This is a genomic window from Pseudomonas sp. OV546, assembly GCF_900116845.1.
Taxonomy (GTDB): domain Bacteria; phylum Pseudomonadota; class Gammaproteobacteria; order Pseudomonadales; family Pseudomonadaceae; genus Aquipseudomonas; species Aquipseudomonas petroselini.
The window spans coordinates 173,015-221,061 of record NZ_FPCE01000012.1 but is presented as its reverse complement, the minus strand read 5'-3'; the positions used below and the strand labels follow the sequence as shown (position 1 = coordinate 221,061).

Genomic DNA, 48,047 nt, shown 5'->3' with positions numbered 1-48,047 from the left:
TACTTGAAGTTCATCGCTAACCGTCGCTTGTCGCAGATTGGCTTGAAGGAAGAGTATCCAGGCACCACCAACCCGTTCCCGTGGATGAGCGAGATCATGGACTTGAAGAAAGAGAAAAACTTCTTCGAGACCCGCGTGATCGAATACCAGACCGGCGGCGCGTTGAGCTGGGACTGATCCACGGACGAGACCCCAACATGTGGGAGGGGGCTTGCCCCCGATGATGTTCGTTCAGTTCAAGCTTCAGTGACTGATGCACCGCGATCGGGGGCAAGCCCCCTTCCACAGGGGTTGCGGTGCGCTATAGATCTTTGCAAATTGCCTCTTATGCCCAATCAAACCATCAAAACACCTTGCGTCGGCCTGTGCTCCACCGTTTACGGGGACCTGGTCTGCCGGGGCTGCAAGCGTTATCACCATGAAGTGATCCAGTGGAATGGCTACAACGCCGAGGAAAAACAAGCGGTGTGGCTGCGCCTGGAGCAATTGCTGGTGCAGGTGATGGCCAGCAAACTCGAGGTGTTTGATGCGCACCTGCTGCGCCAGCAACTGGAAAATCGCAAGATCCGTTTTGTACCGCACCAATCGCCGTATTGCTGGGCGTACCAGCTGATTGCCCGGGGTGCGCGGGTGATTTCCAAGCTGGATGCATATGGGCTGGCGTTGCTGCCGGAATTTCGTGAGCGCAGCCTGGCGGATTTGCGCGATGCGATTGACCGGGAATTTTTCCTGCTGTCCGAAGCGCATTACGAGCGGTATATCGCGCCGGGCTTTCTCAAGGAAGCGTTTGGGCCGGCCCTGATCGCCACGCTCTAGACAACACCCCATTTGGATTTGCATCGCTCAGCAGGTCAAGGACCTGCCGCGCCCGCGCGGGGCCGGCGTTGGCCACCAGCGAAGCCAGGGCATCGCGCCATTCATCCAGCCCCCTCGCACCGGCAATTGTGTTTAAAATGCCGCCCGCTCAACGAACGACGTTTAACGATGAACCCAGACGCACTCGCCACCCTGCACGCCCACTTGCTCACAGCCTTGGCCACCCCACCGGCGGAAACCCGGCGCCTGTTCCACGGCCGTGGCCGCTGCTGGCCGGGCCTGGAGCAATTGACCGTAGACTGGTTGCAAGGCGTGCTGCTGGTGGCGTTGTTCAAGGCGCCGGAAGCGGCGCAGTTGCAAGCCTTGAAGCAACTGCTGCAAACCCGATTCGGCACTTACACCGTCGCCCTGCAACACCGCTACCTGCCGCAAAGCACCACCGAATGGCTGGTGGGCGGCCCCGTCGACGAGCTGACCATCACCGAAGGCGGGCTGCGCTACCTGATCGACCTGGGTAAAAAACAGAACAGCGGGCTGTTCCTCGACATGCGCTACGGGCGCAATTGGGTGCGCGAACAGGCTAAAGGCCAGCGGGTGCTCAACCTGTTCGCCTACACGTGCGGGTTTTCGGTGGCGGCCATCGAAGGGGGCGCCGACCACGTAGTGAACCTGGACATGGCCCGTGGCGCCCTGAGCCGTGGCCGCGACAACCATCGCCTCAATGGTCATGACCTGAGCAAGGTCAGCTTCCTGGGCCACGACCTGTTCAAGTCCTGGGCCAAGGTCACGCATGGCGGCCCCTACGACCTGGTGATCATCGACCCACCGTCGTTCCAGAAAGGCAGCTTCCTGCTGACCAAGGACTACCAGCGCGTCCTGCGTCGCCTGCCGGATCTGCTCACGCCACAGGGCACGGTACTGGCCTGCATGAACGACCCGGCCTTTGGCGAAGACTTCCTGATCGACGGCGTGACACGCGAGGCCCCTGGGCTGCGCTTTGTCGAACGGCTGCAAAACCCGCCGGAATTTCCTGATATTGACGCGCAAAGTGGCTTAAAGGCACTGGTGTTCCGCCAAGGCTGATGCCGAAACTGCCTACGCTTGCTACGCTAAGTGATACGCCGGGTGGTGAACCTTCTTACCCCCTTCCCGGTCGATACCTGCATCCCCCGGCCAGACTCGACGGCGTCACGTCGTCGGCTGCCCTGTTTCACCTTTTGGAGATCCGCCCGTGATATCGACCCTGCATGTAGCCAGACTCAAAGCCTGGGGCGCCCACGGCTTCACCGCCACCGGTGTGGTATTGGCCTTCCTGGCCACCCTGGCGCTGCTGGAAAACTCACCCAAGGCCTGCCTGCTCTGGCTGGGCCTGGCATTGGTGGTGGACGGTGTCGACGGCTCACTGGCGCGACGGGTGAATGTCAGCACGGTACTGCCCAGTTTCGACGGCTCGGTGCTCGACCTGGTGATCGATTACCTCACCTACGTGTTTATTCCGGCACTGTTTATCTACCGCTATATCGACCTGCCGGAATTTACCCACCTGCTGACGGTGTCGGTGATCCTGGTGTCGTCGCTGTTCTGCTTTTGCAACGTGAACATGAAGAGTAAAGACAACTACTTCGTCGGCTTCCCCGCCGCGTGGAACGTGGTTGCGCTGTGCGTCTATATCATCCAGCCGGAAGCCTGGGTGACCTTGCTCACCGTGATCGGCCTGGCGCTGCTGACGGTGACGCCGATGAAGTTCCTGCACCCGTTCCGCGTCAAGCGGTTCATGCCGATCAATATCGCCGTGACCACGATCTGGTTGCTGTGCAGCTTCTTGATGGTGGTGGACTATCCCAACACCAACCCGTGGACGTTTGGGTTGTGGTCGCTGATGTCGGCGTATTTCCTCGGGATTTGTATCTGGCGCACGGCACTGGAGTGGCTGGGAACACACAAATGACCCGGTGAACATTCTGTAAATGTGGGAGGGGGCTTGCCCCCGATAGCGGTGGGCCAGCTAAAGATGAGTCAGCTGGAGCACTGCCATCGGGGGCAAGCCCCCTCCCACATTTGGATTTGCAGACTCCCCGCGAGTAAGATGGCGGCCTTTCGCTTAGCGCCCTGCCAACAATAAGCCCTGACCATGCCCTTCGAACTCAGCGTAGACCTCACCACCCTTGCCATCCTGGCGGCGGTCGCCTTTATCGCCGGTTTCATCGATGCCATCGCCGGCGGCGGGGGCTTGCTCACCACGCCCGCCCTGCTCACCGCCGGCATGCCGCCGCACTTGGTACTGGGCACCAACAAGCTCAGCTCCACCTTCGGCTCGGCCACCGCCAGCTTCACCTTTTACCGCCGCAAGCTGTTCCACCCGCGCCAGTGGGTGCACGCCATTGTCGGCACGCTGATTGGCGCCCTCGCTGGCGCGGTAGTGGCCCACTACCTGCCGGCTGAAACCCTGAACAAGATGCTGCCGGTGATCGTGTTCGGCTGCGGCCTTTACCTGTTGTTCGGCGGCACGCCCAAGGCGCCGCTGGATGCCCACGCGCCGATCAAGAAGAAGTGGCAATCCACCCAGGGCTTCGGCCTGGGCTTCTACGATGGCGTGGCAGGTCCGGGCACCGGCGCGTTCTGGACCGTCAGCACGATGCTGTTGCACCCCATCGACCTGGTGAAGGCCAGCGGCGTGGCGCGCAGCATGAACTTCGTCAGCAACGCGGCGGCACTGTCGGTGTTTATCTTCAACGGCTCGGTGGACTGGATCGTCGGCCTGGCCATGGGCGTGTCGGTGATGTGTGGCGCGTTCTTTGGCGCACGCAGCGCGATCAGCGGCGGCGCCAAATTCATTCGCCCGGTGTTCATCACCGTGGTCCTCGGCCTGACGGTGCGCCTAGCCTGGCAGCACTGGTTCAGCGTGGCCTAGGCGACGGGCCAGGTAGAGGTCGATCAGGTAACGCGCAATCGAGCGTGACGCCGGCAGCGGCGGCAGGTTGTGGATGTTGAACCACTGCGCGTCCTCGATCTCGTCAGCCTGGGGCACGATGTCGCCACCGGCGTACTCGGCATGGAAGCCGAGCATCATCGAATGCGGGAACGGCCAGCACTGGCTGCCCATGTACTGGATATTCTTGACCTCCACCTGCACTTCCTCGCGGACCTCGCGGATCAGGCAGTCTTCGGCCGACTCACCCGGCTCGGCAAACCCCGCCAACGTGCTGTACACCCCCGTGACAAAGCGTGGCGAACGCGCCAGCAGGATCTCGTCGCCACGGGTCACCAGCACGATCATGCTCGGCGAAATCCGCGGGTAGCTGCGCAGGTCACAGGCCTGGCAATACATCGCACGCTCGCGCGGCACCTGGACCATGGGCTGGCCGCAACTGCCGCAAAACCGATGCTCGCGCGCCCACGTACCGATCTGCGCGGCGTAACCCAGCACTTTGTACAAGGTGTGGTCGCCTTGCAGCATGAAGCCGCGCAGGCCTTGCCAACTGCAGCCCGGCACTTCACCGGCGCTATTGAGTTCCAGCAGGTACACCGGCTCACCGTCGAGGTGGCCGATGCCGTGTTCGGCGAACACCGACAGGTCCTGGCGCTTGAGCCATTCCCGGGGGAACAAGGGGCCATTGGTGTCATGCAAAAAGCCGTCGCGGCTGCGGGCAACGGCCCAGCCGCCGGGGGTGTCGTTGTCCAGCAGCGTTGTGGTAATCCAGCCTGGGGTCATGTCAGTCAATCCACGAATTCGGGTTTCTGCTTACTCATATGGGCCGCGATGGCCACGCGCAGGTCGTTGGATTGCAACATAGCCGAGTTCCAGGTGGCAACGTATTCCAAGCCGTCATTGACCGTATGGTCACGCATGTAGCTGATCATGGCCTTGGTGCCGGTGACCGCAATCGGCGATTTGGCGGCGATTTCATGGGCGATTTCCATCACGCCGGCCAACAGGCTGTCCTGATCGGGATAAACGCGATTGACCAGGCCGATGCTGCGCGCCTCCTCGGCGCCGAACTGGCGGCCGGTATAGGCCAACTCGCGCAGCATGCCGTCACCGATGATGCGCGGCAGGCGCTGCAGGGTGCCGACGTCGGCCGCCATGCCGATGTCGATTTCCTTGATCGAGAACTGCGCGCCGTCAGCCGCGTAGCGCATGTCGCAGGCGCTGATCAGGTCAATGGCACCGCCGATGCAATAGCCCTGGATCGCCGCCAGCACCGGCTTGCGGCAGTTATCGACGGCATTGAACGAGGCTTGCAGTTCAAGGATTTTGCGGCGCAAAAGGCGCGCGTTGCGGCCCACGTCCTTGCCGAACTCGTTGGCCACCGAAGCCAGCATCATCAGGTCGATGCCGGAGGAGAAATGCTTGCCGGCACCGCTGAGCACCACGGCGCGTACGGCGTCGGTGTCTTCGACCCATTGGAAGATGTCGATGATTTCGGTCCAGAACGCCGCATTCATCGCGTTGATCTTTTCCGGACGGTTGATCTGCACATGGGCAACGTTGCCGGCGAGTTCGACGACGAAAGCTTGGTATTCGGACATGGCAGTGATCCCTGACTGGCGAGTGATGAGGCCCGAACTATAACAAGGGTGCACCACGACGCATCAGCCAAAAACAGGACGGGCAAACGTAATGAAATGTTGTGGGCGCACCGTTATCGACTTGGCCAATGGCGCACTGCTGGCGATCATCCTCGCCGTGGTCGGTTCGGTCTGCGTGAGCAAGCTCTGCCAGCCGCGCGGGTAAAACACTGCAAAGCGCTGGATAAAACCCTGCACACACGCCATCCTTCGCGCTTTAAGCCGCCTCACCTGCGGCGCTCGACGTTTAAAGGATATGCCCATGCACGCCCAACCCCTCACCGCCGCCGACTTCGAATTCATCGAAGACGCCCTGCTCAAGTACGGCGACGACCATTCGGTCCTGAACCTGGCCGAACTCGACGGCTACTTCACCGCGCTGGTCTCCAGCCCGGTCCAAGTGGATGTGGCAGAGTGGTTCCCGGCGATCTGGGGCGGGCAAAACCCCGAGTGGGACAACATGGACGAAGCGCAAAGCTTCCTCGAACTGTGCGTGCGCCACATCAACACCCTGGCCAGCCAACTGGCCACCGACGCGCAAGGCTTCAAGGCCCGCTTCGACGAAACCGAACACCAGGGCCAGAACGTCACCCTCGCCGAAGAATGGTGCTTTGGCTACATCCGCGGCGCCGCCATCGGCAACTGGCCGGAACTGCCGGCAGAACAGGCCGCCCTGCTGGAAAAAATCTCCTGGTGCGCCGAACAAGACAACTTCGAACTGCCCGCCGACCTCGACGTACAAGCACACCAGCAACGCGTCAGTGAAATCGAACCGGCAGCGCGGGCGTTGCATGATTATTGGTTGGCAACGCGATACGTGCTGTAGATCTTGATCTCAAGCGCCCCGTCAAACACGCTGGCCGGGATTCGACGGGAATTTGGGGGCGGCCCCCCCCAAATAACGGATAGGCACACCGCACCACCGCCATCGCAAGCTCGACAAGCACCACACCTATACCCGATCATTCAAATCCGCCCGTCGGCCACTCCATCCCACCTTGCCTTGAATCAGGAGCCTTGTACCTTGAGTTCGCAGAAAACCGTGACCGTTACACCGCCCAACGCCCCCCTCAACGGCAAGGTTGCCCCTCCCGGCTCCAAATCCATCACCAACCGCGCCCTGCTGCTGGCCGCCCTGGCCAAGGGCACCAGCCGCCTCAGCGGCGCCCTCAAGAGCGACGACACCCGGCACATGTCAGTGGCCCTGCGCCAAATGGGCGTCACCATCGACGAACCCGACGACACCACCTTCGTCGTCACCGGACGAGGCAAACTGCAACTGCCGCCGCAGCCACTGTTCCTCGGCAACGCCGGCACCGCCATGCGCTTCCTCACCGCCGCCGTGGCCACCGTTGAAGGCACCGTGGTGCTCGACGGCGATGACTACATGCAAAAACGCCCAATCGGCCCGCTGCTGGAGACCCTCGGCCAGAACGGTATCCAGGTCGACAGCCCCACCGGTTGCCCACCGGTCACCGTGCACGGCGTGGGCAAGATCAAGGCCAAGCGCTTCGAGATCGACGGCGGCCTGTCCAGCCAATACGTATCGGCCCTGCTGATGCTCGCAGCCTGCGGCGAAGCGCCGATTGAAGTGGCGCTGACCGGCAAGGACATCGGCGCCCGTGGCTACGTGGACCTGACCCTGGACTGCATGCGTGCCTTCGGAGCCCAGGTTGAAGCCGTCAACGACACCACTTGGCGCGTCGCCCCTGGCGGCTACACCGCCGATGATTACCTGATCGAACCTGACGCCTCCGCCGCCACTTACCTGTGGGCCGCAGAAGTGCTGACCGGTGGCCGTATCGACATCGGCGTGGCCGCGCAGGATTTCACCCAGCCGGACGCCAAGGCCCAGGCCGTGATCGCGCAGTTCCCGAACATGCAAGCCACGGTGGTTGGCTCGCAGATGCAGGACGCTATCCCGACCCTGGCGGTGCTGGCTGCGTTCAACAACACCCCGGTGCGCTTCACTGAGCTGGCCAACCTGCGCGTCAAGGAATGTGACCGCGTCCAGGCGCTGCATGATGGCCTGAACGAAATCCGTCCGGGCCTGGCGACCATCGAGGGCGATGACCTGCTGGTGGCCAGCGACCCGGCCCTGGCCGGCACTTCCTGCACCGCGCTGATCGACACCCACGCCGACCACCGCATCGCCATGTGCTTTGCGCTGGCGGGCTTGAAAGTGTCAGGGGTCAAGATCCAAGACCCCGACTGCGTGGGCAAGACCTATCCTGAATACTGGAATGCCCTGGGTAGCCTGGGCGTTCAACTGACCTACTAATCTGTCGGCAACGGTGTGGGGAGGGAGTGATCATGACAATTCGCCAACCCTGCCCACCTGCGTTATGTGACTGCGAGCGCGAACAACTGCTTGGCACCCCCTCGGCAGACCAACGCATCCTGCGACTGACCCGCCAGGAAGAGAAGAAGCTGCTGGAGCGCCTGGAAAACCTTCAAAGCCTGGAAGACCTGGAACACATGCAGCGCTTGATGTACCTGCAACTGGGTATCCGCGTACATGTCGCACCCGGCCACACTGAAGTCAAAAGCATGCGTGGGATTCAGATTGTGATCGACAAACTGCCAGGCTTGTGTCGCAAGACTCGGTTGTCGATTCCGGCCGCAATCCGTAAAGGTATGGAAAAACGGCCGGAGGTTGCTTATCGGTTGCTTGATGCACATGACCTGCTTGGACAGTAGTCAGCCCTTTAAACGCGTCAGCACCCAGTTGCCGCAGGCACAGCGTCTGTCGTAGCTAAACCCGTTACCAGACGAAACCATTGGCAAATTCCGTTCCATGCCCACCCTTCACGTCCTGATAGCTCATATCGGGATATTTGTTGAGCCTCTGCAGTTGCTCGCTGTTCAAGGTCTGCAGTTGTTCAGGCGAGACGTTCGGAAAGGGATGGTTTTTTTTCGCATCGTTTTGTTGATCTTGCCTCACTTGATCTTGCGTGGGCTTTCCGTAAGACGTATCGATGGTGGGGGCAATGAACGCGGTTCCAGGTGCAGAAGAAATTGACGTCATTAACTTTATCTCAAGTGTGTGTGAACACCATGAGTGATCGTCCAATCGTTCCAAGTTCCATGCCCGCCACACCCTCTTCACTGCCCGTCTGCTGGATTCGCGAAGGTTGAATCAACCGGCGACTGTCTCGACGTCGAACAAACCCTGCCCCACGGCCCACGCCTTCTCCAAATGCGCCTGCGCCCCGCCGCTTTCCGAGTCGAGCAACAGCGCCGAGGTCAGCACCTGCGCGCCACAGTAATCGAAGATCCCGTAGTCGATCTGCGTGCGCATCGCCTGGGCATAGCCGTGTCGATCAAACGCATCGTCATCCGCTGCGCCCAAGGCCAGCAGATGCACGTTCAGGTGCCGCAGCTTTTTCACCACCGGCGTATCGGGGCCGTATTCGATGGCCCAGCCGTTGATGAATACGCGGTCGATCCAGCCTTTGAGCAGGCCCGGCAATGACCACCAGTAAATCGGGAACGCCAGCACGAGGGCGTCGGCACGGTCGATGCGGGCCTGTTCGGCCCGCACGTCGGCGGGTGACGTGGCGCGGGTTCGGTGAACCGCATGGTCGGCGGCGGTGTAGCGCGGGTCAAAACCTTCGGCGGCAAGGTCGGCGATTTCAACAGTGTGGCCAGCGGCAGTGAGCCCGGCGGCCACCTGCGTAGCCACGCTGTGGGTGAGGGATTGCGGGTCGTGATGTGCAACAACGATAAGTGCGTGCATGACAAGGACTCCCTTTGGGGTTACGCTGGGCTTAAGTTACGATTAGTAAGTTACTTTTGGTATATAAGCATGTCAAGCAGCGAATCCCCTGCCCCACGTCGGCGCCTGTCCCGTGAAGAACGCCTGCGTCAATTACTCGATGTGGCCTGGCAACTGGTGCGCGATGAAGGCACCGAAGCACTGACGCTCGGACGCCTGGCGGAACTGGCGGGCGTGACCAAGCCGGTGGTCTACGACCATTTCGTCACCCGTGCGGGGTTGCTGGTAGCGTTGTATGAGGATTTCGATGCGCGTCAGAACCAAGTGTTTGTCGACGCCATAGAGGCCAGCAGCGCCACCCTTGAGGATCGCGCCGGGGTGATCGCCGCGTCCTATGTGGAGTGCGTGTTGTTGCAGGGCCGGGAAATCCCGGGGGTGATTGCGGCCTTGAGCAGCTCGCCGGAGCTGGAAACCCTCAAGCGCCACTACGAGGCGATCTTCCTCGATAAGTGTCGCGACGCGCTGTCGCCCTTCGGCCACGTGTCCAAGGCTGGCTTAAGGGCGATGCTGGGCGCTGCGGAAGCGCTGTCCCAGGCGGCGTTCAGTGGCGAGATCAGCCGAGAAGAAGCGCAGCAGGAATTGCTGGCGACTATCCTGGCAATGGTCAATCGCGGCCGTGTTCACCGCGAGTAATAAATGCCTGGACCTTACGTGCCAGTTGATCCAGGTGGCGGTCACGCTGCTTCTCGGCATCCACCATCGCGCGCTTGCCGTGCTTTTGCAGCAGGTAGGTATGAATCTGCCGCACCTCCAGCGAGCGATAGATCGCCGCCACATCCAGCACGCCCATCAGGCCGTCGGTGCCGTAGTCCCGCGTATTCATCAGCACTTGAGTCTCACGTGCGCCACGTACCCGAAAGCCCATGCTTTCAAACGCTGGCACCTTCTCTATGGAGCAGGCCAGTTCCGCATGGGGATGACGGCTCAGCACGTCGCGCATCATCCCGCGAGCCACGCCCTGGCGCCGATAGCCGACTTGCACCGCCATGAAAGCGATTCCGCAGGCCTCGGGAGCCTCCTTCACCGGCAGGTACAGCACAAAGCCCATCACCTTCTGCGGGTCTTGCGGATCGGTGGCCACGACCAACTCGACGGCAATGCCCTTTGAACCGTCCAGCGCTTCCAGGTACAGATGCACCTCAAAGCCAATCGCGTACTGGTAGATGTTGTACAGCAGGTTACTCGGCGGCAGCGCCACGCTGCTGATGTCGGTGAGGTTGTCCACCACCATCTGCAGGATCTGAGCATTGATAGGCTCCGGGCACGGTGTGGTGTAGCGGGTAAGGCTGAACATGCAGATTCCTGGGGTTAAGCATCAAGGCAGCGCGGATTGTACCTGCTCGGCACACACCTCGCGCAAACACCCGCGCAACCAGCGATGGGCCAGGTCGGCATCGAGCCTGGGGTGCCACAGCATCGCGACGGTGAAGGTCGGCAGCGCCACCGGCAGCTCAAAGCGATGCAGGCCTTCCCGTTGATGGAAGGTGTAGCGTTCAGGCACGCTGGCGATCAGGTCGGTGTCGCGGGCCAGGGCAATGGCGGTGGCGAACCCGGCGACGATGGTACTGATCTGGCGCGTCAGGCCCTGGGCCTCAAGCGCGTCGTCGATCTGGCCACGGTCCTGGCCACGGCGTGATACGTAGACGTGCTGGCCCTCGGCATACCGCCGGGCGCTGACGTCGCCCTGGCTGAGCGCATGGCCGCTGCGTACCACCCCAACCAAACGGTCACGGAACAGCGCCTGGGTCAGCACTTCGGGGCTGGCCGCAAGGTCAACCACGCCGGTTTCCAGGTCGACGCTGCCGTCACGCAGCAGCGCACTGTCCTTGTCGGTTTTATGGATGAAGCGCAGGCGCACACCGGGTGCTTCCCGCGCCGTACGTGCCAACAACGCCGCACCGACATTTTCGACGAACTCTTCGCTGGTACGCAGGGTAAAGGTGCGCTCGACCTGAGCCATGTCCAGCGTGTGCACGGGCCGCAACACGGCGCTGGCGCCCTGCACCAGGCGGCTGACCTGTTCGCGCAGTTCCACCGCCCTCGGCGTAGGCACCAGGCCGCGACCGGCGCGCACCAGCAACGGGTCGCCGGTGGTTTCGCGTAAACGCGCCAAAGCGCGGCTCATCGCCGAGGGGCTCAGGCGCAAGCGTCTGGCCGCGCCGGCCACACTGCCTTCGGCGAGCAATACATCCAGGGTGATCAGCAAATTTAAATCGGCCATCGGTGCTCCTCATCAGGCGTCAGATGCAGGTATTAACTGCAACCCATGCGTCTTCCGCCATGGTAGGTCACGCCGTAGATTTGTGACAATTGCCTTCGCTCAAGGATTACCCATGCCCCCCTCTTCTCGCGGCAGCCTCGTCAGCCTGTCCCTGTCCATGTTGCTGGCCTCCCTCGGCACCAGCATCGCCAATGTCAGCCTGCCCAGCCTGGCGCAGGCGTTTGATGCGTCGTTTCACGCGGTGCAGTGGGTGGTGCTGGCCTATCTGCTGGCAATCACGGCAGTGATCGTCAGCGCCGGGCGCCTGGGTGACCGCTGGGGCCGTCGACGCGTATTGCTCGCCGGCTTGCTGCTCTTCACCGTGGCGTGCGGGCTGTGCGGGCTGGCCCCCTCGCTGGAGGGTCTGGTTGCCGCGCGCGTCCTGCAAGGCCTCGGCGCAGCAGTGATGATGGCCATGGCCCTGGCAATGGTGGGCGATACCGTCACCCGGGAACGTACCGGCCGGGTCATGGGATGGCTGGGCACGATGTCGGCCGTCGGCACTGCCATGGGTCCCAGCCTGGGCGGGGTATTGCTGAGCCTGTGGGGTTGGCGCGCGATCTTCCTGGTCGGGGTGCCGTTGGGGCTGCTGGCCGCCGCCCTCGCTTATCGCTGTTTGCCGGTTGATCGTGCGCAGGCACCCGCCGGTGCGGCCTCTGGTGTCTGGTCTTTACTGAAGGACGCGTCATTGCGCAGCAGCCTGGCCATGAGTGCCTTGGTGGCCGCTGTGATCATGGCCACCTTTGTGGTCGGGCCCTTTTATTTGTCCAGGGGCCTGGGGCTGGCCCCGGAGTGGATGGGCCTGGCCATGGCCGTCGGGCCCTGTGTGGCGGCCCTCACCGGCATCCCGGCCGGCCGCCTGACCGACCGCCTCGGCAGCCGGCGCATGACACTCGCCGGGCTGGGCGTGCTGGGGTGTGGGGCGCTGCTGCTGTCGCTGGCGTCTGGACTGATCGCCTATCTGGCCGCACTGGTCATTCTGACGACGGGCTACAGCCTGTTTCAGGCGGCCAACAACACGGCGGTGATGAGCGATATAGAGGCGGCGCATCGCGGCACGGTGTCGGGCCTGCTGAACCTGTCACGCAATCTAGGCCTGATCCTCGGTGCTTCAGCGTTGGGGGCGGTGTTCGCGTGGGCCAGTCCGGATGTCACCCGTGCGCTCCCGCAATCCGTGGCCCATGGCCTGCATGTGACCTTCAGCGTGGCACTGGGCTTGATCCTGCTGGCCAGTGTGATGGCATTGCGCCGCGCCGGCGCCTTTAATACCGCCAAGAACACCCATTGAGGCAAAAAAACAAAAAAGGCGTTGCACCAGACCGGGTTACATCGCGCATCATGGGCACTTTCAAGCTCAAGGGTAACGTCCATGCGCGTTCTGTCATTGATGATGGGTCTCACGACGCTGGCCGCCAGTACGGTGTTCTGCGCCAGCGCGATGGCGAATGAAGAGAGTCAGTTAGTACAACAGATCAACCAATACCGCAGCCAGGTACAACGCTGCGGCGACCAGGGTTCCCAGGAACTGCCACCGCTGGCCAGCGATACGCGGCTGGTGCTGCCGGCCACCAACGTCGGCGATTTGCAGCAAGCGCTGGCCCGGGCCGCGTACCCGATGGTCAACGTGCAGGCCATCAGCCTGTCCGGGCCCAAGGATGCCCAGTCAGCCATGAAGGCCGTGCGCGAAAGCTTCTGTCGGGTGGTGCTGGACCCGCAATTTGTCGATATCGGCGTAAGCAACAGTGGCCAGGACTGGCGCATCGTGCTTGCCCGCCCACTGCTGACCAGCGGCCTGGGCGATTGGCAGACCGAAGGCAAACAATTGCTCAACCTGATCAACACCGCGCGTGCGCAACCGCGCCAATGCGGCACCCAGGCGTTTACCGCAACCACACCCTTGTCCTGGAATGACGCCCTGGCCGACGCCGCCAACAGCCACACGCGTAACATGGCCAACGGCAATTTCTTCGACCACCTCGACCACGACGGACGCACCCCCGGTGACCGTGCCGAACTGGCCGGGTATAGCGCGAAGAATATTGGCGAAAACATCGCCGCCGGCCTGGATACGCCGCGCAAGGTGGTGGACGGCTGGCTGGCCAGTCCGGGCCATTGTGCCAACCTGATGAACCCGCAATTTCGCGAACTGGGTGCGGCGTATGCCATGGACCCGAAAAGTGATGCCGGGATCTATTGGACAGGGGTTTTCGGCGCGCAATAAACACGCTCACAGATCTATCCGAACGGAGGAGGCATCAATTCGCCATCTCATGGATAATGCCGCTGAACTTGGCAGCGGCCATGCCGGTCTGTTGATTGCTGACCTGACCCTCTCAGGCGTTCGACAGACTGTGGCAAACAAGGTGTTCTTGCGATGATGAATTGGCTGCAAAGTAGCAGCGACATGGCTGAGCGGGTCCGCCTGCATGATTGGGCGAGTACGCCGCTGGGACCGCTGGAAGAGTGGCCGGATGTGCTCAAGACCACCGCGGCGCTGTGCTTTGCGTCGAGCTTCCCCCAGGCCATCATCTGGGGGCCGAGCCTGATCACCCTTTACAACGATGCGTTTATTCCAATCCTGGGCAACAAACCTGACGCCCTGGGGCGCCCGTTCAGCGAAACCTGGCGCGAAGTCTGGGAGCAGGTGCGCCCAATCGCCGACGCGGCGTTCAACGGGCATGCGACCTTTATTGAAAACTTCCCGCTGATGATCGAGCGTGGCGACGGGCCGGAGCAGGCGTATTTCACTTTTTGCTACAGCCCCATTCGCGACCCTCAGGGCCAGGTGGTGGGGATGCTGGATACCGTCACCGAAACCACCACCACCGTCTTCCTGAACCGTCGCCTGGCGGTGTTGGATGCCGTCGGCAGCGCCGTGGCGAATGCCACCGACGCCGAAAGCATCATGTCCACCACCACGCGCCTGCTGGCCGAGCACCTGCAGGTGTCCAACTGTGCGTATGCCGACATGGATGCCGATGAAGACGGCTTCACCATTCGCGGCAACTGGGCGGCGCCTGGCTCGCCGAGCATCCTGGGCCACTACAGCCTGGCGTCATTCGGCGCATTGGCGGTGCAGCGCCTGCGCGCGGGCGAGCCGCTGGTGGTCCAGGACAACCGATTCGAATTCGCTCCCGAAATCGCCGCCAGCTATCAGGCCTTGGGCGCGCTCGCCACCGTGTGCTTCCCGCTGATCAAGGACGGTCGCCTGACCGCACTGATGGCCGTGCACCACAAAACGGCCCGCGCCTGGTCGCCCTACGACCTGGCACTGGTCGGCGAGGTCACCGAGCGCTCGTGGGCCCATATCGAGCGGGTGCGCGCCGACGTCGCTGTGCGCGAAGGCCTGGCAGCCTTTACCGAGCTCAACGCCACCTTGGAACAGCGGGTGCAAGAGCGCACCAACGCCCTCACCCAGGCCGAAGCCGCGCTGCGCCAATCGCAGAAACTCGAAGCCATCGGCCAATTGACCGGCGGCGTCGCCCATGACTTCAACAACCTGTTGACCATCATTCGTTCGTCGGTGGACTTCCTGCGTCAGCCCGGACTCTCCGAGGAACGGCGCCAGCGCTACATGGGCGCGGTGTCCGACACGGTGGAGCGCGCCAGCAAGCTCACCAGCCAATTGCTCGCCTTCGCCCGGCGCCAACCGCTCAACCCGGAAGTCTTCGATGCGGGCCAACGGGTCAAGAACATCGGCGAGATGCTCGAAAGCGTTACCGGTGCGCGCATCCATGTGCAGGTGCAGTTGCCAGAGCGCCCTTGCCACGTGCGCGTCGACGCGAGCCAATTCGAGACCGCACTGATCAACATCGCCCTGAATGCCCGCGACGCGATGGACGGGCAAGGCACCCTGACTTTACGCGTGGCGAATGTGGACTCGATGCCGCGTATCCGTGGCGATGAAGAGGCACGCCAGCCCTTTGTGAGCATTTCCCTGGCGGATACCGGCACAGGTATTTCCTCTGATACCTTCGAGCGCATTTTCGAGCCTTTCTTCACCACCAAGGCTGTAGGCAAAGGCACCGGGCTGGGGCTGTCCCAGGTTTTCGGGTTTGCCAAGCAGTCCGGGGGTAACGTCGACGTCGCAAGCCGCCCTGGCGAAGGCACCGTGTTCACCCTGTACCTGCCCGAAGTGGCGCAGCAGATGGCGCAGCCCGACCCGACGCCGGAAAGCCAGTCGCCCACCCATGATACGGCGCAGTGCCATATCCTGATCGTGGAAGACAACCTCGAAGTCGGCCGCTTTGCCAACCAGATCCTTCAGGACCTCGGTTACCAGACCACTTGGGCCACCGATGCCGAGCAGGCACTCACGCTGGCCGGCGCGGATGCCCTGGCGTTCGACGGGATCTTTTCGGACGTGGTGATGCCGGGCATGACCGGCGTGGCCATGGCCAAAGTGCTGCGCCAACGGCGCCCGGACTTGCCGGTGGTGCTCACCTCCGGCTACAGCGAAGAGCTGGCCGACAGCGGCTACGAAGGGTTCGAATTCCTCGCCAAGCCCTACTCCGCCGATCAGGTTGCGCGGGCCCTGGCCAAAGCGATGCTTTGAGCCCTACTCCGCCACTGCCACCTGATTGCGGCCTTGGGCCTTGGCGCGGTACAGCGCTTTGTCGGCGGTGTTCATCAGCCCGTGCAGGTCCTGGTCCTGGGTGTGGGTAGATGCAACGCCCAGGCTGGCGCTCAACCCATGCACCGGCTCGGAAGCGAGGCCCGAGATCGCCTTGACCAACTGCTCGGCGATAGTGCGCGCGGTGTCCAACGACGTATTGGGCAGCAGTACCGCAAACTCCTCGCCGCCCAAGCGTCCGTACACATCGGCCTGACGGAACGACGCACTGATCACCCCACCAATCTGGCGCAGCACCTGATCACCGGCCTGGTGGCCGTAGGTGTCGTTGATTTGCTTGAAGTGATCCATGTCCATCATCAGCGCGCACAGCGGTTGCCGGTTGTGGCGGCATTGCTCGTACAGCACCTGGGCATGTTCGAAAAACGCACGGCGATTCATCAGGCCGGTGAGTTCATCGGTCTGGGCCGCGCGGGTGGAAATAGTGTGGGCACGTTCCATTTGCCGGGTCAGGCGGAAGGCCTTTTCCAAGGCATCCGAGAGTTTGCGCGTGGCGCTGACCACAAAGGTGGAAAACACCAGCACCGCGATGGCCACGCCGACTTGCATGGAAGACGGCTGGAACAACAGCCACAGCGTACACGGCAGCAACACCAGGGCCAGGGAGGCCAGGGTCATGTAGCGGTAAGCCGAATAACAGGACACGGCGCTGACGGACATGCCCACGGTGAACAACATCACCAGTGCCTGGGACAGCCGGTCATCGGTGGGCATCACCGCCAGGGCGCCAGCGCCCCAGATCCCGGCAGACAGCATCAGCGTCAGCCAGTAACGGCGTTCCCAACGCTCGGGCGTGCGCTCGGCGTTGGGGCAGCGAAACCACTCCATGAACATCTTCACGCGCAACAGCGAGGACACCGCCAACGCGCCCAGCCAGACCAGGATGACCTGATGGTCAAACCGATCCCAGCACAGCCAGCAGAGCATGAGAGCGGCCAGGTAACTGCCGAATATCGCGGCAAAGGATTGCCGGAACAGCTGGTGCAAACGGTCAGTCCGCACCTGCTCCTCTATAAAGCAATCCTGGTCCTGCCCACGCCCAAGGCCATTCATGAAATCCGCCTGATTCGACTGCCACGACAAAGGCGCCATTGTGGCACCCTGCCACCAGCGTGGACAACAGAATCCAGCAAGATAGAGCCTTTAAAGCGGTTCCGGCCGCAGAATCAGTACCCCCAATGGTGGCAGATTCAACGACAGTGACACCGCTTGCCCATGGTTCGGTTCATCTTGGGTAAACACCTCGCCGCCGTTACCGTAATTGGAACCTGCGTACATGTCGGCGTCACTGTTGATCACTTCGCTCCAACGCCCGGCAAAGGGCACGCCGACCTTGTAACCCTCACGCGGCACCGGGGTGAAGTTGGCGACCACCAGCACCGGCTTACCGTCCTTGCTCCAGCGCAGCCAGGCATAGACGCTGTTGATTGCGTCGTCGCCGATCAGCCATTGGAAGCCCTGCGGCGCGTCGTCCTGCTCGTGCAAGGCCGGTTCTTCGCGGTACAGCCGGTTCAAGTCGCCAACCAGCTTTTGCACGCCTTTGTGTTCGGCGTACTGCAACAGGTACCAGTCCAGTTGCTGGTCGTGGTTCCACTCGCGCCACTGGCCGAATTCGCAGCCCATGAACAGCAGTTTCTTACCGGGGTGCATCCACATGAACGCTAGGTAAGCGCGCAGGTTGGCAAATTTCTGCCAGCGGTCGCCGGGCATCTTGTCGATCAGCGAGTGCTTGCCGTGCACCACTTCATCGTGGGAAATCGGCAGGATAAAGCGCTCGGACCACGCATACACCAGGCCGAAGCTCAATTCGTTGTGGTGATGGGCGCGGTACACCGGGTCTTGCTGGATGTAGTGCAGGGAATCGTGCATCCAGCCCATGTTCCACTTGTAGTTGAAGCCCAGGCCGCCCTGTTGGGTCGGCTGGCTAACACCCGGCCAGGCCGTGGATTCCTCCGCGATCACCAATGCGCCGGGCGCTTCCAGGGCCACCACGTCGTTCAAGTGGCGCAGGAAATCAATCGCTTCGAGGTTCTCGCGACCGCCATGACGGTTCGGCACCCATTCGCCGGCCTTGCGCGAGTAGTCGCGGTAGAGCATCGACGCGACGGCATCCACACGCAGCCCGTCGATATGGAAGTGCTTGAGCCAATGCAACGCCGAAGCGAGCATGTAGCCGTGCACTTCGGTGCGGCCCAGGTTGTAGATCAGCGTGTCCCAATCCTGGTGAAAGCCTTCCAGCGGGTTGGCGTATTCGTACAACGCGGTGCCGTCGAATTGCGCGAGGCCGTGGGTATCGGTGGGAAAATGCGCCGGCACCCAGTCGAGGATCACACCGATGTCGGCCTGGTGCAGGGCATCGACGAAATAGGCGAAATCTTCCGGCGAGCCGAACCGCGCCGTCGGGGCGAATTGCGACAGTGCCTGGTAGCCCCAAGAGCCGCCAAACGGGTGCTCCATGATCGGCATCAGCTCGACGTGGGTGAAGCCCAGTTGCTGCACATAGGGAACCAAGCGCTCAGCCAGCTCACGCCAGTTGTACTGGCGGGCCACTTCGCCCGCTTCATCCAACTCGCATTGCCAGGAGCCCACATGCAGCTCGTAGATCGACAGCGGCGCCGTGGGCTTTTGCTTGTCGACCCGCGACTGCATCCAGGCGTGGTCCTGCCAGTCCACTTGCAACGGTTCGGCCACCTTCGAGGCGGTGTCCGGCGGCAACTGGGTGGCCAATGCCATGGGGTCGGCCTTGAGCGGCAGGATCCCATTGGCGCCAAGAATTTCGTACTTGTAGGCCGCGCCCGGTTGCAGGCGTGGGATAAAGATCTCCCACACGCCGGACGGATGACGCAGGCGCATCGGGTGACGGCGGCCGTCCCAGATATTGAAGTCGCCCACCACCGACACCCGCCGCGCATTCGGCGCCCACACGGCAAAGCGCACACCCTGCACGCCATCGACGCTGGTCACCTGGGCACCCAGGCAACTGCTGAGGTCACGATGGTTGCCTTCGCCGAACAGGTACAGGTCCATTTCCCCCAGCAACAGTTGCTGGAAGCTGTAAGGGTCTTCAGTGATCTGCTCACCGCCGGCCCACTGGATTTTCAACAAATAGGGTTCGCGGGTCTTGAACTGGCCGACGAACAACCCCGGCACCTGGCTCGCGTCCAGGCTGCCGAGCTGTTCACCGCTGTCGCGTGCCAGCACGTGGACACTTAAGGCCTCCGGCAGGAAAGCGCGGATAAACTGGCCACCGTGCTCATCATCGTGCGGCCCGAGAATCGAAAACGGGTCGTGATGCTCGGCGCGTACCAGCGCTTCGACGTCCTTGGACGCCGGCAATGCAGTCAACTTCGCTTGCAGCGGTTCTTTATTTGTAAAGCTCATGACGTCTCCCCACCGCGTGCAGTGTTCGATATAGGTGCAAGCCCGCTCAACAGTCCGTGCAACCCTTGCAGGGGCACCGGCAACCAAGTCGGGCGGTTTTCCGCTTCGTAAGCCACTTCATACGCGGCCTTCTCCAGGCTGAACAACGTCAGCGCTGCGTCCTGGCCTTTGGCATCCTGCCAGTCATGCGCCAGTGTAGACGCAGCAGACTGATACGCCTGGATAAAGGCCTGGCGTGCTTCTTTCAGGTAACGGTCCGTCACGCGTTTGCGCGCCTGGTCCGCTTCGGGCGAGTGATCCACCCCTTGTACATTCAGAGCCATGGCCGCCGCGTAATCGAAGGAGCGCAACACGCCGCTCACATCTTTATACGGGCTGTGCTTACCGCGTCGTTCGTGCAGCGGTCGCGCCGGCTCACCTTCAAAGTCGATCAGGTAGGCATCGCCCTTCACCACCAGCACCTGGCCCAGGTGCAAGTCACCATGCACCCGAATACGCAACCCACCCAGGGTGGCTTTCGCCAGCGCCTGCACATGGCGGGTGATGGCTTTTTTCTGCGCCAGCAACTCAGTGACCAGCGCTTGATCCGCCGGGTTCAACTGGTTTTGATGAAGGTTGAGCAAGTGCAACGCACGGTCCAGCTGCGCGCCGACATCCTTGGCCCAGGCCTGGGTGTCCTTGGCGGTGGTGACTTCAGGCTTGAAGTCCTTGTTAGTGGTTTTCGCGCCGAGCACCCCGTGCATTTCGCCCAGGCGCTGGCCGAGCAACCCGGCAAAATCCGCCAGCTCGCCTAGGGCGTTGTAGTGCTGTTCCTGCTCGGAGATGGCTTCGGCCAGCTCGTCGCGAATCGCCCGTTCCAGGTTGTTCTGAGTCCAGCCCCAGGCGTCGCCCTGGTTACTCAGGTAGCCTTGGGCAATCATCAGCAGGTTGTCCTGGCCCTCGGCGTCGTGGCGAATCATCGAGCCCAACAACGGCGAGATGTTCGGGTAGCCGGCTTCGGTCAGGTAAGCACTCATCTCCAACTCAGGGTGCACGCCGGAGGCGACTTTGCGGATCAGCTTGAGCACCAGGCTCTCGCCCACCACTACCGAACTGTTGGACTGCTCGGCCGACAAATAGCGCACCTCGGACTCATCCGTCAGTTGCAGCTTGGCCAGATGAGGCGTAGCGGTGAAGCGCAGCTCGCCTTCGCTTGAGTCCAGCACGGTGCCCGCCTGCAGCCCCTTGATCACGGCGCGGATAAAGTGCTCGAGGCTGAAGGCATCGGTCACCAAGCCCACCTGGCGCACCCGGCGTACACGGGCCAAGGCTAATTGCTGAGGCAAGGCGCTGGTGAACTGGTCTTCACCGAGGAAACCGAACGGCAGCTGATAGCGGCTGATTTGGCCACCCGCACTGACCTCAAGCTCGCTGAGCAATACCGGGTGCTGCGGGTCGCCAAAGCGCACACCATAGGCGATGCGCACGCTGTCGATCGCCGTGTCCTTGCCCGCGAACCAGCGGCGTTTGGGCAGCCAGGCCGGCAGTGCTGTTTGCTCCAGCGAGGCGCGGCAGGGTTCTTCCAGCAGTTCTTCCATGCGTTTTTTCAATACCAACGTGGTGAAGTCCGGCATGCTCTGGGCCGGTTCCACATGCCAGCTGGGCATCTGGTTTTCCGGCGCCAACACAAACCAATAGAAGCCGTAAGGCGCCAGGGTCAGCAGGAAATTGAGTTGGCCGATGGGTGGGAAGGCATTCCCGCCCAGCATCTCCACCGGCACCATGCCAGCAAACGCCGACAGGTCCAGTTCGGCCGCCTGGGCGCTGCGCGACACGTTGGCCACGCAGAGGATGATCTCGTTGCGCCCGTCTTCACCGGTGAACTCGCGGGTATAGGCGAGGATGCGCCGGTTACTCGGCGAGAGCATTTTCAGGCTGCCACGGCCAAACGCCTTGGACTGCTTACGCACCGCCAGCATGCGCCGGGTCCAGTTCAGCAACGAATGCGGGTCCTGGGCCTGGGTCTCGACGTTCACCGACTGGTAGCCGTATTGCGGGTCCATGATCGGCGGCAGCACCAGGCTGGCCGGGTCGGCGCGGGAGAAACCGCCGTTGCGGTCGATGGACCACTGCATCGGCGTACGCACGCCATCGCGGTCACCCAGGTAGATGTTATCGCCCATGCCGATTTCATCGCCGTAATACAGGGTCGGTGTACCGGGCATCGACAGCAGCAGGCTGTTGAGCAGTTCGACACGACGGCGGTCACGTTCCATCAACGGCGCCAGGCGCCGGCGGATGCCGAGGTTGATACGCGCGCGACGGTCGGCGGCGTAGTAGTTCCACAAATAGTCGCGTTCTTTGTCGGTGACCATTTCCAGGGTCAGTTCATCGTGGTTGCGCAGGAAGATCGCCCACTGGCAATTGGCGGGAATCTCCGGGGTCTGGCGCAGAATGTCGGTGATCGGGAAGCGGTCTTCTTGCGCCAACGCCATGTACATGCGCGGCATCAGCGGAAAATGGAAGGCCATGTGGCATTCGTCGCCGTCGTCGCCCTTTTTGTCACCGAAATACAGCTGGGTGTCTTCCGGCCATTGATTGGCCTCGGCCAGCAGCATGCGGTCCGGGTAATGAGCGTCGATCTCGGCGCGGATCTGCTTGAGCACATCGTGGGTCTCAGGCAGGTTTTCGTTATTGGTGCCATCGCGTTCGATCAGGTATGGGATGGCGTCCAGGCGCAGGCCGTCGATGCCCATGTCCAGCCAGTAGCGCATCACCGACAACACCGCTTTCATGACCTGCGGGTTATCGAAGTTGAGATCGGGCTGGTGGGAATAAAAGCGGTGCCAGAAATACTGGCCCGCAACCGGGTCCCAGGTCCAGTTGGACTTCTCGGTGTCGAGGAAGATGATGCGGGTGCCGTCGTATTTCTGGTCGTCATCCGACCACACGTAGAAGTCCCGCGCCGCCGAGCCGGGCTTGGCCTTGCGCGCACGCTGGAACCAGGGATGCTGGTCGGAGGTGTGATTGATCACCAGCTCGGTAATGACCCGCAGCCCGCGCTTGTGCGCCTCGGCAATAAAACGCTTGGCATCGGCCATGGTGCCGTAGTCGCTGTGCACGCCACGGTACTCGGCGATGTCGTAGCCATCGTCACGGCGTGGCGAGGGGTAGAACGGCAGCAACCAGATGGTGTTCACACCCAGGTCGGCGATGTAGTCGAGCTTGGCGATCAGGCCTGGAAAATCACCGATACCGTCGTTATTGGAATCGAAATACGATTTGACGTGGACTTGGTAGATCACCGCATCTTTGTACCAGAGCGGGTCTTTGATAAAAGTGGCAGCGTTGGGTTTCTTCGCCATTGGAAGCTCCTGGAATACGTGAACCGCGCTGGGATTAAGGGGTGGTGATACGCCAGATCCCAAACGGCATCTGCGGCTCCAAACGCGTCCACTGGTGCTTGCCATACCAGGTCCAGCGATGGCCATTCATCAAGTCTTCACCCTGAGTCTCGGCATCGTCCGGCAGGCCCAGCTCCCAGAGTGGCAGCTCGAAGTTGGCCTCTTGGGCGTTATAGGGATCAAGGTTCACCGCCACCAGAATGAAGTTGCTGCCATCCTCGCTGCGCTTGCCGAAATACAGGATGTTGTCATTCCAGGCGTTGTAGAGCTTCAGCCCCAGGTGCGTCTGCAACGCCGGGTTTTGCCGGCGGATGCGGTTGAGCTGAGCGATTTCGGCGATGATATTGCCGGGGGCGGTGAAGTCCCGTGGACGGATCTCGTACTTCTCCGAGTTCAGGTATTCCTCTTTGCCCGGTACCGGCGCCGCTTCGCACAGTTCGAACCCCGAATACATGCCCCACAGGCCCGAGCCCATGGTGGCCAACGCGGCACGGATCAAAAAGCCCGGGCGCCCGGATTCATGCAAGAACGGCGGGTTGATGTCCGGCGTGTTGACGAAGAAGTTCGGCCGGTAGCATTCGCGCCACGGCGACTCGTTCAGTTGGGTCAGGTATTCGCTCAACTCGGCCTTGGTATTGCGCCAGGTGAAATAGGTGTAGCTCTGGGAGTAACCGACCTTGCCCAGGCGCGCCATCATCGCCGGCGTGGTGAACGCCTCGGCGAGGAAGATCACGTCGGGGTATTTGGACCGCACATCGCTGATCAGCCATTGCCAGAACGGCAGGGGCTTGGTGTGAGGGTTATCGACGCGAAAGGTCTTCACGCCCTCTTCCACCCAACCCACCACGACGTCGCGCAGCTCGGTCCACAGGCCCGGGATGGCGTCCGCCGCATAAAAGTCGACGTTGACGATGTCCTGGTACTTTTTCGGCGGGTTTTCCGCGTATTTGATCGTGCCGTCGGGGCGCCAGTTGAACCAGCCCGGATGCTCCTTGAGCCACGGATGGTCCTGGGAGCACTGGATGGCGAAGTCCAGGGCGATTTCCAGGCCGTGGTCGGCGGCGGCCTGCACCAGGCGGCGGAAGTCATCGCGGCTGCCCAGCTGCGGGTGGATGGCCTCGTGGCCGCCGTCCTCGCTGCCAATTGCGTAGGGGCTGCCCGGATCATCGGGGCCGGCGGTCAGTGAATTGTTCGGGCCTTTACGGTGGCTGCGCCCGATCGGGTGGATCGGCGGGAAGTAGAGAACGTCGAAGCCCATGTCATGGATCATCGACAACCGCGAGTGCACGTCATTAAACGTGCCGTGGCGCGCAGGATCGTCGGTGATCGAACGTGGAAACAGCTCGTACCAGCTGGCAAACAGCGCAGCCTCACGCTCAACGTCAATCGGGTAAACGGTGCTGATGCTCAGGTAGGCACGGTGATCGGCCTGCGTCATCAAATGTGCACTGTCTTCGTGCAGGAACTGCGCAACCTGCTCGGTTTCCAGCAGGCCGGAGAGTTCATGATGCAGCAGCATAAGGCGATCGCGCAGCTCGTTGTCACTGCGTTCGGCGGCTTGCAGCACCAGGCTGCGACCTTCCTGCAATTCCAGGCTGACCGGTACGCCGGCCTCGTGTTTCTTGCGCAACTCGTAGCAGAAGCTGGCGAAGGTATCGATCCAGGCTTCAATGCAATATTCATGAGGGCCCTGCTGGGTGACGGTAAACGCGCCTTCCCAGCCATTGTTGCCCACATCGGTCATCACGACGCTGTGCCAGCTTTCATCCTGCAGCGGGCGCCAGCGGATCAGCACGGCGAGCTTGTCATGGCCGTCGGCAAACACTTTGCTGGTGACGTTGACCCGTTGGCCGACCACGGCCTTGACGGCGAATTCGCCGCCGTCAATCACGGGAGTGGTGCTTTCGATGGCGATCCTGGGCAGCAACAGCGCCTGGGACAGCGGCAATATGGACGTGCCTGGAACCTGTGTTTCAGCAGTCATCGAGCATCTTCCCCTTACGCCCTGTGGACGCTCTTTGCTTGATCCGAATTCTTCAGGCGGCCGAGCTCTCCCTGAGCACGGCCGTAATAGGTCCGAACCTGTGCCGTCGATAAAAGTTCAGGTGGATGTGTCGCCATTGAGCGGGGAATCAATTCGCCCGGCCCACTGTCCACCGATAGAGCAAAGCACAAAGGAGGCCACACCGATGAATATCCCGATCCCGGCTGAAACACCCGACCCGAATATCGACAACCCCACCCTGCCGCCCACCGAGCCCGCACCGATTCCGGAAAAGGAACCGCCGGAGAATGAGCCGCCGCCGGTTGAAGAACCGCCGACGACCATGCCACCGGTGATCGTCAGTCCTTCTCAAAGCGCTTGACGATTTTTGGCATCACGCTGAACACCGCCAACGCCAGCAACGTACTCAGTACCGCTGTCGATTCCCGGCCCAACCCGGCCGAGACCCCAATCGCAGCGGTCATCCACAAACCGGCTGCGGTGGTCAGGCCTTTGACATGGCCCTCCTCATCATCCTTGCCCTTGATGATGGTACCGGCGCCCAGGAAGCCAATCCCGGCAATCACGCCCTGCACCACCCGGCTCATGGCATCCGCCTGATTACCGGACATCTGCGGCACCATCACGAACAGTGCCGCCCCCAAGGCCACCAGCATATGCGTGCGCACCCCGGCGGCCTTGCCCTTGCTCTCGCGTTCAAACCCCAGGATGCCGCCCAGGATCGCGGCAATCAGCAGGCGCACCGTGATCTGGGTGAGCTGCTTCGCGTCGCCGATATCGGCGAATTCGGCCTGCAGGGTTTGCCACACTTCATGCCACCAGGCGTCCATGGATGCCGTCCTTTGTCATTGTTGGTAAAGGATGGACAGCAGCGACCGCCAGTCAGTTGCCTGGAACCCCTGCACATCGGCGGCCCCTAACCTTACATAGCCCACGAATAAGGAGAACGGCATGCCCCTACGTATCGAAAACCAGCTGTGCTACTTCATGCTCGATGACAATGGCCAGGAACAGAGCGTGCCGGCGACCCGAGTCAATATCGTGACCGACACTGAAAAATCCATGTCCTACGTCGAATTGGCCGCCGAGCGCATCTACATCACCGAAGCCGAGGCCGACGCCTTGACGGTCGCCGGGGCGCACGATGGGCGCCAGCATGTAAAGGCCGACGAACCTGGTTCGCTGATTTAATTGATCTGTATCAGTTCCCCCCAGACACTGCTGCACCCCAGGCGCCATGGGGTGCAGCACATTGACGCAGGCCCTTGCGCCCCTGTCATCTGATCCGCTTTTTATCGCTCTACCTGAGTCTGTTATGCACACAGCCCCACGCGCATAGTTCGTCCGCCTGATGGAGGCTGATGAGCGAACGACCATGAGCGATAGAATCCCCACCGTGGACACCTTTGAGCCCTTGCACCCAAAGAAGGTGAAGGCCAAATCCAGCGACAACCTGATTCATACCCGCAGTTTCACCGGCCTGTTCCGCACCTTGCGCGTGGCCGGTGCAGGCGTTCTGTTCCTGGCGTTTTTCGGCACCGTGTGGCTGAACTGGGGCGGCCGGCAAGCGGTGCTATGGGACTTGGCTGAGAGCAAATTCCACATCTTTGGCGCGACGTTCTGGCCCCAGGACTTCATCCTGCTCTCGGCGCTGCTGATCATCTGCGCGTTCGGCCTGTTTGCGATCACAGTGTTTGCCGGCCGTGTGTGGTGCGGCTACACCTGCCCGCAAAGCGCGTTTACCTGGCTGTTCATGTGGTGCGAAAAAGTCACCGAGGGCGAGCGCAACCAGCGTATCAAGCTGCACGCCGCACCTTGGAGCCTGAACAAACTGGCGCGGCGCTCGGCCAAACACACGTTGTGGCTGGGTATCAGCGTGCTGACAGGGCTGACGTTTGTCGGCTATTTCACGCCGATCCGCCCCCTGGCCGCCGAACTGCTGAGCTGGCAAATGGGCGGCGTCAGCCTGTTCTGGGTGCTGTTTTTCACCGGTGCCACCTACCTCAACGCCGGCTGGCTGCGTGAAGCGGTGTGCATGCACATGTGCCCGTATGCGCGGTTCCAGAGCGTCATGTTCGACAAAGACACCTTGACCATTTCTTACGACGTGGCGCGCGGCGAACACCGTGGCCCGCGCAAGCGTGAAGTCAAACCCGCCGATGTCGGCCTCGGCGATTGCATCGACTGCCAACTGTGCGTGCAGGTGTGCCCCACCGGTATCGACATCCGCGACGGCCTGCAAATGGAGTGCATCGGCTGCGCGGCGTGCATCGACGCCTGCGATTCGATCATGGACAAAATGGGCTACCCGCGTGGCCTGGTGAGCTACACCAGCGAACATCAATTGCAAGGCGGCAAGACCCACCTGCTAAGGCCACGCCTGATCGGCTACAGTGCCGTACTGCTGGTGATGATCGCGGCGTTGGTGGTGGCGCTGGTGGAACGGCCGATGGTGTCGCTGGACGTGACCAAGGACCGTGGCCTGTTCCGCGAGAACGCTCAGGGCCAGATCGAAAACATCTACAGCCTCAAGGTGATCAACAAGACCCAGCAGCGCCAGGATTACCGCCTGGCGTTGGTGGACGCCGATGGCTTCCAGTTGCAAGGCAAGACGGAAATCAGCCTGGCAGCGGGGGAAATCAGCGATGTGCCGGTGTCGGTGGCGTTGTTGGCGGATAAACCGGCGAGCAGTTCGCAGACCTTGCGCTTCAAGGTCTCGGATGTGGATGAGCCCGGGATCTACAGTGCTGCCGAGAGTCGCTTCGTGGCGCCGCTGAACCGCTGAGGTCTGTCAGGCGAGCCAGCTCCCCCATTTAGCCCTGCGTACAATTTAAGAAAGTGATTAGGCCCCCATGAAACGCTACGAAAAATTCGCCGACGACATCGCTGAACTGATCCGCACCGGCGTGCTTGGCCCCGGCCAGCGGGTGCCTTCGGTGCGCTATGCCAGCCAGACTTACGGCATCAGCCCGTCCACGGTGTTCCAGGCCTACTACCTGCTGGAGCGCCGTGGCCTGATCCGCGCGCGGCCGCGCTCCGGCTACTTCGTCAACACCCATGCGCCCAGCCCGTTTTCCGAGCCGGAGGTGAGCGAACAGGTGCATGAGTCCACCGAGGTGGATGTCAGCGAGCTGGTGTTCTCGGTGCTCGACTCGATCAAAGACCCGAACACCGTGCCTTTCGGTTCGGCGTTCCCCAGCCCGATGCTATTCCCGTTGCCGCGCCTGGCCCGTTCCTTGGCCAGCGCCAGCCGTGAGATGGACCCGCGCCTGGTGGTCACCGACATGTCGCCGGGCAACCCGCAACTGCGTAGGCAAATCGCCCTGCGGTACATGGTCGGGGGCCTGATGCTGCCCATGGAGGAACTGCTGATCACCAATGGCGCGCTGGAGGCCTTGAACCTGTGCCTGCAAGCCGTCACTGAACCCGGTGATCTGGTGGCCATCGAAGCCCCGGCGTTCTATGCCTGCCTGCAAGTACTGGAACGCTTGAAACTCAAGGCGGTGGAAATTCCCGTGCACCCGCGCGATGGCATCGACCTCAATGCCCTGGCACAGACGCTGGAGCGCTATCCGATTAAGGCCTGCTGGACCATGACCAGCTTCCAGAACCCCATGGGCGCGACCCTGCCGGAAGCCAAGAAACAGGCATTGGTGGAGCTGCTGCGGGGCCATCAAGTGCCGCTGATCGAAGACGACGTGTATGCCGAGCTGTATTACGGGCAACAGGCGCCAAAACCGGCCAAGGCCTTCGACACCGAAGGCCTGGTGATGCATTGCGGCTCGTTCGCCAAAAGCCTCGCACCCGGTTACCGGGTGGGCTGGGTCGCGGCCGGGCGCTTTGCGCAGAAGGTCGAACGGCTGAAATTGATGACCTCGTTGTGCCCGTCAATGCCGGCCCAGGCGGCGATTGCCGATTATCTGCAGCACGGTGGCTATGACCGGCACCTGCGCAAATTGCGCTATGCCCTGGAAGAACAGCAAAGCGCCATGCTGGCCGCCATCGCGCGCTACTTCCCGGCGCAGACCCGCGTCAGCCAGCCGGCCGGCGGGTACTTCCTGTGGCTGGAGCTGCCGGAGCAGACGGATTCATTGAAGTTGTTCCAGATGGCGCTGGCGCAAGGCATCAGCATTGCGCCGGGGCCGATCTTCTCGGCGACCCAGCGCTTTCGCAACTGCATTCGCCTGAACTATGGCAGCCCGTGGACCGAGGCGTCGGAAAAGGCCATGGAAACATTGGGGCGGATTGTGCGGTCGTTCTGAGCCAAGGGTCGCCTGCACTGGCGCCATCGCGGGCAAGCCCGGCTCCCACAGGGTACGCATTCCACGTGGGAGACGGGCTTGCCCGCGATAGCGTCAGTCGGTCAACGACCGCCCCCCAGGTCCAAAAACGTGCCGGTGGCATACGAGGCCTTATCCGACAGTAACCAGATAATCGCTTCCGCCACTTCATCCGGGCGCCCGCCTCGGGCCATGGGAATGCCGGACTCAAGCTTGCTGACGCGGTCCGGGTCGCCGCTCAGGGCATGGAAGTCGGTGTAGATATAGCCGGGGCGCACCGCGTTGACGCGAATGCCCTCGCCGGCGACTTCTTTCGACAACCCCAGGGTGAAGGTATCGAGCGCGCCTTTTGACGCCGCATAGTCGACATACTCGCCCGGCGAACCCAGGCGCGAGGCCACCGACGACACGTTGACGATGCTGCCACCCTGCCCGCCATGCTTGGGCGACATGCGCAGCACCGCGTGCTTGGCGCACAGGATCGGCCCGAGCACGTTGGTCTTCATGACTTTCAGGATGCGAAACTCGGACATCTCATCAACGCGGGATTTGTGCCCCACCGTGCCGGCGTTGTTGACCAGCGCGGTGACCCGGCCCAGTTCGCTGTCGACGCGATTGAACAGCGCGATCACTTCATCCTCGATGCTCACATCCGCCCGCACCGCAATGGCCTGGGCGCCCAACGCACGCACTTGCTCAAGCACGCGGTGAGCCGCTTCTTCGTCGGACTGGTAGTTGATGCAGATGCGATAGCCCTGGTGAGCGGCCAGCAATGCCGTCTCGGCGCCAATCCCACGACTGCCCCCGGTAATGATGAGGACTTTGTCCATGCGTGCGGTCTCCTGATTCAACCTGGTGTTTAGGGTCGGATCCAAGAATACCCGTCACGCACGGCTTTTGTCAGGCGCTACGGCGTTTTCGGCGCGCACGATATCGGCCATGAAAACGTCAGCCGGCAGCGGGTGGCCCAACAGGTAACCTTGCAGGGAGTTGCACCCCAGCCGCGTCAGGAAACTCTGCTGCACATCGGTTTCCACGCCTTCGGCAACAATCCGCAACCCCAAGGCCTGGCCAAGGGCAACGATGGCCGAAACGATGGCGGCGTCGTCGCTGTCGTGCTCCAGGTCGCGCACAAAACCGCGGTCGATCTTCAGCTCGTTGGCCGGCAGGCGCTTGAGGTACATCAGGCTGGAGTAGCCGGTGCCAAAGTCATCGATGGACAAATCGACACCCATGTCCGACAACTGCTGCAACACAGTCATGCTCGCATCGGCATCGCTCATGGCCGTGGTTTCGGTGATTTCCAGGGTCAGGCTGTTGGCCGGCAACTGGTGACGTTCCAGGGCCGCCGCCACGCTTTTGACCAGCCCTACGTGGCAGAACTGCAACGCGGACAGGTTCACGGCGATGCGCCAGTGTTCGTAACCTTCTGCATACCACAGGCTCATTTGACGACAGGCTTCGTTAAGCACCCATTCGCCGATGGGAATGATCAGCCCGGTCTTTTCCGCCATTTCGATAAACGTCGCCGGCAGCAGCAGGCCCTGCTGCGGATGCTCCCAGCGCAGCAGCGCTTCGGCACCCACCGGGATACCGCTGAGCGCATCGAACTTGGGCTGGTAGTACAGGCGGAACTGCTGCTGTTCCACCGCGTTGCGCAAGTCCTGCAACAACTGCAATTGTTTGCGCGCATTGGTGTTCATCGACGCATCAAAGAAGCTGTAGCCGTTCTTGCCCATGCCCTTGGCGTGGTACATCGCGGCGTCGGCGTTCATCAACAGCTCCTGGGGGCTATTGCCATTGCCGGGGAACATGGCGATGCCGACACTGGCGGAGATCTTCAACTCATGCTCGGCCACCCGGAAGGCGCGGTTGATCAGCACCACCTGGCGTTCGGCGAGGCCGAGGGCATCGTCCGGCTGGGTCAGTTGCACCAGCAACACAAACTCATCGCCGCCGATGCGTGCCAGGGTGTCCTGGCTGCGCAGGTCTTCGCGCAGGCGCAACCCAACTTCGCTCAGCAACTGGTCACCCATATGATGGCCGAAGGCATCGTTGACCGGCTTAAAGCCATCCAGGTCAATAAACATCAGTGCGAAGCAGCCACCCTGCTCCTTCACCGCCTGCATGGCTTGCTGAATACGGTCAGCGAGCAAAGTGCGGTTGGGCAGACCGGTGAGCATGTCGTGCAGGGCCAGGTGGGTCAGCTCTTGGTTGGCTTGGGTCAGGGAGTCGGCAAGCACCGCAGTGCGGGCTTCCAGACGCGCATCGAGCAACGACGTCAGCAAAGCGATGGCCAGCACCGCCAGGGTCGTCACCAGCACCAGATTATCCAAGCCCTTGCCGCTCAGGCCGTTCAGCGCAGCACCGCAGAAACTCTCATCGGCAAACCGTGCCGCCGCCATGCCGGTGTAATGCATGCCGACGATGGCAAAACCCATCACCACCGCCGCCCCACCGCGCGCGAGGCGTACGTACGGGGTATTGCGCCGCAGGTTATAGGCGATCCACAGCGCAGCGCCGGACGCCGCGACCGCGATCAGCAGCGAAGCGCCGAATAAGGCGGGGTCGTAGTCGATACCCGGCGTCATCCGCATCGCGGCCATGCCGGTGTAATGCATGCTGGCAATGCCGGTGCCCATGATCAGCGCGCCCAATGCCAGCTGCCAGGCCGGTAAGCGCGGCTGGCTGACCAGCCACAAGGCAAAGCCGCTGGACAACACCGCAATCAACAACGACAACGCAGTGATGCCTACGTCGAACCCCAGGGCAAACGGCAAACGCAACGCCAGCATGCCGATGAAGTGCATCGACCACACGCCCACGCCCATCGCCATGGCGCCGCCGGTTATCCATAAATAGACACCGCGTCCCTTGGCGGTGGCGATCCGGCCGGAAAGGTCGAGCGCGGTGTAGGAAGCCAGGATCGCGACGAACAGCGAAATCACGACCAGTGAGGGTGAATAACTACCGATGAGCATGGGACTTCTCGTGCGCAACGGGCCTGAGACGCCCGTGCCAAGTGGCAAAGCGGGCGATTGTAGCGAGAATAATTCTTGCGTACTTGATTAATTATCAGAGGGCCATTAGTGGCTTTTTGACGCCAATCTACTGGCTGGAAACATCGGGCACTTCAGCAGATTTGAGGGCCCGATGTTTCTTAACAAGTACGTTGTCAAAAAAACTCAAGCGCCCCCACCCTTGGTAATGGGTCGCCGTACGATCTCCGGGAACCCGGAAAGAACTGAGCGCATCGGCCCCGACACTCGATCGGTAGAGCGTCCACCATTCGGAGTAATTAGGCTCGAATGGGGTGGCGACAAATACCGTCGTAGCCCTCACATCGCCCTGGGATAAATGTTGGGCCAACCCCAAATTAGCGACTTGGCGTGGCGTCTGGCTATTTATTTGCGCAGCCTCGGATGCCTGATGAAAAAAACCATTAACGGCACTGCCAGGTTTAAAGCCCCCCCAGGTAATCCGGCCCCATTCTGGGTTACCGCCCACGTAATAGTTAGTAAGCGGCGAACCTCGGATGTAAAGCTTTCTGACAGTCCATGGCGCCAGTCCGTCAATATTTTTCGACGCGTCCGCCGCCATTCTTTCCCCTTCAACCACTCCAATTGCCGTCGCAGTGTGATTGGAATGACCGTAGTCGCCGGTAAAATTATGCACGCTGACAACCACCAGAGGACGATAACGTCGAATAGTTCGTGCAACGACCCAGGCTGCTGCCTCGCGCCCCGAAGCTATCCTGTGAGTGTTGCCAAATCCAGGAGTTACTTGTGTTACCACGTTGGAGGATCCCCAACCACGGCCCTCTTTCCCCCAGGATTGTGCAGGGTCGGGACTGCAGCAGCCTGTGTCGACAAAGCCGCCATCAATCAGCAGTACATTTCCGGAGCGATAAAGACTCGGCGCATATACCCCCAACCTGCGGTTGGCCCTGCCTGCGTAGACGTCGACAGCATTACGCAACTCCTGCATTCGGTTAAGTGACTCAGCCATTAAGGGAGCATGGCCAGTCGTGCCTCGGGTGACCATTATCAGCTCCGAAACACGCTTTTGCTGGACCTGAGTGTAAAAAGGCAGAACACCTCCGCCAAAGATACCTTCGTCATCTGGATGCGCATGCACAACGAGCATGTCAATGGATGAACGGTGAGCCAGTTGCCAGAGTGTCCCGTTGCTGTTGTTGAGCACGACGATATTGTTTATGTCCGCAACCGAAACGCTGGTGCCTGCCCCCGCAATGGACTTCCAGCTGGACTCCGTATCCAGCCAATTCCAGATGCCTGCGTTCGAGCTCAATAAAACAACAGTGCCATCACTGCCCACTGATAAGTCGGACGGGGCGGTAACACCGAGGGGCTTTGGAACCGGCTGCCAACCGTTATTGACCCACCTATACAGCAGATTCGAGGCGTTATAACCCCACGCCTCTCCACGGGGCGCTGCGGCAATTTTGATTAGTTTTCCTGGGAGTGCGACCCACTGCTGGTTAGCGGGTGCCCAGCGCTTGGGATTGCCCCCCGCATCTACCGCGAATAACGCGCCGTCAGGTGCGGCAGATATCTGCACCGCCTGACCCTCGATTTGCTGCCAGTTATTAGACACCCAACGATAAATGTTCCCGGCCGCATTCAGTGCCCAGACATCGCCGCTGGCGCTGACTGAAACCTGCCTGGCCCGACCAGGTTTGAGCAACCAACTGGAGCCGCTGAACTCATAAATATAGTCATTGACGTCGGTAGCCCACATGCGTGTGGCACTGGCTGAGACCTGTAGGGCGCGGCTGGCTGGGTTCCAGTGGACCTGGGTCCATAGCCCTTCAACACCCCACGCGGTGGAGGAGACGCCAGACATCGCCAGTACGAGGACAGCCGCTTGCCCAGCTTTACGCCACCAATCGTGGGCAGAGATCAGACCTATGACCCGACGCATTTGAGCACCTCGTCCTGCCGAGCTGGATATGAACCGCCTATAAAAAGCGGCGTCATTCCAGACGCTACATGACTAGGAACCCAATCTATACTGTCAGTTCTGACAGGTGGACATCGATCCAGCTATGACACCTTGCGCTACTGACGCGTCTGCCCGTCCCAACCACCGCCCAATGCCGCGATCAGTTGCACGCTCGCCACCAGGCGTGTCTGCAGCAAGGTCAGCACCGTGCGTTCGTTGCTCAGGGCGGTGGCTTGTACGGTGACCACGTCCAGGTAGGCAATCAGGCCGGCCTTGTACTGGTTCTGGGTCAGGCGCAGCGACTCGCGTGCGGCCTCCAGCGCTTCGTTGCTGACCACCGCCTCGTCTTCCAGCACCTTGAGTTGCACCATGTAGTTTTCCACTTCGCGGAAACCATCCAGTACGGTCTGGCGGTATTTGGCCACGGTCTCGTCATAGGAGGCCACGGTACGGTCGACTTCCGCCGAGCGCTGGCCACCGTCGAACAGGGTCATGGCCAACTTCGGCCCTACCGACCAGAAGCGGTTCGGCAGGCTGATCCAGTCGGCGTAGGTGCTGCTGGAGTAACCACCGGCCAGGCTCAGGCTCAGGTCCGGATAGTAGGCGGCCTTGGCTACGCCGATATTGGCGTTGGCGGCGATCACTGAGCGTTCGGCCGAGGCGATGTCCGGGCGGCGCTCCAGCAGTTGCGAGGGCAGGCTCACTGGAATCTGCGGCAGCGCCGGGATGTCTTTGCTCACCGCCAGGTTGAAGTTGGCCGGCGCCTCGCCGATCAGCACGGCAATCGCGTTTTCCAGTTGGGCACGCTGCCAGATCAGGTCGATCAGGCTGGCCTGGGTGGTCTTCAGTTGGGTTTGCGCCTGGGCCACCGCATCCTTGCCGGACACACCGGCGCGGTATTGGTTTTCGGTCATTTGCAGGGAGCGTTGGTAGGTCTCGAGGGTGGCTTGCAGCAAACGTGTCTGTTCATCCATGACGCGCAGTTGCAGGTAGCTTTGCACCAGTTCCGACTGCTGGCTCAGGCGCATCGCCGCCAGGTCTGCCGAGCTGGCTTCGGCGCTGGCCTCGTTGGCTTCCAGACCACGGCGCAGCTTGCCCCAGATGTCCGCCTCCCAGCTCACGCCCAATTGCGCGTTGAGGGTGTCACGGATGCCGCTGCTTGAACTGCTGAGGCTGGCGCTGCTGCTGCCGGTGCCCTGGCTGGCACGGGTTTTCCCGACGCTCAGGTCGACGCTGGGGTAAAACGCCCCGCGGGAGCTGCGCACCAGGGCCTGGGCCTGGCGGAAACGGGCCTCGGCCTGGGCCACGGTCTGGTTGGAGGTGTTCAGGCGCAGCACCAGGTCATTGAGCTGGCGGTCGCCGTACAATTCCCACCAGGCGCCACGGGCCAGGGAGTCACTTGGGGTAGCCTGGCGCCAGCCCTGGGCTTCCTTGAATTGGGCCGGTTCGATGACGTCAGGACGCTTGTAGTCAGGGCCGATGGCGCAGGCGCTGAGCAACACGCCACACAGCACCATCACCAACAGTTTGGCACCCGTATTGTGGCGAGGGAGCTTACTCCCGCTGGAGTGCGAAGCGCTCCCCAGCATTTTGGGGGCTGCTGCGCAGCCCAACGGGAGCAAGCTCCCTCTCCACAGGATACCGGTGCCTACGGGGGCGTTGATTGGATCGGTCATAGCGCAGTGTCCAGGGCAGCATCGGTCCGCACGCCGCGCCAGGCGTTGAAGCGATGGCGCGCGCGGTCGAGATAAAGGTAAACCACCGGGGTGGTGTAAAGGGTCAAGACCTGGCTGAACACCAGGCCGCCGATAATGGTCAGGCCCAGGGGGCGACGCATTTCCGCGCCATCGCCCGTGCCCAGCAGCAAAGGCAAGGCGCCGAGGATGGCCGCCAGGGTGGTCATCAGGATCGGGCGCAAACGCAACAGGCAGGCGCTGCGGATCGATTCCAGCGGGCCCAGGGCGTCGTTGCGCTCCAACTGCAACGCCAGGTCGATCATCAGGATCGCGTTCTTTTTCACCACCCCGATCAACAGAAACAGGCCCAGCAAGGAAATCAGGCTGAACTCGCCCCCTGTCAGGTAAATCGCGAGCATGGCGCCGACCCCCGCCGACGGCAGGGTCGAGAGAATCGTCAGCGGGTGAATGTAGCTTTCATACAGAATGCCCAGCACCAGGTACACCGCCACCAGCGCGCCGAGGATCATGAACGGCTGGCCCTTCTGCGTGGCCGCGAAGGCATCGGCGGTGCCGGCCATCTTGGCGATCACGTCTTCCGGCAACCCGACTTTGGCAATCGCCCGCTCGATGGCGGCCGTGCCCTGCTCCACCGTCACGCCGGGCGCCATGTCGAAGGCAATGTTTTCCGAGGCGAACTGGCCTTCGTGGCTGACGCGGTCATCGGCCAGGCTGTTCTCATAGTGGGCAATGGTCGACAACGGCACCCGTGCCCCCGTGGAAGTAATCACCTGCATCTGGTTGAGGGTGATCGGGTCCTGGGCGTACTTGGGATTGACCTCCATCACCACTTGGTACTGGTTGAGGCTGTCGTAAATGGTGGAAATCTGCCGCTGGCTGTAGGCGTTGTTAAGCACCGCCGTGACCATGTCCATGTTGATGCCCAGACGCTTGGCCTGGTCGCGGTCGACAATCAGCGTGACCTGCGCCGCACCCCGGCCTTCGCGGGCGTCGATGGCGGTGAGCTCCGGCAGCTCACGCAAGGCGGCGACCACTTTCGGGTACCACAGGCGCAGTGCCGCGAGGTCGCCGCTTTGCAGGATGTAGGAATACTGCGCGCTGGTTTGGTCGCGGCTGCCACCAAATTGCAGGTCCTGGTCGGCCATCAGGAACAGACGACCGCCCGGCACCAGCGGCACGTCCTTGCGCAGGCGCTCGATCACCGCCTGGGCGGAAATCTTGCGTTCGCTGATAGGCTTAAGGCGCACCAGCATCACCGCGTTGTTAGTGCCGTTGTTGCCGCCGATAAAGCCGGCCACGCTGAGCACCGCCGGGTCCTTGAGCACCGCCTGGCGAAAGGTCTCCATCTTCGGCTGCATCACGCTGAACGACAGCCCGTCATCACCGCGCACAAAACCGATCAACTGGCCGGTGTCCTGCTGGGGCATGAAGGTTTTCGGCACCACCACGTACAACGCCACGTTCATACCAATGGTCAGCAACAGGCTGAGCAGGGTCAGGCGACGATGGCGCAGCACCCAGTCCAGGCTGGTGGCGTAGCCGGCGACCATACGGTCGTTGATCTTCTGGCTCCATCGCTGCAAACCGGTCATCCGGTCTTTGACATGCGGCTTGAGCCAGCGCGCGCAGAGCATCGGCGTGAGGGTCAACGAGACGATCAGCGACACAATGATCGCCGCCGACAAAGTGATGGAAAACTCGCGAAACAGGTTGGTGACAATCCCGCCCATGAACAGGATGGACAGGAACACCGCCACCAGCGACACGTTCATCGACAACAGGGTAAAGCCGACTTCCTCGGCCCCCAGGTACGCCGCTTTCATCGGCGGCACGCCTTCGTCGATGTGCCGGGAAATGTTCTCCAGCACCACGATGGCATCGTCCACCACCAGGCCGGTGGCCAGGATCAGCGCCATCAGCGAGAAGTTGTTCAGCGAGAAACCGTAGAGGTACATGATCGCGAACGTGCCCACCAGCGACACCGGCACCGCCAGGGTCGGGATCAACGAAGCGCGGAAGTTGCCCAGGAACAGGTACACCACCAGGATCACCAGCCCCACCGCGATCAACAGGGTCATCTCGGCTTCGTGCAAGGTGGCGGTGATCACCGGCGAGCGGTCCATCGCCAGGCTGAGCTTGACGCTGGACGGCAGCACCGCCTGCAACGCCGGCAGTTGTGCCTTGATCTGGCGGACGGTCTCGATGATGTTGGCACCGGACTGGCGGTTAATCACCAGCAGCACCGCCGAGTCATTGTTGAAGAAGCCGCTGTTGTAGCGGTCTTCCACGCCGTCGCTGATCTTGGCGACATCCCCCAGGCGAAGGGCTGCGCCGTTCTGGTAGCGAATCAGCAGCGGCTCGTAGTCCTTGGCTTTCTCCAACTGGTCGTTGGCCTGGATCTGCCAGTTACGCTGGCTGTCTTCCAGGGAGCCTTTGGGCCGCCGCTGGTTGGCGTTGGCGATGGTGTTGCGTACATCATCGAGGGCCACGCCGTACTGATCGAGCGCCTTGGGCTCCAGCTCAATGCGCACCGCCGGCAGGGAGCTGCCGCCGATCTGCACTTCGCCTACACCCGGCACCTGGGACAGGCTTTGCGAGAGGATGGTCGAGGCCAGGTCGTACAGCTGGCCTTTCTGCAGCACGTCCGAGGTGAGCGACAGCACCATGATCGGCGCCTGGGACGGGTTGATCTTCTTGTACGTGGGCATGCTGCGCATACCGCTGGGCAGCAGGTTGCGCGAGGCGTTGATCGCCGCCTGCACTTCCCGCGCCGCGCCGTTGATATCGCGGTCGGAATCGAACGCGAGGATCACCCGGGTGGAACCCTGGCTCGACGAACTGCTCATGGTGGTAATGCCGGCAATCGCGCCGAACGAGCGCTCCAGCGGCGTGGCCACGGTAGACGCCATCACCTCGGGGCTGGCGCCGGGCAAGCTGGCCGACACCACGATCACCGGGAAGTCGATCTGCGGCAGCGGCGACACCGGCAGCAGGTTGAAGCTGACACCGCCCAGCAACATGATCGCCAGGCTCAGCAGCATGGTCGCTACCGGCCGACGGATGAAAGGTCCGGACAGGTTCATGACTCAACCGGCTCCAGGCTTTGTGGCTCTTTGCGCCAGCGGCGGCCAAGACGGTCGAAGTACAGGTAGATCACCGGGGTGGTGAACAGCGTCAACACCTGGCTTACCAGCAAGCCGCCGACCATCACCAAACCCAGCGGTTGGCGCAATTCCGCGCCGGAACCGGTGGCCAACATCAAGGGCACCGCACCAAACAGCGCCGCCAGGGTGGTCATCAGGATCGGCCGGAAACGCAGCAGCGCCGCCTGGTAGATGGCGGTCTGCGGGTCGAGGCCCTGGTTGCGTTCGGCGTCGAGGGCGAAGTCGATCATCATGATCGCGTTCTTCTTGACGATACCGATCAGCAGAATGATGCCGATGATCGCGATCATGCCCAGGTCATTGCCACTGAGCAGCAGGGCCAGCAACGCCCCCACCGCCGCCGAAGGCAAGGTCGAGAGAATGGTGATCGGGTGGATATAGCTCTCGTAGAGCACACCCAGCACGATGTACATGGTGACCACCGCCGCCAGGATCAGCAGCAAGGTGCTCGACAGCGACGCCTCGAACGCCTGGGCCGCGCCCTGGAACTGGGTCTGCACACCCACCGGCATGCCGATGTCTTTCTGGGTCTGGTTGATCAGCTCCACGCCTTTGCCCAGCGCAACGCCGGGGGCTAGGTTGAACGACATCATCACCGCCGGGAACTGGCCGATGTGCGCAATCGCCAACTGGGCCTGGCGCTGTTCCACATGGGCCAGGCTGGACAAACGCACCTGGCCGCCGTCGGTGGTCTTCACATGGATCTGGTTCAGCGCCTCGGGCCCCAGGGTTTCGCCGGATTGGGCCTGCAATACCACGCGGTACTGGCTGGCCTGGGTGTAGATGGTGGAAATCTGCCGCTGGCCGAAGGCGTCATACAGCGCGTCAGTGATGGTCGATACGCTCACGCCCAGCCGCGAGGCGGCATCGCGGTCGATCACCAAATACACCTGCAGGCCCTTGTCCTGCAGGTCGCTGGCCACGTCGGTGAGTTCGGGCAACTGGCTCAACGCGTGGACCAGCTTGTCGCTCCACAGCGCCAGTAGCTCGGCATCCGGTGAGGACATGCTGAATTGGTACTGGGTGCGGCTGACGCGGTCTTCGATGGTCAGGTCCTGCACCGGCTGCATGAACAGGCGGATGCCCACCAGCTTGTCGATTTCCGGCTGCAGGCGGGTGATCACCTGGGCTGCGCTCAGATCACGCTGACCGTGGGCCTTGAGGTTGATCAGCAAGCGCCCGCTGTTGAGGGTGGCGTTATCGCCATCCACGCCAATATAGGACGACAGGCTTTCCACCGCCGGGTCGGCCAGGATGATCTTGGCCAACTGTTGCTGGCGCTGGCTCATGGCCGCGAACGAAATCGACTGCGGCGCTTCGGAAATGCCCTGGATCACCCCGGTGTCCTGCACCGGGAAGAAGCCCTTGGGCACCACCAGGTACAGGCATACGGTCAGGCCCAGCGTGGCAATGGCCACCAGCAGGGTCAGCGGCTGGTGCTTGAGCACCCACTGCAACATGCTCCCGTAACGCGCGATCAGCCAATCGATCCAGGCGCCGCTGGCCTTGTAGAAGCGGCTCTGCTCCTCGATCTTGGGTTCACGCTTGAGCAACCGCGCGCACATCATCGGCGTGAGGGTCAGGGACACCACCAGGGAGATCAGGATCGCCACCGCCAGGGTGATGGCGAATTCGCGAAACAGCCGCCCCACGACGTCGGCCATGAACAACAGCGGGATCAGCACCGCGATCAGCGACAGCGTCAGGGAAATCAGGGTGAAGCCGATCTGCTTGGCGCCCTTGAGCGCGGCGGCCAGCGGCGTTTCGCCTTCTTCGATGTAACGGGAGATGTTCTCCAGCATCACGATGGCGTCGTCCACCACAAACCCGGTGGCGATGGTCAGGGCCATCAGCGTCAGGTTATTGATGGAGAAACCCGCCAGGTACATCACGCCAAAGGTGCCCACCAGCGACAACGGCACGGCAATCGAGGGAATGATCGTGGCGCTGACCCGACGCAGGAACAGGAAAGTCACCATCACCACCAGGGCAATGGCGATGAGCAATTCGTGCTGCACGTCTTTTACCGAGGCGCGGATGGTCTGGGTGCGGTCGGTCAGCACCGTCACGTCGAGGCCAGCCGGCAAGTTATCGGTGATACTCGGCAGCAATGCCTTGATACGGTCCACCACCTCGATCACGTTGGCCCCCGGCTGGCGCTGGATATTCAGCAGCACGGCCTGGTTTTCGTTGGCCCAGGCAGCGAGGCGTTCGTTTTCGGCACCGTCGACGATCTGTGCCACGTCTTTAAGGCGCAGCGGCGCGCCATTGTTGTAGGCCAGGATCAATTCGGCGTATTGCTGGGGCGACACCAACTGGTCGTTGGCGTCGAGCATCGACACCCGCGTCGGGCCGTCGAAGTTGCCCTTGGGCTGGTTGACGTTGGAGGCGGCGATCAGGGTGCGCACGTCCGACAGGTTCAGGCCGTTGGCCGCCAGGGCCTCGGGGTTGACCTTGATGCGCACGGCCTGGCGCTGGCCACCGGCGATGCTGACCATGCCGACGCCGCTGATCTGCGCGATTTTCTGCGCCATGCGCGTATCGACCAGGTCATTGAGCTTGGGCAGCAGCATGGTCTTGGAGGTGATTGCCAAGGTCAGCACCGGGGTGTCCGCCGGGTTGACCTTGTTGTACACCGGCGGCGCCGGCAGGTCCTTGGGCAGCAGGTTGGTGGCAGCGTTGATCGCAGCCTGCACCTGCTGCTCGGCGACATCCATATTGATGTCGAGGTTGAAACGCAGGGTCAGCACCGACGCGCCGCCGGAGCTGGTGGACGCCATCTGCGTGAGGCCAGGCATTTGCCCGAATTGGCGTTCCAGCGGCGCGGTGACCGCACTGGTCATCACATCCGGGCTGGCGCCGGGGTACAGGGTCATCACCCGGATGGTCGGGTAATCCACCTGGGGCAAGGCCGATACCGGCAGCAAGCGGTACGAAATGATGCCGGCCAGGACAATGGCCAGCATGCTCAGCGTGGTGGCGACCGGGCGAAGGATAAACAGCCGCGACAGGTTCATGAACCGACCTTTTGCGCCTTGCCGGCGGTGCTGCCGGTCTCCCCTTTAGCCGCAGGCTTGCCTTGCAGGTGTTCGGTCGGGGTGGTCGGCACTTCGCTGCTGTCGTTGACCACTTCGATCTCGCTGCCGTCCTTGAGGCGGTCGGTGCCTTCCAGCACCACCCGATCGCCAGCCTTGAGGCCCTCTTTGATCACGGTGTTGTCGCCGTCGGTGTCTCCCACCACCAGCGGTTGCACCTTGACCTTCTTGTCACCGTCGAGCACGTAGACGAAGGTGCCGGTGTTGCCGAACTGGATCGCCGCCGAGGGTGCCAGCACCACGTCATGCAGGGTGTCGGCCAGCAGGTGCACATTGACGAACTGGTTGGGGAACAGCGCCTGGTCCTTGTTATCGAAACGGGCTTTGAATTTCAGGGTGCCGGTGGTGACGTCGATCTGGTTGTCCAGGCTCTGCAGCACGCCAGTGGCCTGTTTTTTCACGTCGCCACGGTCCCAGGCTTCCACGGGCAGCTTATTGCCGGCGTGGTAGCGGGCGAGCACGGTTTCCAGGGTGTTCTCCGGCAGGGTGAAGGCCACGCTGATCGGCTGGGTCTGGGTGATCACCGCGAGGAAGGTGGTGTCGTTGGCCGCCACCAGGTTGCCCACGTCCACCTGGCGCAGGCCCACGCGGCCACTGATCGGTGCGCGGATCTTGGTGAATTCGAGGTTGAGCTTGGCGTCATCCACCGCGCCCTGGTTGGTCTTGACCGTGCCCTGGTATTGCAGCACCAGCGCTTCGGCGGTGTCGAGGGTCTGCTTGGCGATACTGTCCTGGGCGTACAGGTCGCGATAACGCTGGACGTCGACCTGGGCGTTTTTCAGCTGGGCCTGGTTCTGCATCAACGTGCCCTGGGCCTGGAGCAGAGCATTCTGGTAGCTGCGCGGGTCGATCTCGGCGAGCAGGTCGCCGGCTTTGACCATCTGGCCTTCTTCAAAGGCGATCTTCACCAGCTCGCCGCCCACCCGGCTGCGCACATTGATGGTGTTGAGCGCGGTGACCGTGCCCAGTGCCTTGTAGTAGACCGGAAACTCCCCCAGCACCGCCGGTGCCACGCGCACCGGCACCGGGCCGGTGGAGCCACCGAAACCCGGGCGCATCATCCCCGACTTGCCGGCATGCCCGGCGGGCTTCTGCTCGGCACCCTCCTTGTGGCTGCCGGGCCAGAATTTCCAGCACAGGCCGGCGATAACCAGCAGCACGAGCAGGCCAAACAGCCAGCGGCGGGACTTACGGGGGGAGGATTGCATGGATTGATCAACCATTGGGCGCGAGAGCTTCTTCTTTGGGAGGCTGAAAGATAAGCACTGGGGCGCATTAAGAAAAGCGCCTTTACCGGCTATTTACCTTGGGCTTACAACTTTTAACTTCTGGGCTTAGTCCGTTCGCTATTTCGCTAAGCCCCTGAGGCACAAATAAAAACGGCCTGGACTAGGCCAGGCCGCAATTATGCAGCAAGCGTGTTACTGCAAAACGGCAGTAACGTACCGAAACAGTTACTTCAAAACAGCCAGGGCTGCTTCGTAGTTCGGCTCCTGGCCGATTTCGCTGACCAGTTCGCTGTGCAGCACGTTGTTGTTTTCGTCCAATACCACGACGGCACGGGCGGTCAGGCCTTGCAATGGGCCGTCGGCGAGAGACACACCGTAGTCAACAGCGAAGTCGGCGTTGCGGAAGTCCGACAGGCTCAGCACGTTGTCCAGGCCTTCGGTGCCGCAGAAACGCTTCTGGGCGAACGGCAGGTCAGACGAGATGCACAGCACGACAGTGTTGCTCACGTCGTTGGCCTGGGCGTTGAACTTGCGTACCGAGGTGGCGCAGGTCGGGGTATCAACGCTTGGGAAGATGTTCAGTACTTTGCGCTTGCCGGCGAACGTTTCCAGGGAAGCTTCCGACAGGTCGACAGCGACAAGGCTGAACTCAGGGGCGGTGGAACCGGTTTTCGGCAGTTCGCCTTCAACCTGGACGGGGTTACCACGAAGGGTGACTTGGGCCATGAACAGAATCCTTATGCTGGGTTTGATAAAACGAATTCGAGAAGCGGAAGTTAACCACAAAGTGCGATGGCTACCTACCGCTAGACATAAATTGTCATGTCGCCGGTTATGGTTTAATTGCGCGCCTTCCGCCCTGCCCTTCAAGGAACCTGTTGTTGATGAATCAGCCTGCCACCAAAGTCCTGGTCATTGGTTATGTCTGGCCGGAACCGCGTTCCTCGGCCGCAGGCGGGCATATGATGCAAATTCTTGAAAGTTTTCTTAAGCAAGGTTGGGACATCACCTTCAGCAGCCCCGCAACCCTCGGCGAGCACAAGGCCGACTTGCCTGCGCTGGGCATCGCCGAATGCGCCATCGCGCTCAATAACAGCAGTTTCGATGATTTTATCCGCGAACTGGCCCCGGATATCGTGCTGTTCGACCGCTTCATGATGGAAGAACAGTTCGGTTGGCGTGTCGAGAAATGTTGCCCCGACGCCCTGCGCGTATTGGAAACCTCCGACCTGCAAAGCCTGCGCGATGCACGTCACCAGCGCTTCAAGGATCACCTGAAGGCCCACCCCGACAGCGACGACTTCAGCGCGCTATTTTCCCCGGCGTTGCAGGAGGAATTCCACTTGATGGCCGAATCCGACCTGGCCAAGCGCGAAATCGCCGCGATTTACCGTTGCGACATCAGCCTGATGATCTCCGACGTGGAAATCCGCCTGCTCACCGAGCACTTCAAGGTCCCGGCCGCCCTGCTCCACTGGTGCCCGCTGATGCTGGAACCGCCGACCGCAGCCTTCGCGCCGTTTGAAGAGCGTGCGCACTTTCTCAGCATCGGCAACTTCCGCCACGCGCCCAACTGGGACGCGGTGCTGTGGATGAAAAACAGCCTGTGGCCGCTGATCCGCCAGCAATTGCCGGGGGCGCAGTTGCACCTCTATGGCGCCTACACCCCGCCCAAGGCCACGGCCTTACACAACCCGACGCAGGGTTTTCATGTGATGAACTGGGCCGAAGACGCCTTGCAGGTAATGACTGCCGCGCGTATCTGCCTGGCGCCCCTGCGTTTCGGCGCCGGCATCAAGGGCAAGCTGGCGGATGCGATGCTCTGCGGCACACCGAATATCACCACGCCCATCGGCGCCGAGGCCATGGGTGATGAACAGCCATGGCCGGGCGTGATCGAACACAGCGCGCCGGCCCTCGCCGCCGCTGCCGTAGCGCTTTACCAGGACCGCGAGCGCTGGAACCAGGCCCAGGAAGACGGGCGCCAACTGCTGGGCCGCCGCTACGACCAGGCTGTTCACGGACCGGCGCTGGTGGCGTGCCTGGAACACTGCCGTCGCCACCTCGCAGACCACCGTCGCGACAACTTCACCGGCAGCATGCTGCGCCACCACGCGCATAAAAGTACGCAGTACATGTCCCAGTGGATCGAGGCGAAAAACCGTTTGGTATAAACAGCGGCGCTGGCGAGGTCGCGCGCGAGGGGGCATTATCCTACGCAGCAACCACAATAAAGCGACGGCAGCATGACCCGAGCAACGCGCATCACCGACCCTTCCTACGAGCTGATGGACGACCACAACGGCCTGTCCATCATCTATCGCCAGCACGGTTTCCCCTGCCCGCTGGTGCGCTGGCACTTTCACAAGGAATACGAGCTGCACCTGATCGTCGCCAGTTCCGGCAAGGTGTTCATCGGCGACTATATCGGTAACTTCTACCCGGAAAGCCTGTTCCTCACCGGTCCCAACCTGCCCCACAACTGGATCAGCCAGGTGGAGGAAGACGAGGTGGTGCCCAAGCGCGACATGCTGGTGAACTTCACCGATGAGCTGTTCGAGCAAGGCAGCCACATCTTCGCCGAACTCAAGAGCCTGGCGCCGTTGCTGGAGCGCGCGCAATACGGCATCGAGTTCCGCTGCAAGAAGACCATCGCCCAGGCCATGACCCTGATGCAGCGCATCGAAGACGCCCAGGGCATGGCGCGCCTGGGGCACTTCTTTATCCTGCTGGAAGTGCTGAGTGCGTGTGAGGACTACCAGTTGCTTTCAGGGGTGACGACACCGCAGTTGGCCGACGAGCACAGTATCGACCGCACCAACCGCGCGGTGGACTACATCTTTGCCCACTACGCGCGTGAGCTGTCCCTTGAAGAGGTTGCGGAATACCTGGGGATGAAGCCCACCTATTTCTCACGGGTGTTTAAACAGGCCACCGGGCGCACGTTTATCGAATTCGTCAATCGGCTGCGCATCAGCAAGTCGTGTGAGCTGTTGGCCGATGGTGATAAAGCCGTGACCGATGTGTGCTTTGAATCGGGCTTCAACAACATCTCCAACTTCAACCGGCGTTTTCAACAGCTTAAAGGCATGACCCCTTCCCACTACCGGCGCCTGGCGGTGCAGCGCTTGACCGAGCAGAACTTGGCTTAATGGTTTCAGCTGCTGTGTGAACGAGTGCAAAAAAGTATCAGTCCCAGTGCGCCCAAGGATTTGTCATAACCCCATTTGAAGGCTGTAATCAACGCACACTCTTCCTGACGACCTGTAGGAAGACACAACAACAATAACTGTCCTTCTGTAGCCCCCTGGGCGCGGAAATGGAGTGCGCGATGAAGTTCACAGCAAAAGCACTGCTTGTCTCTACCTGCATGACCACCTGCATGACCCTCAGCGCCGTCAGCTTTGGCGCGCAGACCCTGACCATTGCCACCGTCAACAACAGCGACATGATCCGCATGCAAAAGCTCTCGAAAACCTTCGAGGCTGAGCATCCGGAGATCAAGCTGAACTGGGTGGTGCTCGAAGAAAACGTGTTGCGCCAGCGCCTGACCACCGACATCGCTACCCAGGGCGGGCAGTTCGATGTATTGACCATCGGCATGTACGAAGCAGCACTCTGGGGCGCCAAAGGTTGGCTGGAGCCGATGAAGGACCTGCCTGCGTCCTACGACCTCGACGATGTATTCCCTTCGGTGCGTGACGGTTTGTCAGTCAAGGGTTCGCTGTACGCCCTGCCGTTCTACGCCGAAAGCTCGATCACCTACTACCGCACCGACCTGTTCAAGGACGCCGGGCTGACCATGCCCGAGCACCCGACCTGGACTCAGATCGGCGAATTCGCGTCCAAACTCACCGACAAGAGCAAAGAGCAATACGGCCTGTGCCTGCGCGGCAAAGCCGGTTGGGGTGAGAACATGGCGCTGATCACCACCCTGGCCAACGGCTACGGTGCGCGCTGGTTCGATGAAAAGTGGCAACCTGAATTCAGCGGCCCTGAATGGAAGGACGCGCTGAACTTCTACGTCGACAACATGAAGAAATCCGGCCCGCCGGGGGCTTCCAGCAACGGTTTCAACGAAAACCTGGCGCTGTTCAACAGCGGCAAGTGCGCCATCTGGGTCGATGCCAGCGTGGCCGGCTCGTTCGTCACCGACAAGACCCAGAGCAAAGTGGCTGACCATGTTGGCTTTACCTTTGCCCCTCACGAGAAGACCGACAAAGGAACCTCGTGGCTGTACTCCTGGAGCCTGGCAATTCCGACCAGTTCCAAAGCCAAGGACGCCGCCAAGGTGTTCACCAGTTGGGCCACTTCCAAGGAATATGGCGCCTTGGTCGCCAAGACCGACGGCGTTGCCAACGTTCCGCCAGGCACGCGCAAGTCGACCTACAGCGACGAGTACATGAAGGCCGCGCCGTTTGCCAAGGTGACCCTCGAATCGCTGAAAGTCGCGGACCCGACCAAGCCGACGCTCAAGCCGGTGCCGTATATCGGTATCCAGTTGGTGACCATTCCTGAATTCCAGGCCATTGGTACTCAGGTCGGCAAGTTCTTCTCCGGCGCGCTGACCGGCCAGCAGACGGTGGACCAAGCCTTGGCCGCCGCGCAGACCACCACCGAGCGTGAAATGAAGCGGGCGGGTTACCCCAAATAACCCAGACCCACCCACAGTCAAATGTGGGAGGGGGCTTGCCCCCGATAGCAATCTACCAGTTGATGATTTTGTGACTGACACACCGCTATCGGGGGCAAGCCCCCTCCCACACTGACCGCACTCCGATTCTTGCTCTGT

Annotated in this window: 37 protein-coding genes and 1 pseudogene; 19 read left to right on the top strand and 19 right to left on the bottom strand. The window is 61.7% G+C overall.

What is annotated here, in order from left to right:
- From BM403_RS24565 to BM403_RS24545, 5 genes and pseudogenes are all read left to right on the top strand, one after another.
- Nucleotides 1-177, top strand: a pseudogene (locus BM403_RS24565) (ribonucleotide-diphosphate reductase subunit beta); the annotation flags it as partial.
- A 150-nt stretch (nt 178-327) separates the two neighbouring features.
- Nucleotides 328-816: a DUF1289 domain-containing protein gene (locus BM403_RS24560; RefSeq protein WP_093545449.1), complete on the top strand. Its 489-nt coding sequence runs from the start codon at nt 328-330 to the stop codon at nt 814-816.
- A 168-nt stretch (nt 817-984) separates the two neighbouring features.
- A complete protein-coding gene (locus BM403_RS24555) occupies nt 985-1,899 on the top strand; it encodes a class I SAM-dependent methyltransferase (RefSeq protein WP_043205274.1) in 915 nt (304 codons plus the stop codon).
- Between the two features lie 148 nt (nt 1,900-2,047).
- On the top strand, nt 2,048-2,764 hold the full coding sequence (gene pcsA, locus BM403_RS24550) for a phosphatidylcholine synthase (protein WP_012723966.1): 717 nt from the start codon (nt 2,048-2,050) through the stop codon (nt 2,762-2,764).
- Nucleotides 2,765-2,947: 183 nt separating this feature from the next.
- Nucleotides 2,948-3,727: a TSUP family transporter gene (locus tag BM403_RS24545; RefSeq protein WP_093545447.1), complete on the top strand. Its 780-nt coding sequence runs from the start codon at nt 2,948-2,950 to the stop codon at nt 3,725-3,727.
- On the opposite strand, the gene nudC is transcribed toward BM403_RS24545, so the two are convergent.
- Together nudC and BM403_RS24535 are read right to left on the bottom strand one after the other, a co-directional pair.
- Nucleotides 3,695-4,528, bottom strand: a complete 834-nt coding sequence (nudC, locus tag BM403_RS24540) for an NAD(+) diphosphatase (protein ID WP_046033824.1) — start codon at nt 4,526-4,528, stop codon at nt 3,695-3,697. The two genes, BM403_RS24545 and nudC, sit on opposite strands and share 33 nt — an antisense overlap.
- Nucleotides 4,529-4,533: 5 nt before the next feature.
- Nucleotides 4,534-5,346 (bottom strand): crotonase/enoyl-CoA hydratase family protein, encoded by an 813-nt coding sequence (locus tag BM403_RS24535; RefSeq protein ID WP_046033823.1) that lies wholly within the window; start codon nt 5,344-5,346, stop codon nt 4,534-4,536.
- Between the two features lie 301 nt (nt 5,347-5,647).
- Between BM403_RS24535 and BM403_RS24530 the strand changes: the two genes are divergently transcribed.
- The 3 genes from BM403_RS24530 to BM403_RS24520 all read left to right on the top strand — a co-directional run bounded on the left by BM403_RS24530 (nt 5,648) and on the right by BM403_RS24520 (nt 8,085).
- Nucleotides 5,648-6,211 carry a UPF0149 family protein gene (locus tag BM403_RS24530; protein ID WP_046033822.1) on the top strand — a complete coding sequence of 188 codons (564 nt, stop codon included), beginning with the start codon at nt 5,648-5,650 and terminating at the stop codon, nt 6,209-6,211.
- Between the two features lie 198 nt (nt 6,212-6,409).
- Nucleotides 6,410-7,666: a 3-phosphoshikimate 1-carboxyvinyltransferase gene (locus BM403_RS24525; protein WP_093545444.1), complete on the top strand. Its 1,257-nt coding sequence runs from the start codon at nt 6,410-6,412 to the stop codon at nt 7,664-7,666.
- 32 nt (nt 7,667-7,698) lie between these two features.
- Entirely contained in the window at nt 7,699-8,085 is a 387-nt protein-coding gene (locus BM403_RS24520) for a hypothetical protein (protein WP_093545441.1), read from the top strand.
- Nucleotides 8,086-8,149: 64 nt separating this feature from the next.
- Here the strand turns inward: BM403_RS24520 and BM403_RS24515 are convergent, their stop codons facing one another.
- Both BM403_RS24515 and BM403_RS24510 read right to left on the bottom strand, forming a co-directional pair.
- Nucleotides 8,150-8,413, bottom strand: a complete 264-nt coding sequence (locus tag BM403_RS24515; RefSeq protein ID WP_093545438.1) for a hypothetical protein — start codon at nt 8,411-8,413, stop codon at nt 8,150-8,152.
- 111 nt (nt 8,414-8,524) lie between these two features.
- On the bottom strand, nt 8,525-9,124 hold the full coding sequence (locus BM403_RS24510; protein WP_093545435.1) for an NAD(P)H-dependent oxidoreductase: 600 nt from the start codon (nt 9,122-9,124) through the stop codon (nt 8,525-8,527).
- Nucleotides 9,125-9,193: 69 nt separating this feature from the next.
- Here BM403_RS24510 and BM403_RS24505 point away from each other — a divergent pair, with 69 nt between their 5' ends.
- Nucleotides 9,194-9,796, top strand: coding sequence for a TetR/AcrR family transcriptional regulator (locus BM403_RS24505; protein WP_012723956.1), 603 nt, complete (start codon nt 9,194-9,196; stop codon nt 9,794-9,796).
- On the opposite strand, the gene BM403_RS24500 is transcribed toward BM403_RS24505, so the two are convergent.
- Both BM403_RS24500 and BM403_RS24495 read right to left on the bottom strand, forming a co-directional pair.
- Nucleotides 9,768-10,457 carry a GNAT family N-acetyltransferase gene (locus BM403_RS24500; protein WP_093545432.1) on the bottom strand — a complete coding sequence of 230 codons (690 nt, stop codon included), beginning with the start codon at nt 10,455-10,457 and terminating at the stop codon, nt 9,768-9,770. The two genes, BM403_RS24505 and BM403_RS24500, sit on opposite strands and share 29 nt — an antisense overlap.
- Nucleotides 10,458-10,478: 21 nt before the next feature.
- Nucleotides 10,479-11,384, bottom strand: coding sequence for a LysR family transcriptional regulator (locus BM403_RS24495; protein ID WP_093545429.1), 906 nt, complete (start codon nt 11,382-11,384; stop codon nt 10,479-10,481).
- Between the two features lie 112 nt (nt 11,385-11,496).
- Here BM403_RS24495 and BM403_RS24490 point away from each other — a divergent pair, with 112 nt between their 5' ends.
- The 3 genes from BM403_RS24490 to BM403_RS24480 all read left to right on the top strand — a co-directional run bounded on the left by BM403_RS24490 (nt 11,497) and on the right by BM403_RS24480 (nt 15,978).
- A complete protein-coding gene (locus tag BM403_RS24490; RefSeq protein ID WP_093545426.1) occupies nt 11,497-12,711 on the top strand; it encodes an MFS transporter in 1,215 nt (404 codons plus the stop codon).
- Between the two features lie 81 nt (nt 12,712-12,792).
- Nucleotides 12,793-13,644, top strand: coding sequence for a CAP domain-containing protein (locus BM403_RS24485; protein WP_046033815.1), 852 nt, complete (start codon nt 12,793-12,795; stop codon nt 13,642-13,644).
- A gap of 153 nt (nt 13,645-13,797) precedes the next feature.
- Nucleotides 13,798-15,978 carry a GAF domain-containing hybrid sensor histidine kinase/response regulator gene (locus BM403_RS24480; protein ID WP_093545423.1) on the top strand — a complete coding sequence of 727 codons (2,181 nt, stop codon included), beginning with the start codon at nt 13,798-13,800 and terminating at the stop codon, nt 15,976-15,978.
- A 3-nt stretch (nt 15,979-15,981) separates the two neighbouring features.
- On the opposite strand, the gene BM403_RS24475 is transcribed toward BM403_RS24480, so the two are convergent.
- From BM403_RS24475 to BM403_RS24460, 4 genes are read right to left on the bottom strand one after another with little or no spacing between them, the layout of a single operon-like run.
- Nucleotides 15,982-17,148 carry a GGDEF domain-containing protein gene (locus BM403_RS24475; RefSeq protein ID WP_012723950.1) on the bottom strand — a complete coding sequence of 389 codons (1,167 nt, stop codon included), beginning with the start codon at nt 17,146-17,148 and terminating at the stop codon, nt 15,982-15,984.
- A gap of 51 nt (nt 17,149-17,199) precedes the next feature.
- Nucleotides 17,200-19,437 carry a 1,4-alpha-glucan branching protein GlgB gene (gene glgB / locus BM403_RS24470; RefSeq protein WP_093545420.1) on the bottom strand — a complete coding sequence of 746 codons (2,238 nt, stop codon included), beginning with the start codon at nt 19,435-19,437 and terminating at the stop codon, nt 17,200-17,202.
- Nucleotides 19,434-22,781 (bottom strand): maltose alpha-D-glucosyltransferase, encoded by a 3,348-nt coding sequence (gene treS, locus BM403_RS24465; RefSeq protein ID WP_093545417.1) that lies wholly within the window; start codon nt 22,779-22,781, stop codon nt 19,434-19,436. The genes glgB and treS overlap by 4 nt, the downstream gene beginning before the upstream one ends.
- A gap of 34 nt (nt 22,782-22,815) precedes the next feature.
- Entirely contained in the window at nt 22,816-24,804 is a 1,989-nt protein-coding gene (locus tag BM403_RS24460) for an alpha-1,4-glucan--maltose-1-phosphate maltosyltransferase (protein ID WP_093545414.1), read from the bottom strand.
- A gap of 205 nt (nt 24,805-25,009) precedes the next feature.
- Between BM403_RS24460 and BM403_RS31935 the strand changes: the two genes are divergently transcribed.
- Complete coding sequence (locus tag BM403_RS31935; RefSeq protein ID WP_163825743.1) at nt 25,010-25,186, top strand: hypothetical protein; 177 nt, start codon at nt 25,010-25,012, stop codon at nt 25,184-25,186.
- Here the strand turns inward: BM403_RS31935 and BM403_RS24455 are convergent.
- Entirely contained in the window at nt 25,164-25,655 is a 492-nt protein-coding gene (locus BM403_RS24455; protein WP_012723945.1) for an MgtC/SapB family protein, read from the bottom strand. The two genes, BM403_RS31935 and BM403_RS24455, sit on opposite strands and share 23 nt — an antisense overlap.
- 121 nt (nt 25,656-25,776) lie before the next feature.
- Here BM403_RS24455 and BM403_RS24450 point away from each other — a divergent pair, with 121 nt between their 5' ends.
- The 3 genes from BM403_RS24450 to mapR all read left to right on the top strand — a co-directional run bounded on the left by BM403_RS24450 (nt 25,777) and on the right by mapR (nt 29,087).
- Nucleotides 25,777-26,016 (top strand): DUF3203 family protein, encoded by a 240-nt coding sequence (locus BM403_RS24450; protein ID WP_012723944.1) that lies wholly within the window; start codon nt 25,777-25,779, stop codon nt 26,014-26,016.
- Between the two features lie 184 nt (nt 26,017-26,200).
- The gene (ccoG, locus tag BM403_RS24445) at nt 26,201-27,610 is read left to right on the top strand and encodes a cytochrome c oxidase accessory protein CcoG (protein WP_093545412.1); all 1,410 of its coding nucleotides are present in this window, start codon (nt 26,201-26,203) and stop codon (nt 27,608-27,610) included.
- 67 nt (nt 27,611-27,677) lie between these two features.
- The gene (gene mapR / locus BM403_RS24440) at nt 27,678-29,087 is read left to right on the top strand and encodes a GntR family transcriptional regulator MpaR (RefSeq protein ID WP_012723942.1); all 1,410 of its coding nucleotides are present in this window, start codon (nt 27,678-27,680) and stop codon (nt 29,085-29,087) included.
- 101 nt (nt 29,088-29,188) lie between these two features.
- Here the strand turns inward: mapR and BM403_RS24435 are convergent, their stop codons facing one another.
- The 8 genes from BM403_RS24435 to tpx form a co-directional block, all read right to left on the bottom strand.
- Nucleotides 29,189-29,935: an SDR family oxidoreductase gene (locus BM403_RS24435; protein WP_046033806.1), complete on the bottom strand. Its 747-nt coding sequence runs from the start codon at nt 29,933-29,935 to the stop codon at nt 29,189-29,191.
- Between the two features lie 54 nt (nt 29,936-29,989).
- Complete coding sequence (locus BM403_RS24430; protein WP_093545410.1) at nt 29,990-32,086, bottom strand: putative bifunctional diguanylate cyclase/phosphodiesterase; 2,097 nt, start codon at nt 32,084-32,086, stop codon at nt 29,990-29,992.
- Nucleotides 32,087-32,213: 127 nt separating this feature from the next.
- Nucleotides 32,214-33,971: a tectonin domain-containing protein gene (locus tag BM403_RS24425; RefSeq protein WP_256577206.1), complete on the bottom strand. Its 1,758-nt coding sequence runs from the start codon at nt 33,969-33,971 to the stop codon at nt 32,214-32,216.
- Between the two features lie 215 nt (nt 33,972-34,186).
- Complete coding sequence (locus BM403_RS24420) at nt 34,187-35,587, bottom strand: efflux transporter outer membrane subunit (protein ID WP_256577205.1); 1,401 nt, start codon at nt 35,585-35,587, stop codon at nt 34,187-34,189.
- Between the two features lie 155 nt (nt 35,588-35,742).
- Entirely contained in the window at nt 35,743-38,850 is a 3,108-nt protein-coding gene (locus tag BM403_RS24415) for an efflux RND transporter permease subunit (protein ID WP_093545401.1), read from the bottom strand.
- On the bottom strand, nt 38,847-41,948 hold the full coding sequence (locus tag BM403_RS24410) for an MdtB/MuxB family multidrug efflux RND transporter permease subunit (protein WP_046033802.1): 3,102 nt from the start codon (nt 41,946-41,948) through the stop codon (nt 38,847-38,849). Before BM403_RS24410 ends, BM403_RS24415 begins: the two co-directional genes overlap by 4 nt.
- A complete protein-coding gene (locus BM403_RS24405; RefSeq protein ID WP_012723936.1) occupies nt 41,945-43,249 on the bottom strand; it encodes an MdtA/MuxA family multidrug efflux RND transporter periplasmic adaptor subunit in 1,305 nt (434 codons plus the stop codon). Before BM403_RS24405 ends, BM403_RS24410 begins: the two co-directional genes overlap by 4 nt.
- 231 nt (nt 43,250-43,480) lie before the next feature.
- Nucleotides 43,481-43,981: a thiol peroxidase gene (gene tpx, locus BM403_RS24400; RefSeq protein ID WP_012723935.1), complete on the bottom strand. Its 501-nt coding sequence runs from the start codon at nt 43,979-43,981 to the stop codon at nt 43,481-43,483.
- 158 nt (nt 43,982-44,139) lie between these two features.
- On the opposite strand from tpx, the gene BM403_RS24395 reads away from it, so the two are divergent.
- From BM403_RS24395 to BM403_RS24385, 3 genes are all read left to right on the top strand, one after another.
- Complete coding sequence (locus tag BM403_RS24395) at nt 44,140-45,429, top strand: glycosyltransferase (RefSeq protein ID WP_093545398.1); 1,290 nt, start codon at nt 44,140-44,142, stop codon at nt 45,427-45,429.
- A gap of 72 nt (nt 45,430-45,501) precedes the next feature.
- Nucleotides 45,502-46,407, top strand: a complete 906-nt coding sequence (locus tag BM403_RS24390) for an AraC family transcriptional regulator (RefSeq protein ID WP_012723933.1) — start codon at nt 45,502-45,504, stop codon at nt 46,405-46,407.
- Between the two features lie 218 nt (nt 46,408-46,625).
- Nucleotides 46,626-47,909, top strand: coding sequence for an ABC transporter substrate-binding protein (locus BM403_RS24385; RefSeq protein ID WP_371914031.1), 1,284 nt, complete (start codon nt 46,626-46,628; stop codon nt 47,907-47,909).
- Nucleotides 47,910-48,047 lie beyond the last annotated feature (138 nt).

Excerpts from the sequence above, each read along its gene's own strand:
- BM403_RS24560 (WP_093545449.1), top strand. The coding sequence starts at position 328 with ATGCCCAATCAAACCATCAAAACACCTTGCGTCGGCCTGTGCTCCACC.
- BM403_RS24555 (WP_043205274.1), top strand. The coding sequence starts at position 985 with ATGAACCCAGACGCACTCGCCACCCTGCACGCCCACTTGCTCACAGCC.
- BM403_RS24545 (WP_093545447.1), top strand. The coding sequence starts at position 2,948 with ATGCCCTTCGAACTCAGCGTAGACCTCACCACCCTTGCCATCCTGGCG.
- nudC (WP_046033824.1), bottom strand. The coding sequence starts at position 4,528 with ATGACCCCAGGCTGGATTACCACAACGCTGCTGGACAACGACACCCCC.
- BM403_RS24535 (WP_046033823.1), bottom strand. The coding sequence starts at position 5,346 with ATGTCCGAATACCAAGCTTTCGTCGTCGAACTCGCCGGCAACGTTGCC.
- BM403_RS24530 (WP_046033822.1), top strand. The coding sequence starts at position 5,648 with ATGCACGCCCAACCCCTCACCGCCGCCGACTTCGAATTCATCGAAGAC.
- BM403_RS24520 (WP_093545441.1), top strand. The coding sequence starts at position 7,699 with ATGACAATTCGCCAACCCTGCCCACCTGCGTTATGTGACTGCGAGCGC.
- BM403_RS24515 (WP_093545438.1), bottom strand. The coding sequence starts at position 8,413 with ATGACGTCAATTTCTTCTGCACCTGGAACCGCGTTCATTGCCCCCACC.
- BM403_RS24510 (WP_093545435.1), bottom strand. The coding sequence starts at position 9,124 with ATGCACGCACTTATCGTTGTTGCACATCACGACCCGCAATCCCTCACC.
- BM403_RS24505 (WP_012723956.1), top strand. The coding sequence starts at position 9,194 with ATGTCAAGCAGCGAATCCCCTGCCCCACGTCGGCGCCTGTCCCGTGAA.
- BM403_RS24500 (WP_093545432.1), bottom strand. The coding sequence starts at position 10,457 with ATGTTCAGCCTTACCCGCTACACCACACCGTGCCCGGAGCCTATCAAT.
- BM403_RS24495 (WP_093545429.1), bottom strand. The coding sequence starts at position 11,384 with ATGGCCGATTTAAATTTGCTGATCACCCTGGATGTATTGCTCGCCGAA.
- BM403_RS24490 (WP_093545426.1), top strand. The coding sequence starts at position 11,497 with ATGCCCCCCTCTTCTCGCGGCAGCCTCGTCAGCCTGTCCCTGTCCATG.
- BM403_RS24485 (WP_046033815.1), top strand. The coding sequence starts at position 12,793 with ATGCGCGTTCTGTCATTGATGATGGGTCTCACGACGCTGGCCGCCAGT.
- BM403_RS24480 (WP_093545423.1), top strand. The coding sequence starts at position 13,798 with ATGATGAATTGGCTGCAAAGTAGCAGCGACATGGCTGAGCGGGTCCGC.
- BM403_RS24475 (WP_012723950.1), bottom strand. The coding sequence starts at position 17,148 with ATGGCGCCTTTGTCGTGGCAGTCGAATCAGGCGGATTTCATGAATGGC.
- glgB (WP_093545420.1), bottom strand. The coding sequence starts at position 19,437 with ATGAGCTTTACAAATAAAGAACCGCTGCAAGCGAAGTTGACTGCATTG.
- treS (WP_093545417.1), bottom strand. The coding sequence starts at position 22,781 with ATGGCGAAGAAACCCAACGCTGCCACTTTTATCAAAGACCCGCTCTGG.
- BM403_RS24460 (WP_093545414.1), bottom strand. The coding sequence starts at position 24,804 with ATGACTGCTGAAACACAGGTTCCAGGCACGTCCATATTGCCGCTGTCC.
- BM403_RS31935 (WP_163825743.1), top strand. The coding sequence starts at position 25,010 with ATGAATATCCCGATCCCGGCTGAAACACCCGACCCGAATATCGACAAC.
- BM403_RS24455 (WP_012723945.1), bottom strand. The coding sequence starts at position 25,655 with ATGGACGCCTGGTGGCATGAAGTGTGGCAAACCCTGCAGGCCGAATTC.
- BM403_RS24450 (WP_012723944.1), top strand. The coding sequence starts at position 25,777 with ATGCCCCTACGTATCGAAAACCAGCTGTGCTACTTCATGCTCGATGAC.
- ccoG (WP_093545412.1), top strand. The coding sequence starts at position 26,201 with ATGAGCGATAGAATCCCCACCGTGGACACCTTTGAGCCCTTGCACCCA.
- mapR (WP_012723942.1), top strand. The coding sequence starts at position 27,678 with ATGAAACGCTACGAAAAATTCGCCGACGACATCGCTGAACTGATCCGC.
- BM403_RS24435 (WP_046033806.1), bottom strand. The coding sequence starts at position 29,935 with ATGGACAAAGTCCTCATCATTACCGGGGGCAGTCGTGGGATTGGCGCC.
- BM403_RS24430 (WP_093545410.1), bottom strand. The coding sequence starts at position 32,086 with ATGCTCATCGGTAGTTATTCACCCTCACTGGTCGTGATTTCGCTGTTC.
- BM403_RS24425 (WP_256577206.1), bottom strand. The coding sequence starts at position 33,971 with ATGTCTGGCGTCTCCTCCACCGCGTGGGGTGTTGAAGGGCTATGGACC.
- BM403_RS24420 (WP_256577205.1), bottom strand. The coding sequence starts at position 35,587 with ATGGTGCTGTGTGGCGTGTTGCTCAGCGCCTGCGCCATCGGCCCTGAC.
- BM403_RS24415 (WP_093545401.1), bottom strand. The coding sequence starts at position 38,850 with ATGAACCTGTCCGGACCTTTCATCCGTCGGCCGGTAGCGACCATGCTG.
- BM403_RS24410 (WP_046033802.1), bottom strand. The coding sequence starts at position 41,948 with ATGAACCTGTCGCGGCTGTTTATCCTTCGCCCGGTCGCCACCACGCTG.
- BM403_RS24405 (WP_012723936.1), bottom strand. The coding sequence starts at position 43,249 with ATGGTTGATCAATCCATGCAATCCTCCCCCCGTAAGTCCCGCCGCTGG.
- tpx (WP_012723935.1), bottom strand. The coding sequence starts at position 43,981 with ATGGCCCAAGTCACCCTTCGTGGTAACCCCGTCCAGGTTGAAGGCGAA.
- BM403_RS24395 (WP_093545398.1), top strand. The coding sequence starts at position 44,140 with ATGAATCAGCCTGCCACCAAAGTCCTGGTCATTGGTTATGTCTGGCCG.
- BM403_RS24390 (WP_012723933.1), top strand. The coding sequence starts at position 45,502 with ATGACCCGAGCAACGCGCATCACCGACCCTTCCTACGAGCTGATGGAC.
- BM403_RS24385 (WP_371914031.1), top strand. The coding sequence starts at position 46,626 with ATGACCACCTGCATGACCCTCAGCGCCGTCAGCTTTGGCGCGCAGACC.